The organism is Erwinia aphidicola (genome assembly GCF_014773485.1).
GTDB lineage: Bacteria > Pseudomonadota > Gammaproteobacteria > Enterobacterales > Enterobacteriaceae > Erwinia > Erwinia aphidicola.
The window spans coordinates 1-41,648 of the sequence record NZ_JACXBP010000016.1; the positions used below are offsets into that span (position 1 = coordinate 1).

39 protein-coding genes, 5 tRNA genes, 1 pseudogene and 1 other annotated feature are annotated in these 41,648 nt (G+C 55.1%); of the genes and pseudogenes, 35 read left to right on the plus strand and 10 right to left on the minus strand.

Going from position 1 to position 41,648, the window contains the following annotated elements; translation table 11 throughout:
• The 6 genes and pseudogenes from ID864_RS22925 to rpoS form a co-directional block, all read left to right on the plus strand.
• Positions 1–618: pseudogene (locus tag ID864_RS22925) on the plus strand (hypothetical protein); the annotation flags it as partial.
• A 2-nt stretch (positions 619–620) separates the two neighbouring features.
• Positions 621–965 carry an immunity 8 family protein gene (locus ID864_RS22930; protein ID WP_062818396.1) on the plus strand — a complete coding sequence of 115 codons (345 nt, stop codon included), beginning with the start codon at positions 621–623 and terminating at the stop codon, positions 963–965.
• 334 nt (positions 966–1,299) lie between these two features.
• Positions 1,300–2,061, plus strand: a complete 762-nt coding sequence (gene surE, locus ID864_RS22935) for a 5'/3'-nucleotidase SurE (protein WP_048917116.1) — start codon at positions 1,300–1,302, stop codon at positions 2,059–2,061.
• Complete coding sequence (locus tag ID864_RS22940) at positions 2,055–2,681, plus strand: protein-L-isoaspartate(D-aspartate) O-methyltransferase (protein ID WP_048917115.1); 627 nt, start codon at positions 2,055–2,057, stop codon at positions 2,679–2,681. Before surE ends, ID864_RS22940 begins: the two co-directional genes overlap by 7 nt.
• 152 nt (positions 2,682–2,833) lie before the next feature.
• Entirely contained in the window at positions 2,834–3,943 is a 1,110-nt protein-coding gene (gene nlpD, locus ID864_RS22945) for a murein hydrolase activator NlpD (protein ID WP_191150427.1), read from the plus strand.
• Positions 3,944–3,994: 51 nt separating this feature from the next.
• Entirely contained in the window at positions 3,995–4,987 is a 993-nt protein-coding gene (rpoS, locus tag ID864_RS22950; protein WP_048917113.1) for an RNA polymerase sigma factor RpoS, read from the plus strand.
• A 206-nt stretch (positions 4,988–5,193) separates the two neighbouring features.
• On the opposite strand, the gene mutS is transcribed toward rpoS, so the two are convergent.
• A complete protein-coding gene (gene mutS, locus ID864_RS22955; RefSeq protein ID WP_099753857.1) occupies positions 5,194–7,749 on the minus strand; it encodes a DNA mismatch repair protein MutS in 2,556 nt (851 codons plus the stop codon).
• Between the two features lie 389 nt (positions 7,750–8,138).
• On the opposite strand from mutS, the gene ID864_RS22960 reads away from it, so the two are divergent.
• The 17 genes from ID864_RS22960 (at position 8,139) to luxS (ending at position 21,126) form a co-directional block, all read left to right on the plus strand.
• A complete protein-coding gene (locus ID864_RS22960) occupies positions 8,139–8,597 on the plus strand; it encodes an RcnB family protein (RefSeq protein ID WP_048917111.1) in 459 nt (152 codons plus the stop codon).
• Between the two features lie 130 nt (positions 8,598–8,727).
• Positions 8,728–9,807, plus strand: coding sequence for a lytic murein transglycosylase B (gene mltB / locus ID864_RS22965; RefSeq protein WP_048917110.1), 1,080 nt, complete (start codon positions 8,728–8,730; stop codon positions 9,805–9,807).
• Between the two features lie 95 nt (positions 9,808–9,902).
• Positions 9,903–10,676: a trans-aconitate 2-methyltransferase gene (tam, locus tag ID864_RS22970; RefSeq protein ID WP_048917109.1), complete on the plus strand. Its 774-nt coding sequence runs from the start codon at positions 9,903–9,905 to the stop codon at positions 10,674–10,676.
• Between the two features lie 102 nt (positions 10,677–10,778).
• Positions 10,779–11,273: a nicotinamide-nucleotide amidase gene (gene pncC / locus ID864_RS22975; protein WP_048917108.1), complete on the plus strand. Its 495-nt coding sequence runs from the start codon at positions 10,779–10,781 to the stop codon at positions 11,271–11,273.
• A 94-nt stretch (positions 11,274–11,367) separates the two neighbouring features.
• Positions 11,368–12,435 (plus strand): recombinase RecA, encoded by a 1,068-nt coding sequence (gene recA, locus ID864_RS22980; RefSeq protein WP_048917107.1) that lies wholly within the window; start codon positions 11,368–11,370, stop codon positions 12,433–12,435.
• Positions 12,436–12,624: 189 nt separating this feature from the next.
• A complete protein-coding gene (locus ID864_RS22985) occupies positions 12,625–13,137 on the plus strand; it encodes a regulatory protein RecX (protein WP_187499505.1) in 513 nt (170 codons plus the stop codon).
• Positions 13,138–13,274: 137 nt separating this feature from the next.
• Positions 13,275–15,902, plus strand: a complete 2,628-nt coding sequence (gene alaS, locus ID864_RS22990; protein WP_191150428.1) for an alanine--tRNA ligase — start codon at positions 13,275–13,277, stop codon at positions 15,900–15,902.
• A 249-nt stretch (positions 15,903–16,151) separates the two neighbouring features.
• The gene (csrA, locus tag ID864_RS22995; RefSeq protein ID WP_004155916.1) at positions 16,152–16,337 is read left to right on the plus strand and encodes a carbon storage regulator CsrA; all 186 of its coding nucleotides are present in this window, start codon (positions 16,152–16,154) and stop codon (positions 16,335–16,337) included.
• Between the two features lie 362 nt (positions 16,338–16,699).
• Positions 16,700–16,792: transfer RNA gene (locus ID864_RS23000), tRNA-Ser, on the plus strand.
• A 4-nt stretch (positions 16,793–16,796) separates the two neighbouring features.
• A tRNA-Arg gene (locus tag ID864_RS23005) sits at positions 16,797–16,873 on the plus strand.
• Positions 16,874–17,016: 143 nt separating this feature from the next.
• Positions 17,017–17,093: transfer RNA gene (locus tag ID864_RS23010), tRNA-Arg, on the plus strand.
• 55 nt (positions 17,094–17,148) lie between these two features.
• A tRNA-Arg gene (locus ID864_RS23015) sits at positions 17,149–17,225 on the plus strand.
• A gap of 168 nt (positions 17,226–17,393) precedes the next feature.
• Positions 17,394–17,470 (plus strand) — tRNA-Arg (locus tag ID864_RS23020).
• Between the two features lie 353 nt (positions 17,471–17,823).
• The gene (gene yqaB / locus ID864_RS23025) at positions 17,824–18,390 is read left to right on the plus strand and encodes a fructose-1-phosphate/6-phosphogluconate phosphatase (protein ID WP_048917104.1); all 567 of its coding nucleotides are present in this window, start codon (positions 17,824–17,826) and stop codon (positions 18,388–18,390) included.
• Entirely contained in the window at positions 18,387–18,815 is a 429-nt protein-coding gene (locus ID864_RS23030) for a YqaA family protein (protein ID WP_048917103.1), read from the plus strand. The genes yqaB and ID864_RS23030 overlap by 4 nt, the downstream gene beginning before the upstream one ends.
• Before the next feature lie 31 nt (positions 18,816–18,846).
• The gene (gene gshA / locus ID864_RS23035) at positions 18,847–20,448 is read left to right on the plus strand and encodes a glutamate--cysteine ligase (protein WP_180276734.1); all 1,602 of its coding nucleotides are present in this window, start codon (positions 18,847–18,849) and stop codon (positions 20,446–20,448) included.
• A 162-nt stretch (positions 20,449–20,610) separates the two neighbouring features.
• Positions 20,611–21,126, plus strand: coding sequence for an S-ribosylhomocysteine lyase (luxS, locus tag ID864_RS23040; protein WP_048917102.1), 516 nt, complete (start codon positions 20,611–20,613; stop codon positions 21,124–21,126).
• A gap of 53 nt (positions 21,127–21,179) precedes the next feature.
• Here the strand turns inward: luxS and ID864_RS23045 are convergent, their stop codons facing one another.
• On the minus strand, positions 21,180–22,466 hold the full coding sequence (locus ID864_RS23045; protein ID WP_048917101.1) for an HlyC/CorC family transporter: 1,287 nt from the start codon (positions 22,464–22,466) through the stop codon (positions 21,180–21,182).
• 22 nt (positions 22,467–22,488) lie between these two features.
• Positions 22,489–23,280 carry a cytochrome C assembly family protein gene (locus ID864_RS23050; protein ID WP_048917100.1) on the minus strand — a complete coding sequence of 264 codons (792 nt, stop codon included), beginning with the start codon at positions 23,278–23,280 and terminating at the stop codon, positions 22,489–22,491.
• A 166-nt stretch (positions 23,281–23,446) separates the two neighbouring features.
• Here ID864_RS23050 and ffh point away from each other — a divergent pair, with 166 nt between their 5' ends.
• From ffh to ID864_RS23080, 6 genes are all read left to right on the plus strand, one after another.
• The gene (gene ffh, locus ID864_RS23055; protein ID WP_048917099.1) at positions 23,447–24,808 is read left to right on the plus strand and encodes a signal recognition particle protein; all 1,362 of its coding nucleotides are present in this window, start codon (positions 23,447–23,449) and stop codon (positions 24,806–24,808) included.
• A 136-nt stretch (positions 24,809–24,944) separates the two neighbouring features.
• Positions 24,945–25,193 carry a 30S ribosomal protein S16 gene (rpsP, locus tag ID864_RS23060; protein ID WP_004155935.1) on the plus strand — a complete coding sequence of 83 codons (249 nt, stop codon included), beginning with the start codon at positions 24,945–24,947 and terminating at the stop codon, positions 25,191–25,193.
• Between the two features lie 18 nt (positions 25,194–25,211).
• A complete protein-coding gene (gene rimM / locus ID864_RS23065; protein WP_048917098.1) occupies positions 25,212–25,760 on the plus strand; it encodes a ribosome maturation factor RimM in 549 nt (182 codons plus the stop codon).
• Positions 25,761–25,795: 35 nt separating this feature from the next.
• Complete coding sequence (gene trmD / locus ID864_RS23070; protein ID WP_133622901.1) at positions 25,796–26,566, plus strand: tRNA (guanosine(37)-N1)-methyltransferase TrmD; 771 nt, start codon at positions 25,796–25,798, stop codon at positions 26,564–26,566.
• A gap of 47 nt (positions 26,567–26,613) precedes the next feature.
• The gene (rplS, locus tag ID864_RS23075; RefSeq protein WP_048917096.1) at positions 26,614–26,976 is read left to right on the plus strand and encodes a 50S ribosomal protein L19; all 363 of its coding nucleotides are present in this window, start codon (positions 26,614–26,616) and stop codon (positions 26,974–26,976) included.
• A gap of 203 nt (positions 26,977–27,179) precedes the next feature.
• Positions 27,180–28,112 carry a DMT family transporter gene (locus ID864_RS23080; protein WP_048917095.1) on the plus strand — a complete coding sequence of 311 codons (933 nt, stop codon included), beginning with the start codon at positions 27,180–27,182 and terminating at the stop codon, positions 28,110–28,112.
• Positions 28,113–28,144: 32 nt separating this feature from the next.
• Here ID864_RS23080 and ID864_RS23085 read toward each other — a convergent pair whose 3' ends face one another.
• The gene (locus tag ID864_RS23085; RefSeq protein WP_048917094.1) at positions 28,145–28,834 is read right to left on the minus strand and encodes a CTP synthase C-terminal region-related (seleno)protein; all 690 of its coding nucleotides are present in this window, start codon (positions 28,832–28,834) and stop codon (positions 28,145–28,147) included.
• Between the two features lie 108 nt (positions 28,835–28,942).
• Between ID864_RS23085 and ID864_RS23090 the strand changes: the two genes are divergently transcribed.
• Positions 28,943–29,698, plus strand: coding sequence for a GNAT family N-acetyltransferase (locus ID864_RS23090; protein WP_099753852.1), 756 nt, complete (start codon positions 28,943–28,945; stop codon positions 29,696–29,698).
• On the opposite strand, the gene ID864_RS23095 is transcribed toward ID864_RS23090, so the two are convergent.
• Positions 29,636–30,151, minus strand: a complete 516-nt coding sequence (locus ID864_RS23095; protein WP_187498649.1) for a GNAT family N-acetyltransferase — start codon at positions 30,149–30,151, stop codon at positions 29,636–29,638. The two genes, ID864_RS23090 and ID864_RS23095, sit on opposite strands and share 63 nt — an antisense overlap.
• 304 nt (positions 30,152–30,455) lie before the next feature.
• Between ID864_RS23095 and ID864_RS23100 the strand changes: the two genes are divergently transcribed.
• Together ID864_RS23100 and tyrA are read left to right on the plus strand one after the other, a co-directional pair.
• Positions 30,456–31,535 carry a 3-deoxy-7-phosphoheptulonate synthase gene (locus tag ID864_RS23100; protein WP_191150429.1) on the plus strand — a complete coding sequence of 360 codons (1,080 nt, stop codon included), beginning with the start codon at positions 30,456–30,458 and terminating at the stop codon, positions 31,533–31,535.
• Positions 31,536–31,541: 6 nt separating this feature from the next.
• Positions 31,542–32,663: a bifunctional chorismate mutase/prephenate dehydrogenase gene (gene tyrA / locus ID864_RS23105; protein WP_099753850.1), complete on the plus strand. Its 1,122-nt coding sequence runs from the start codon at positions 31,542–31,544 to the stop codon at positions 32,661–32,663.
• Positions 32,664–32,758: 95 nt separating this feature from the next.
• On the opposite strand, the gene ID864_RS23110 is transcribed toward tyrA, so the two are convergent.
• From ID864_RS23110 to bamD, 5 genes are all read right to left on the minus strand, one after another.
• Positions 32,759–33,808: an ABC transporter substrate-binding protein gene (locus ID864_RS23110; protein WP_191150430.1), complete on the minus strand. Its 1,050-nt coding sequence runs from the start codon at positions 33,806–33,808 to the stop codon at positions 32,759–32,761.
• A 117-nt stretch (positions 33,809–33,925) separates the two neighbouring features.
• Positions 33,926–35,086: a bifunctional chorismate mutase/prephenate dehydratase gene (pheA, locus tag ID864_RS23115; protein ID WP_099753848.1), complete on the minus strand. Its 1,161-nt coding sequence runs from the start codon at positions 35,084–35,086 to the stop codon at positions 33,926–33,928.
• A gap of 26 nt (positions 35,087–35,112) precedes the next feature.
• Positions 35,113–35,237: a sequence feature (Phe leader region), on the minus strand.
• On the minus strand, positions 35,189–35,236 hold the full coding sequence (pheL, locus tag ID864_RS23120; protein WP_133625021.1) for a pheA operon leader peptide PheL: 48 nt from the start codon (positions 35,234–35,236) through the stop codon (positions 35,189–35,191). (Overlaps the previous feature by 48 nt.)
• A gap of 100 nt (positions 35,238–35,337) precedes the next feature.
• A complete protein-coding gene (gene raiA / locus ID864_RS23125; protein WP_099753847.1) occupies positions 35,338–35,676 on the minus strand; it encodes a ribosome-associated translation inhibitor RaiA in 339 nt (112 codons plus the stop codon).
• A gap of 269 nt (positions 35,677–35,945) precedes the next feature.
• On the minus strand, positions 35,946–36,677 hold the full coding sequence (gene bamD / locus ID864_RS23130) for an outer membrane protein assembly factor BamD (RefSeq protein ID WP_062818392.1): 732 nt from the start codon (positions 36,675–36,677) through the stop codon (positions 35,946–35,948).
• Between the two features lie 134 nt (positions 36,678–36,811).
• Between bamD and rluD the strand changes: the two genes are divergently transcribed.
• From rluD to clpB, 3 genes are all read left to right on the plus strand, one after another.
• Positions 36,812–37,789, plus strand: coding sequence for a 23S rRNA pseudouridine(1911/1915/1917) synthase RluD (gene rluD, locus ID864_RS23135; protein WP_062818391.1), 978 nt, complete (start codon positions 36,812–36,814; stop codon positions 37,787–37,789).
• Positions 37,789–38,517: a purine nucleoside phosphorylase YfiH gene (yfiH, locus tag ID864_RS23140; protein WP_191150431.1), complete on the plus strand. Its 729-nt coding sequence runs from the start codon at positions 37,789–37,791 to the stop codon at positions 38,515–38,517. Before rluD ends, yfiH begins: the two co-directional genes overlap by 1 nt.
• A gap of 126 nt (positions 38,518–38,643) precedes the next feature.
• A complete protein-coding gene (gene clpB, locus ID864_RS23145) occupies positions 38,644–41,217 on the plus strand; it encodes an ATP-dependent chaperone ClpB (protein ID WP_048917083.1) in 2,574 nt (857 codons plus the stop codon).
• Positions 41,218–41,648: the final 431 nt, after the last annotated feature.

Here is a 41,648-nt window from a genome sequence, read left to right on the forward strand (position 1 = left end):
AAAAGCAACCCGGTATTATGCCTGAACCAGGCCGGAATTTATGCCGCGGATATAGCGGCGCCGGAAGCGGCGGTCGGCACCGGCAGCCTGCTTGCGGGTAGCACAATACTGGTGGGTAAAAGCCAGGTAGAGGCAGTACAATTCGGCAGGCAGGTGGTGGCGGCGTCCGGTAATCTGCTGAAGGACGGCAAGGCAAACCAGGGTAAGCTGGGCGAGTTTATTGCTGGGAAAGTTACCAGCGGAGCTGAAAATGCGGCAACATATCCGAAGCTGAAAGATGATTTGATACAACAGAATCTGAGTAATATTGCGAAGCAGGACCCGAGGCTGGAGATTGCTATTAAAGGTGATGGCTCAGGGGGAAAAGACTTTGCAATGGGGCAAGGTTCACGCCTTGATGCTGACAGACTGGGTAAAATTTGGCTTGGTGATGGAGCAAAACAAACCAGTGGCGGCGGATGGATCAGCGCCGATGGTACTCGTGGGTACCGTTCTCCATCGACTAAAAACTCCCCTTTTGCAGTAACGGGAACTCAAGCAAACTTCGATTCCTATATCATTGACCCAGCGGGAAAACCTGTGAAAGTTGGAAATGGGCATCTAAATATTTTGGATTAAAAATGAAAGCCGCCTTAAAAAAAATTGGTTCTGTCCATCATGATTTCAATAATTATTTTCCTGATGAGGATAAAATTGCCATTACGTTAACATTGACAATAGGTTCGGTTGGCTCTGAGTGCGGAGATAACTTTGATATTTTTATTTGTTCTCCTGAATGGCTCTGCAAGCATCAGTGGCTGCCGGAACTGATGCGACACACGCTTCTGGTGCGCAAATATGATCTGGATGAGATCACAAAGACCATTACGGATCATATTGATCGGTGCGAAGGCGAAGACTGGATGGAGATAGCGCAAAAACTATCAAGGGTCTTTGCCTGGGAATATGAAGACTATCAGCCTTAAACGGCATATCCCGCCTTTATCTGGCGGGTTTTTCACTGCAGGAAGCGTGAAACGGCAGTGAGGCTAAAAGCGTAAACCGCACGCTTTGTCGGGGCGATAAGCACCTGGACTCCGGAGGCGCCTTAAGCGCGGCGAGCTGATTCACCCCTTATCCGCCCCTTATCCCAACTGAAACCAGAAACTTACACCTACCACAAGCTGATTCATCCAGCTAAAATGCATCAACTGACCCACCGGCGACTTCGTGGATTGATCGTTCATGATACTTCGATATCATATTGTTAACGATGTTTCACCGCCGATAAGGCATAAAAATCAACAAATTAGGTGTTAAATGCGCATATTGCTGAGTAATGATGACGGTATCCATGCGCCAGGCATCCAGACACTGGCGAACGCCCTGCGTGAATTTGCCGAGGTGCAGGTGGTCGCGCCCGATCGCAACCGTAGTGGCGCCTCCAATTCGCTGACGCTGGAGACGCCGCTGAGGACCTTTAACTATCCGAATGGCGATATTGCCGTGCAGATGGGCACGCCGACGGACTGTGTCTATCTTGGGGTGAATACCCTGATGCAGCCAAAGCCGGACATCGTCGTCTCAGGCATCAACGCTGGCCCTAATCTGGGCGATGACGTGATCTACTCCGGGACCGTCGCTGCCGCGATGGAAGGGCGCCACCTCGGGCTGCCTGCGCTGGCCGTGTCGCTGGACGGGCATCAGCACTATGACACCGCAGCGGCGGTAACCTGTTCGATCCTCAAAGCGCTACAGCGTGAGCCGCTGCGCACCGGGCGCATCCTCAATATCAACGTGCCCGACCTGCCGCTGGACCAAATTAAAGGCATCCGCGTGACGCGCTGCGGCAGCCGCCATCCCAGCGATCGGGCGATTCCCCAGCAGGACCCGCGCGGCAATACGATGTACTGGATTGGCCCGCCGGGTGAAAAACTGGATGCCGGCCAGGGAACCGATTTCGCCGCCGTCGATGAAGGCTATGTTTCCGTGACCGCTCTGCATGTTGACCTGACCGCGCATGCCGCGCAGGAAGTGGTCTCCTCCTGGCTGGAAAGCGTTGAGGTCAGCCGCCAATGGTGAGTGGTCGTATAGAGACGTTGCTGGCGCAGCTGCGCCTGCAGGGCATCGATGACGAACGGTTGCTAAAGGCGATTGAAGAGGTGCCGCGCGAGCGTTTCGTCGATGAGGCTTTCGAACATAAAGCCTGGGAAAATACCGCTTTGCCGATCGGTTCCGGGCAGACCATTTCCCAGCCCTATACGGTCGCCAGAATGACCGCGCTGCTGGAGCTGACGCCGGCATCCCGCGTGCTGGAGATCGGTACCGGCTCAGGGTATCAGACGGCGATTCTGGCGCATCTGGTGGAACATGTCTGCTCGGTTGAGCGCATTAAAGGTTTGCAGTGGCAGGCCAAGCGCCGCCTTAAGCAGCTCGATCTGCATAATGTCTCTACCCGCCACGGCGATGGCTGGCTTGGCTGGCCATCGCGCGGCCCGTTCGATGCGATTATCGTCACCGCCGCGCCGCCGGAGATCCCCACTGCGCTGATGTCACAGCTCGACGATGGCGGCATCATGGTGCTGCCGGTAGGGGAAGAGCAGCAGGTTCTGCAGCGTATTCGCCGTAAGGGCGATGAGTTCCTGATTGAGAATGTTGAAGCGGTGCGCTTTGTGCCGCTGGTAAAAGGCGATCTGGCCTGAGTCAGATTAAACCAGGACATTTCTATACAACTGTTCCGTGGCACGCCATCATTGATATTGTTAGTATCTGATTAAATTTGCGCATGCGGGCCTTGCTGCCGTCAGCTATGTTGCGTCTCTGAAGTTAAAGTATTGCCGTAAGTGGGGGATTAATGAGCACGGGAAGCCCAGTATTTAAATTGCGCCGTATTACGGCCGTTTCATTGGTAGGATTTTGGCTGGCAGGTTGTTCCAGCAGCGATAACACGCAGGCCCCCATCAGCTCCGTTGGCGGAAATGACTCCGGCATGATGAGCAGCAATCCCGCGATGAGCAGCGCATCAGGCGCCAGTTCCGGCGGCAGCAACGGCGGGTTTATTCCCCCGGCTCGCCCTCCGTCTACTGGCGGTATGGTCACCCCTTCTGCCGCCCCTGAGCAGAACGTAACCACTGAAAATGGCCACATCGTCTACAACCGTAGTTATGGGAATATTCCGAAAGGTAGCTACGGCGGCGACAGCTATACCGTGAAACGCGGCGATACTTTGTTCTATATTGCCTGGATTACCGGCAACGATTTCCGCGACCTTGCACAGCGCAACAATATCGCCGCGCCTTACAGCCTCAACGTCGGCCAGCAGCTGCAGGTCGCTAACGGTACTGGTACGCCTATTACCGGCGGCAATGCGGTTACGGCAGCCGATGCGACCGCTGGCGGTGTCAGCACGCCGCCATCCGGTGCGCAAATGACAACCGCAACGGTTGCACACCAGCCGGTAATTACGTATTCTGAGGATTCAGGTACACAAAGTGGAGGCAAAATGCTGCCTTCGTCCGGTAAAACTGCTGCAACGACAACAGTGCCGGTTACCGCCCCGACCGTAAGTAGCACGACGGACAGCACTACCCCTGTGGGAAGCTGGCGTTGGCCAACAGATGGTAAGATCATTGATAACTTCTCTGCTTCCGAAGGGGGCAACAAAGGTATCGATATCGCGGGATCTCGTGGTCAGTCCGTCGTTTCCACCGCCTCCGGTCGCGTGGTGTACGCCGGTAACGCGCTACGCGGATACGGTAATTTGATTATCATCAAACATAATGATGACTACCTGAGTGCTTATGCCCATAACGATACGATGCTGGTCCGTGAACAACAAGAAGTGAAAGCGGGCCAGAAGATTGCAACCATGGGCAGTACCGGCACAAGCTCGGTTAGATTGCACTTTGAAATTCGTTACAAGGGGAAATCCGTAAATCCGTTGCGTTATTTACCGCAACGTTAATCCGGCAGAACCTTGGTGTTCTGCCCTTGGGATCACGGGTAGGAGCCGCTTATGAGCCAGAATACGCTGAAAGTTAACGATTTAAATGAAGACGCGGAATTCGACGAAAACGGAGCTGAGGTTTTTGATGAGAAGGCTCTCGTCGGAAATGAACCTGGTGATAACGATTTAGCAGAAGAAGAGCTGCTGTCGCAAGGCGCAACACAACGCGTTCTTGATGCTACGCAGCTCTACTTAGGAGAGATTGGTTATTCTCCATTGCTCACGGCAGAAGAAGAAGTTTTCTTTGCCCGCCGTGCACTCCGTGGTGACGTGCCATCGCGTCGCCGCATGATCGAAAGCAACCTGCGTCTGGTGGTGAAGATTGCCCGTCGTTACAGCAATCGTGGTCTGGCGCTGCTGGACCTGATTGAAGAAGGTAACCTCGGCCTGATCCGTGCAGTAGAAAAATTTGACCCGGAAAGAGGGTTCCGTTTCTCTACCTACGCCACCTGGTGGATTCGTCAGACTATTGAACGGGCGATCATGAATCAAACCCGTACCATTCGTCTGCCGATTCATATCGTTAAAGAGCTGAATGTTTATCTGCGTACTGCGCGTGAACTTTCCCACAAGCTCGACCATGAGCCTAGTGCGGAAGAGATCGCAGAAAAGTTAGATAAGCCTGTTGATGACGTGAGCCGGATGCTGCGCCTCAACGAACGCATTACTTCAGTCGATACGCCTCTGGGCGGAGATTCTGAGAAAGCGCTGCTGGACATCCTGGCCGATGAAAAAGACAACGGCCCGGAAGATACCACGCAGGACGATGATATGAAGCAAAGCATCGTCAAGTGGTTGTTCGAACTGAACGCCAAGCAGCGTGAAGTGCTGGCACGTCGTTTCGGCCTGTTAGGTTACGAAGCGGCCACGCTGGAAGATGTGGGTCGTGAAATTGGTTTGACCCGCGAGCGTGTACGTCAGATTCAGGTTGAAGGCCTGCGTCGTCTGCGTGAAATTCTGCAGGCGCAGGGTCTGAATATTGAAGCGCTGTTCCGCGAATAAATAGCGTGAGAACCAAGCTTCAATAACCACTGATAATGGTAATGCGAAAAGCGGTGACTTCGGTCACCGTTTTTTTTTGCCTGCTATTCCGGGTTGTTGAGACGTAGGCACAAGGCATATCAGGATTCTTGAGAAGTAGGGGCGAACCATGTCAGGCTTTATGGGAAGTAGGGGCGAGGCATGCCTCGCCCGGGTTGAGGCCAGTGCTACACCAGCGACTTCAGGCGGTAAATCCACTCCAGCGCCTGGCGTGGCGACAGCGAGTCCGGATCCAGCGCTTCAAGCGCTTCTACCGCCGGAGACGTCTCTTCAACCAGCAGCGGCAGCTGCGAACCGTCAGCTTTGGTGGCGGCTGCGCTACCGGACAGGGCTTCGAGCTCTTTCAGCTTCTGGCGCGCGCGCTTGATCACCTCTTTCGGCACCCCTGCCAGCGCGGCAACGGCCAGGCCATAGCTCTTGCTGGCGGCGCCGTCCTGCACGCTGTGCATAAAGGCGATGGTATCGCCGTGCTCAACCGCATCAAGGTGCACGTTAGCCACGCCTTCAATCTGTTCCGGCAGCGTGGTCAGCTCGAAGTAGTGCGTGGCAAACAGCGTCATCGCTTTGATGCGGCTGGCCAGGCTCTCGGCACAGGCCCACGCCAGCGACAGGCCGTCGTAGGTCGAGGTACCGCGCCCGATCTCATCCATTAATACCAGGCTGTATTCGGTGGCGTTATGCAGGATATTGGCGGTCTCGGTCATCTCCACCATAAAGGTCGAGCGGCCTGAGGCGAGATCGTCCGCCGCGCCCACGCGGGTAAAGATGCGGTCAATCGGGCCTATCACCGCCTGCTCGGCGGGCACGAAGCTGCCGATATAGGCCATCAGCGTAATCAGCGCTGCCTGGCGCATGTAAGTACTTTTACCGCCCATATTCGGGCCGGTAACCACCAGCATGCGGCGCTGGGGGGACAGAGAGAGCGGGTTGGCGATAAACGGCTCTTTTAGCACCTGTTCAACGACCGGGTGACGCCCGCCGGTCAGCTTAATACCCGGCTTATCGCTCAGCGTCGGGCAGCTGTAATTCAGCGTCCAGGCGCGTTCGGCGAGGTTGCTCAGCACGTCCAGCTCCGCCAGCGCCGAGGCGCTGTTCTGTAGCGCTTCCAGGTGCGGCAGCAGCAGGTCGAACAGCTCGTCGTACAGGCCTTTTTCCAGCGACAGCGCTTTGCCTTTTGAGGTGAGAACCTTGTCCTCATACTCTTTCAGCTCGGGAATAATGTAGCGCTCGGCGTTCTTCAGCGTCTGGCGGCGCACATAGTGGATAGGCACCAGATGGCTCTGCCCACGGCTGACCTGGATGTAATAGCCGTGCACGGCGTTAAAGCCGACCTTCAGCGTATCCAGCCCCAGCTTTTCACGCTCGCGGATCTCCAGGCGGTCAAGATAGTCGGTGGCGCCATCCGCCAGCGCGCGCCATTCGTCCAGCTCGGCGTTGTAGCCAGGGGCAATCACTCCGCCGTCGCGCACCAGCACCGGCGGGGTTTCAATAATCGCCCGCTCCAGCAGTTCGCGCAGCTCGGTGAATTCGCCCATCTGTCCACGCAGGGTCTGCAGGTGGGCAGTCTCGTTGTGCTCCAGCTCGGCGTTGAGCAACGGCAGCTGCTGGAAGGCATGGCGCATGCGGGCCAGGTCGCGCGGGCGGGCAGTGCGCAGCGCCAGGCGCGCCAGAATGCGTTCCAGGTCACCGACCTGACGCAGCAGGGGCGTGACGGATTCATGCAGGTCCTGCAGCGCGCTGATGCTCTGCTGGCGCTGAGCAATGGTCTGCGCATTGCGCACCGGCATATGCAGCCAGCGTTTCAGCATGCGGCTGCCCATTGGCGTGACGGTTTTATCCAGCACCGATGCGAGGGTGTTCTCCATGCCGCCGGCGAGGTTTTGGGTGATCTCCAGGTTACGGCGGGTAGCGGCATCCATAATGATGCCGTCCTGCTGGCGCTCCATGGTTAGCGAGCGAATGTGCGGCAGCGAGGTACGCTGGGTGTCCTTTACATACTGCAACAGGCAGCCTGCGGCGCGCAGCGCGTGGTGCGCCTGCTCAACGCCAAACCCGCTCAGGTCACGAGTGGCAAACTGCAGGTTCAGCTGCTGGCGCGCGGTGTCCAGCTCATACTCCCACAGCGGGCGGCGGCGCAGGCCACGACGGTTTTCAATCAGCGCCATCGCGGCAAAATCTTCCGGATAAAGCAGCTCTGCCGGATTGGTGCGCTGCAGTTCAGCTGCCATGGTCTCCAGGTCGGTTGGCTCGGCAAGGCGGAAGCGGCCGGAGCTGATATCCAGCGTGGCGTAGCCGAACCCGCGCTGGCTCTGCCAGATAGCCGCCAGCAGGTTATCCTGGCGCTCGTTAAGCAGCGCTTCATCGCTGATGGTGCCGGGGGTGACGATGCGCACCACTTTGCGCTCGACTGGACCTTTGCTGAGCGCCGGGTCGCCAATCTGTTCGCAAATCGCCACCGATTCGCCGAGCTGCACCAGCTTCGCCAGGTAGTTTTCTACCGCATGATAGGGCACGCCCGCCATCGGAATGGGTTCTCCCGCCGACGCGCCGCGCTTGGTCAGTGAAATTTCCAGCAGCTGCGAGGCGCGTTTCGCATCGTCGTAAAACAGCTCGTAGAAATCTCCCATGCGGTAGAACAGCAGGATCTCAGGATGGTCAGCCTTGAGGCGCAGATACTGCTGCATCATAGGGGTATGGGCGGCAAATTTATTGATATCGTTCATGCGGCGGCTTTATCTAATCCATTGAATGTAAAGTTAATAATGATGTTTATTCTGATTGTTGTTTATCATTGGCTTGCGGGTGATAGTTTAACGCAGCGGGGCATAAACTGACACCCGTAAATCGGGAAGGCGGCTCGCAGATTCGGCGAAAAAACCGGGCGCAAGTCGCTCAATCCACCCGGTAAGAGACATTACGCGTCATGACTGTTAACAAAAATTCCCCTGGCTCAGGCAGCCAGCACACGATCATCGCGGGCATCCCACCGGGAACCATCGTATGATTGTGTTATCTAAGTGATATCTGATGCTTTTAATCATGTCTTTATTGTCTTTCTTTATGCCAGTTTTGCAGTCGTTCACTGCCGGATGGCGTCATTTTTGGAGAAACTATGCGTAAGTTGAAAGTGGTGTTGTGTTCAGCCGTGTTATCGGCTGCAGCGTTGTCCGGCATGTCCACCGCTTATGCGGAAGGCGAACAGCCGGCAGAAACTGCGGTTCCGGCCGTGCCAGAAGTGCAGAGCCAGACCCCGCCGGTTCAGACCCCGGAATCCCAGAACTCGCTGTCACAGGCACCGGGCGATGCGCAGCAGGCAGATCAGCCTAATCCTGCCGACCCGTATGAAGTGAAGACCTTCTTTGCTGACTTTAAGCGTTTTTCCATTGGTGATATCGCACCGGACCTTTACCGCAGCAAAAAGTATGAAGTGAGCCAGTGGAACGTACGCCATCTGCCTGCGCCGGAAGCCGACAGCCACTGGACCTATATGGGCGGTAACTACGTGTTAATCACCAACGCTGAAGGTAAGATCCTGAAAGCTGAATCCGGTGAAATCTACTACAAGCACTAAGCCAGCCTGTCATTAAACGGCGCTTTGCATCACCACCGCGAAGCGCCGTTGAGTAAATCCGCTTTAATTCCTCCCGCTCAATGCTTTATCCTCTATTTCTGACCTCCCGGCCTTGCAATATGGATATCTGATGCGTTATCTGGCAACTCTTCTTCCTGTCGTCGCTTTACTTTCCGCCTGTAGTAGCCAGCCGAAAACGGCCCCGGCTGAACCCCACGGCAATCCGTTTAAAGGCAACGGCGGCTTCCTGCTTGAGCCTGCCCACAGCGGCACCGTGCTGGGGGGCGATTTCTCCAATAATCAGGCGGCCAACGCATTTATCGACAAAATGGTGCGCAAGCACGGTTTTGAGCGCCAGCAGCTGCACGATGTGCTGGCGCAGGCAAAGAACCTCGACTGGGTGATCCGCCTGATGGACCGCCAGGCACCCACGCCAACCACTCAGGGGCCAACCGGGCCAAATGGCGCGTGGATCCGCTACCGCAGCAAATTCATCACGCCGGACAACGTGCAGAATGGCGTAGCGTTCTGGAACCAGTATCGCGATGCGCTGGAGCGGGCGCAGAAAACCTATGGCGTGCCGCCAGAAATCATTGTCGGCATTATCGGTGTGGAAACGCGCTGGGGCCGCGTGATGGGTAAAACCCGCATTCTGGATGCGCTGGCGACGCTGTCATTTAACTATCCGCGCCGCGCCGAATACTTCAGCGGTGAGCTGGAAACCTTCCTGCTAATGGCGCGTGAAGAGGATGATGATCCGCTGGACCTGCGCGGATCGTTTGCCGGTGCAATGGGCTATGGCCAGTTTATGCCGTCGGCATTTAAGCAGTATGCGGTCGACTTTAATGGCGACGGCCATATCAACCTGTGGGATCCGGTCGATGCGATTGGCAGCGTGGCGCACTACTTCCAGCAGCACGGCTGGCTGACAAACGGCACGGTGGCCGTGCAGGCTAACGGCCAGGCTCCCGGACTGGAGAGCGGCTTTAAAACCCGTTACACCGTGGCGCAACTGGCCTCTGCCGGTCTCTCACCCACCATCCCGCTGGATAACAATCAGCAGGTCAGCCTGCTGAAGTTTGATATGGGCACCCGCTATCAGTACTGGTACGGGCTGCCGAACTTCTATGCCATCACCCGCTATAACCACAGCAACCATTACGCGATGGCGGTTTGGCAGCTGGGTGAAGCCGTGCGCGATGCGCGCTAGGGCGTGACGCGATTCTGTTGCAATTTTGTTATTTATCGCGCTGGCAGTCAGGCTTACAGTAGCCCTGGCTGTCACCGATCTTTTAGCGAGGAATAATGAAAGAGTGGAACCCCGATCTCTACCGCCAGTTCGAAGCGGAGCGCACCCGCCCGGCGCAGGAACTGCTTAACCGCATCCCTTTATCCAACGTCTCTTGCGCGACCGACCTTGGCTGTGGCCCCGGCAACAGTACCGAACTGCTGCATCGCGCGTGGCCCGCTGCCCGTATCACCGGGCTGGACAGTTCGCAGGCGATGCTCGATCAGGCGCAGCAGCGCTTACCGGGCTGTGCGTTTGAGCTGGCGGATATTCGCAGCTGGCAGGCCAGCCTGCCGCAGGAGGTGATTTATGCGAATGCCTCACTGCAGTGGCTGACCGATCATCCGCAGCTGTTCCCCCATCTCATTAGCCAGCTGGCTGCCAACGGCGTGCTGGCCGTGCAGATGCCGGATAATCTCGATCAGCCCAGCCATCGCCTGATGCGCGAAGTGGCCGCACGCCCACAATGGCAGGACAAGATATCGCCACAGGCCGCGGACCGTAAACGGCTGCTGACCACCGGGCAGTATTACGACCTGCTGAGCGCGGCGGGTTGCCGGGTGGATATCTGGCGCACCACTTACTATCACGTGATGCCTGCGCCGCAGTCGATCGTTGACTGGCTGCGTGCCACCGGCTTACGGCCCTTCCTGGCCGGGCTTAGCGATGCGCAGCAGGCGCAGTTCCTCGCTGATTATCTGGCCGAAATCAGCGCGGCTTATCCGGTTCGCCACGATGGCAATCTGCTGCTGGCTTTCCCGCGCCTGTTTATCGTAGCGCAAAAAATCTGACCCCACGCTGGAAGACGCGCCGCAAAACTCGCGTCCCCTTACTCTTGCCTGAAAGAAAAGTGCTACTCTCTTGCTCTTAAACATCGGGCGGGGGAGAGCGCTATGACAGATCGTGAATTAAGCCAGTTGAGCACCCGGGTAGGGCAGCAGCTACTGGCGCGCAATGCCAGCGTCACCACGGCGGAGTCCTGTACCGGCGGTTGGATAGCCAAGGTGCTGACCGACATTGCCGGTAGCTCAGCCTGGTTCGAGCGCGGCTTTGTCACCTACAGCAATGAGGCAAAACAGCAGATGGTTGGCGTCAGTGAATCTACGCTGGTGCAGTTTGGTGCGGTGAGTGAGCAGGTGGTGCGTGAGATGGCGCTGGGCGCGCTCAGCGAGGCGGGGGCGCAGTATGCGCTGTCGGTCAGCGGCATCGCCGGGCCGGATGGGGGCAGTGAGGGGAAACCGGTGGGCACCGTGTGGTTTGGCTTTGCCGCCTCGACGGGAGAAGTACTGGCGCTGGTTGAGCGTTTTCACGGTGACCGCGAGGCCGTTCGTCGCCAGGCAACCGCCTGGGCACTTCAGACCCTGCACGATCATTTTCTCAAAAATTAAACTTGATACTGTATGACCATACAGTATAATCAGCGCATATTTTAGAGACAAAGCAGCGTCCGCGTGTGCTTTACCCGCATGATTAGGAGTAGAAATGGCTATTGACGAAAACAAGCAAAAAGCACTGGCAGCAGCGCTGGGCCAGATTGAAAAGCAATTTGGTAAAGGCTCCATCATGCGCCTGGGTGAAGACCGCACCATGGATGTGGAAACCATCTCTACCGGTTCGTTATCCCTGGATATCGCACTGGGTGCAGGCGGTTTGCCAATGGGCCGTATCGTCGAAATTTATGGCCCGGAATCTTCCGGTAAAACCACGCTGACGCTGCAGGTTATCGCTGCCGCACAGCGCAAAGGTAAAACCTGTGCGTTTATCGATGCCGAGCACGCCCTTGACCCGGTCTATGCCAAGAAGCTGGGCGTAGACATCGATAACCTGCTCTGTTCTCAGCCGGATACCGGTGAGCAGGCGCTGGAAATCTGTGATGCGCTGGCGCGTTCCGGTGCGGTTGACGTGATCATCGTTGACTCCGTTGCGGCGCTGACGCCAAAAGCGGAAATTGAAGGTGAAATCGGTGACTCTCACATGGGCCTTGCGGCACGTATGATGAGCCAGGCGATGCGTAAGCTGGCCGGTAATCTGAAAAACTCCAGCACCCTGCTGATCTTCATCAACCAGATCCGTATGAAAATTGGTGTGATGTTTGGTAACCCGGAAACCACGACCGGTGGTAACGCACTGAAGTTCTACGCCTCTGTCCGTCTGGATATCCGCCGTATCGGTGCGATTAAAGAAGGTGACGAAGTGGTCGGTAGCGAAACCCGCGTGAAAGTGGTGAAAAACAAAATCGCTGCCCCGTTCAAGCAGGCTGAGTTCCAGATCATGTACGGCGAAGGTATCAACATCTTCGGTGAGCTGGTGGACCTGGGCGTTAAGCACAAGCTGATTGAAAAAGCCGGTGCATGGTACAGCTACAACGGCGAAAAAATTGGTCAGGGTAAATCCAACGCGGGTAGCTTCCTGAAGCAGAACCCGGCGATTGCCAACGAAATCGACGCGAAGCTGCGTGAAATGCTGCTGGGTAACCAGGACGACAAGCCTGATTTTGTCCCTGCTGCGCATGAAGTGGACGAAACCAGCGACGCTGACGAAAAGTTCTGATAGCGGTATATTCTGCAGGGGTCAGGCATGCCTGACCCTGGTTTTATCTTCACATTCCCCGTTTTATCCCAGCCTGAACCTGCTTTATCCCTTTAATCAGCCCATTCTCAACGCTTTTTCCTCGCACGGCACCTCTACAGACGTTACCCTTAACTCGTGTACATCTAACCGAAAACGGTGTGGAGCACTATGTCAGAAACCACCGAACGAAACCGGCATGCAAAACTGCTGGAGCGGGCAACGCGTATCCTCGCGATGCGCGACCACAGCGAGGCGGAATTTCGCCGTAAGCTGGTGGTCTCCAGCGAGCGAGCAGCCCAGTTCTCAAAGGCGGAAACGCCACCAGAACCGCTTAGCCCGGAGGAGATCGACCAGGTTGTTGAGTGGTGCTATCAGCATAACTGGCTGGACGATACGCGCTTTGCTGAGCGCTATCTGGCCAGCCGCAGCCGAAAGGGTTATGGGCCGCAGCGCATTCGCATGGAGCTGGGCCAGAAAGGCATCGATAAAAACCTGATTGATGAGACGCTGGCCGCCAGCGAAATTGACTGGTCAAAGCAGGCGTTTGATCTGGCGGAAAGGAAGTTCGGCCTGCCATTTCCTACCGAATGGAAGGAAAAAGCCAGGGTACAGCGTTATCTGATGACGAAGGGCTTCTTTACCGAAGATATACGGGCTATTTTTGCAAATTTTGATGATTGACCTTCGATGGGATTTTACTTCCCTCTGAAGAAAATTTATCTTATTCACCACTTTTTGTTCGTGTGTCGCCGCAGGCAGCAGCCGATCCGGCGTAACATGACCCACGAAACGTACGTTAGCGTGATTCCAGGACAAATATGAGCAAGAGCACTGCGGAGATTCGTCAAGCGTTTCTCGACTTTTTCCAGAGCAAGGGACATCAGGTTGTAGCCAGTAGCTCCCTCGTCCCAAACAATGACCCGACGCTATTATTCACCAACGCCGGGATGAACCAGTTTAAAGACGTTTTCCTCGGCCAGGACAAGCGTAATTATTCTCGTGCCACCACGTCGCAGCGCTGCGTGCGCGCTGGTGGTAAGCACAATGACCTCGAAAACGTCGGTTACACCGCGCGTCACCACACCTTCTTCGAGATGCTGGGCAACTTCAGCTTCGGCGACTACTTCAAGAAAGAGGCAATTGGCTTTGCCTGGGAGCTGCTGACCAGCCCTGAGTGGTTCGGCCTGCCAAAAGAGAAGCTGTGGGTCACCGTGTACGAGACCGATGACGAAGCTTACGGCATCTGGGAAAACGAGATCGGCGTGCCGCGTGAGCGCATCATCCGTATTGGCGACAACAAAGGCGGCGCCTACGCTTCCGATAACTTCTGGCAGATGGGCGATACCGGCCCGTGCGGCCCGTGCTCGGAGATCTTCTTCGACCACGGCGACCACATCTGGGGCGGCCCTCCGGGCAGCCCGGAAGAGGATGGCGACCGCTATATCGAGATCTGGAACATCGTCTTTATGCAGTTCAACCGTCAGTCCGACGGCACAATGCTGCCCCTGCCGAAGCCATCCGTGGACACCGGCATGGGCCTGGAGCGCATCAGTGCGGTCCTGCAGCATGTGAACTCCAACTACGAAATCGATCTGTTTGCCAAACTGATTCAGTCAGTGGCGCAGGTTACCGGTGCGACCGATCTCAGCAATAAATCGCTGCGCGTGATCGCCGACCATATTCGTTCCTGTGCCTTCCTGATTGCCGATGGTGTGATCCCGTCGAATGAGAACCGTGGCTACGTGCTGCGCCGCATCATTCGCCGTGCGGTGCGCCATGGCAACATGCTGGGGGCAGAAGGGACCTTCTTCTACAAACTGGTTGCTCCGCTGATTGCCGTTATGGGTGCAGCGGGTGAAGATCTGCAACGCCAGCAGGCGCAGGTCGAGCAGATCCTGAAAACTGAAGAAGAGCAGTTTGCGAAAACCCTGGAGCGCGGTCTGGCGCTGCTGGATGAAGAGCTGGAAAACCTGCAGGGTGACACGCTGGATGGTGAAACCGTCTTCCGCCTCTACGACACCTTTGGTTTCCCGGTCGACCTGACGGCGGACGTCTGCCGCGAGCGTAACCTGAAAATTGACGAAGCCGGTTTCGAGCAGGCGATGGAGCAGCAGCGTCAGCGCGCCCGCAGCGCCAGCGGTTTCGGAACTGACTACAACAACGTGATCCGCATTGACCAGGCCTCTGCCTTCAAAGGTTATGAAGAGCTGGCGCTGAATGCAGCAGTGACGGCCATCTTCGTTGACGGGCAGGCAGCTGATGAGATCAATGCTGGTCAGGAAGGGGTTATTGTTCTCGACGAAACGCCATTCTATGGTGAATCCGGTGGTCAGGTTGGCGATACCGGCGAGCTGAAAACCAGCGAGGCCAGTTTCAGCGTGAACGACACGCAGAAGTACGCGCAGGCGATTGGTCATATCGGCAAACTGTCGGCAGGCAAGCTGCGCGTCGGCGATCGCGTGGCGGCACAGGTGGATGAGGCACGCCGTGCGCGCATTCGTCTAAACCACTCGGCAACGCACCTGCTGCACGCGGCGTTACGTCAGGTACTTGGCGAGCACGTGGCGCAGAAAGGCTCACTGGTGAACGACAAATACCTGCGTTTCGACTTCTCGCATTTCGAGGCGATGAAGCCGGTTGAAATCCGCCAGGTTGAAGAGATTGTCAATGCGCAGATCCGCCGCAACCTGCCGATTGAAACCAACATCATGGAGCTCGAAGCGGCGAAAGCTCACGGCGCCATGGCGCTGTTTGGCGAGAAGTATGATGACCACGTTCGCGTTGTCGGCATGGGCGACTTCTCAACCGAGCTGTGTGGCGGTGTGCACGCCGTGCGTACCGGTGATATCGGCCTGTTCCGTATTACCTCTGAGTCCGGCACCGCCGCTGGCGTGCGCCGTATTGAAGCCGTCACCGGGGAAGGGGCGCTGGCACAGGTTTACAGCCAGAACGAGCAGCTGCTGGATATCGCACACCTGGTCAAAGCCAATAACAGTAATCTGAATGAGAAAGTGCGTGCGCTGATCGACCATGCGCGCGGGCTGGAAAAAGAGTTGCAGCAGTTGAAGGATCAGCAGGCTGCGCAAGAAAGTGCATCGTTAAGTAGTCAAGCGATTGCACTGAAAGGCACCAAACTGTTAGTCAGTGAGCTGAGCAACGTCGAACCGAAGATGCTGCGTACGATGGTAGACGAGCTGAAAAATCAGCTCGGCTCCGCAATTATCGTGCTGGCAACGGTTAGCGACGGCAAAGTCTCTCTGATTGCTGGCGTGACCAAAGACCTGACCGACCGCGTGAAAGCGGGCGAACTGGTGGGCGAACTGGCTCAGCGGGTCGGTGGTAAGGGTGGCGGTCGCCCGGATATGGCTCAGGCAGGCGGTACAGATGCACAGGCGCTGCCTGCTGCGCTGTCTGGCGTTGAGTCATGGGTAGCGGCAAAACTGTAACACTATAAAAAACGTGTCGCGAGCAGGCGCACCGGGCGTAAATCCGGGGCGCTTTACTTCCGCGCTACAACCCTGTAATCATAAAGTCAGGTTGATAATCCGGTTTTCGGCTAAACTAACTATCAGCAGAATGTATTGGTAAGCAGGTGCACTCTTAGTGTATTTGTCATAATCTACGTTTAGCGTTATATGATGGATAATGCCGGGAAGCAGTTAGCCCGACTCTTTTAATCTTTCAAGGAGCAAAGAATGCTTATTCTAACTCGTCGAGTTGGTGAAACCCTCATGATCGGTGATGAGGTGACTGTAACTGTGCTGGGAGTCAAAGGTAACCAGGTACGTATTGGTGTGAACGCCCCTAAAGAAGTTTCGGTGCATCGCGAAGAGATTTATCAGCGCATCCAGGCCGAAAAAACTCAGCAGACAAGTTACTAACGGATCCAGCGCCTCGCTCCCTGTAGCGAGGCGCTACCGGTTTTCAGTTCCCTTTTTCCCTTCCTCCCCACTACTTTTCCCATTTTGTTACCCATTCACGCTGTTCTTTTGCCAAAAATTTATCCCTCTGACAGATTTTTAACGCACAGACTTAGCGTTGCTTTTCGCAGTTTCATTGTTGATTAATCACTCTTTTTGTCGCCAATTTGGCCGTATTGCGTGGCTTTTGTGCAAACAAACACGAGTGACGAAAAAAGGGGGAGAAATTGTTTGACTTACAACGCCCAGAAAGTAATATGTGCGCCACGCAGTGCCGATGAGCAGAAACAACGTTCTGAAGCACAACTCGAAAGAGTGCTAGTGGTGAGGTGGCCGAGAGGCTGAAGGCGCTCCCCTGCTAAGGGAGTATGCGGTCAAAAGCTGCATCCGGGGTTCGAATCCCCGCCTCACCGCCATTTTGCATCCATAGCTCAGCTGGATAGAGTACTCGGCTACGAACCGAGCGGTCGGAGGTTCGAATCCTCCTGGATGCACCATATTTTAGGAAGTTGGAAATACCTCTGTTCCAGCTCTTTTAAAGTTGCTTAGTGCGGCTTTAATTTCAGGTAGTATTGATGAATGCTTACAGCCTTCATCACGGTGAGTAGTCAGCACCCTGCGTTATACAAGAATTAACAATGCATCCATAGCTCAGCTGGATAGAGTACTCGGCTACGAACCGAGCGGTCGGAGGTTCGAATCCTCCTGGATGCACCATTCTTTAGTATCTCCTCAGGTTTGTCGCATTATCTCCCCCAATGTTTTATCAAATGCATCCATAGCTCAGCTGGATAGAGTACTCGGCTACGAACCGAGCGGTCGGAGGTTCGAATCCTCCTGGATGCACCATATTTTAGAAAGTCGGAAGCACCTCTGTACTGGCATGTTATAAAGTTATTCCCGCCAGCACAAAGGAGGATAACGTCGCTTGCGACGGCCCGTTAGGGTGAGGCGAAGCCGAATAATCCTCCTGGATGCACCATATTTTCAGTAAACCTCTTCATACGTTTTACCTATGCATCCATAGCTCAGCTGGATAGAGTACTCGGCTACGAACCGAGCGGTCGGAGGTTCGAATCCTCCTGGATGCACCATATCTCCCCAAATTAACCGCACCGCTGTACCCACATGTTGTTGCGTTGTTCCAGCAATCCCAAAGTAGGATAACGTCGCGTGCGACGGCCCGTCAGGGTGAGGCGAAGCCGAATAATCCTCCTGGATGCACCATCACTTCATTAATCATTATATCTTATCAGATCCACCTATCCTCAAATTCCCCCTTAACTTCATGGTCTTAAGCCAAATTCTACCTGAGCTTTATCCCACGTATTTATCTGAATCTAAAAATCCCTATATCTTTCAAGGCATTTGCGGATCCATGCTAGCAGCGACAACTAGTGTGCTTTTACGCTAAAGTAATCGTTCCGTTATCAGGATGGATACGAGAATGTACGATGCTTATGATGGCTTGATTTTCGATATGGATGGCACCATCCTCGACACCGAGCCGACACACCGTAAAGCCTGGCACCAGGTGCTGGCGCAGTACGGCATGACCTTCGACGAAACGGCGATTATTGGCCTTAATGGCTCACCGACCTGGCGCATTGCACAGGTGATTATTGCCAATCATCACAGCGACCTCGATCCTCATCGGCTGGCCGCAGAGAAAACCGCCTTACTGAAAACGATGCTGTTTGATACCGTCCAGCCGCTGCCGCTGATTGACGTTGTCAAATCGTACAAGGGGCGGCGCCCGATGGCGGTAGGCACCGGCAGCGAGCATGCGATGGCGGTGGGGCTGTTGCAGCATCTCGGCCTCCTGGCACATTTCGACGCCATTGTCGGAGCAGATGATGTTAAACGCCACAAGCCGGAACCTGATACATTTCTGCGCTGCGCCGAATTGATCGGTGTACCGGCCGCGCGCTGTGTGGTGTTTGAAGACGCTGATTTTGGTATACAGGCAGCAAAAGCAGCAGGCATGGATGCGGTGGATGTCCGTCTGCTGTGAGTGAATGGCTTTCATATGGTTCGATGTTTGCCAGTAGCTTTCTCAGCGCCACGCTGTTACCGGGCAGCTCAGAGGCGCTACTGGTAGGGCTCTTGCTGGCAGGGAAAGTTTCTGTTGGCGCTCTGGTTTTCACTGCCGCACTGGGAAACACCCTGGGCGGATTAACCAACATTGCAATAGGTCGCCTGCTTCCACAGAAAAATCAGGGGCGATGGCATGACACAGCAACGGCGTGGCTGCACCGTTTGGGGCCTGCTGCGCTGCTTTTCAGCTGGTTACCAGTGATTGGTGATCTGCTGTGCGTTGTTGCCGGGTGGTTACGTTTTGCCTGGTTGCCGGTGGTGATTTTTCTCGCTATCGGCAAGACCTTGCGTTACGTAGTACTGGCAGCCGCAACACTTCAGGGCATGGAATGGTGGCATTGATTCGCTTTAGGGCGGCGCTACGGTTAACATTATGCTTAACAATAATAAGTTTTTCTCTGAGCGGGAGGTCAATTTGATCCCGGACGTATCACAGGCGCTTTCCTGGCTGGAAGCTCATCCTGACGCACTTAAAGGTATTGGCCGCGGTATTGAGCGCGAAACTCTGCGCGTTAAACCGGATGGTCATCTGGCCACGACCGGGCACCCAGCTTCCCTTGGCTCAGCCTTGACGCATAAGTGGATCACCACTGACTTTGCCGAAACGCTGTTAGAATTTATTACGCCGGTCGATCAGGACATTGATCATCTGCTGGCGTTTTTACGCGATATCCATCGTCACGTTGCGCGCGAGCTTGGTGAAGAGCGCATGTGGCCGATGAGCATGCCGTGCATGATCGATCCCGGCCAGGATATTGAACTGGCGCAGTACGGCAGTTCGAATATCGGCCAGATGAAAACGCTGTATCGCCAGGGGCTGAAAAACCGCTATGGCGCACTGATGCAGATTATCTCTGGCGTGCACTACAACTTCTCGCTGCCACTCTCATTCTGGCAGGAGTGGGCAGGGGTGAAGGATGCGGAAAGCGGTAAAGAGGCGATCTCCGATGGCTATCTGCGGCTGATCCGTAACTACTACCGCTTTGGTTGGGTGATCCCTTACCTGTTTGGCGCATCGCCTGCAATCTGCTCTTCTTTCCTACAGGGGAAAGAGAGCGCGCTGCCGTTCGAACGCAGCGATAAAGGCATGCTGTCACTGCCTTATGCCACTTCATTGCGTCTGAGTGACCTGGGCTACACCAACAAGTCACAAAGCAGCCTTAACATTACCTTCAACAACCTGGCGGAATACATTAAGGGCCTGAAGGCGGCGATTAAAACCCCGTCTGAAGAGTTTGCCAGCATGGGCGTGAAGGATGAAAACGGCGACTGGCTGCAGCTAAATACTAACGTGCTGCAGATTGAAAATGAGCTGTATGCGCCAATCCGGCCGAAGCGCGTCACCCGATCGGGCGAAGCGCCTTCGGATGCACTGCAGCGCGGCGGTATCGAGTATATCGAAGTGCGCTCGTTGGATATCAACCCGTTCTCGCCCATCGGCGTAGACGCCAACCAGGTGCGTTTCCTGGATCTGTTCCTGATCTGGTGTGCACTGGCTGAAGCGCCTGAGATGAGCAGCGCAGAATTGGCCTGCACGCGTAAAAACTGGAATCGGGTGATCCTTGAAGGGCGTAAACCTGGCCAGACTATCGCAATGGGGTGTGAAGAAGCACAGCATCCGCTGGTAGACGTGGGTAAAGCGCTGTTTAGCGACCTGCGGCGCGTAGCGCAAACGCTGGACGGGCAGAGCGGCGAACATCACTATCAGGAAGTCTGCGATCGCCTGGTGGCCTCGTTTGATGACCCTGATCTGACTTACTCAGCGCGCTTCCTGCAAAACCTGAAAGCCAATGGCATTGGCGGTGCCGGACTGGCGCTGGCCGAGCAGTATCGCCAGCAGCTGAGCGAAGAGCCGCTGGAAGTGCTGACTGAACAGCAGCTTAGCGATGAGGCTCTGCGCTCTAAGGTAAGTCAGCAGGAGATTGAAGAAAGTGATACGCTTAGTCTGGATGCCTTTTTGAAAGACAAAGGCTAGCGTTAGAAAAGAAAAAGGCCACAATCACTGTGGCCAAATTAACATCTCTGTTGTCAGGGATGAGATGATGATAACAAATGCGCGTCTTTCATATATTCAGACGCGCCCTACGCGTAAAAGTTTCATCATTGCAAAAATAAATTCATTAGTTGAGGTAACCGTATGCCATTGCTGGATAGCTTTACCGTCGATCATACCATCATGAATGCGCCTGCTGTGCGCGTTGCGAAGACCATGAAAACGCCACAGGGCGATACCATTACCGTCTTCGACCTGCGTTTCTGCCGTCCGAACATTGAGATTTTGACCGAGCGCGGGATCCATACGCTGGAGCACCTGTTTGCCGGCTTTATGCGTAACCACCTGAACGGTGACGGTGTCGAAATCATCGATATTTCACCAATGGGATGCCGCACCGGTTTCTACATGAGCCTGATTGGCGTGCCGGACGAAAAGCGCGTTGCGACAGCGTGGAAAGCGGCGATGGAAGACGTGCTGAAAGTGAAGCAGCAGAGTGATATTCCTGAACTGAATATCTACCAGTGCGGAAGCTGTGAGCTGCACTCGCTGGAGCAGGCTCAGGAGATCGCGCGCAACGTCATCTCTAAAGAGATTGGTGTGAACCGCAATGAAGATCTGGCACTGCCAAAAGAGAAGTTGAAAGAGCTGCACATCTAAATCGTAGTGGCGAGGCGTGCCTCGCCAGGGTCAGGCATGCCTGACCCCTACGTTTACGACCCGACCGATTCCTTCAAAGATGTCTTCGGCGTGATGCGTACCTGCTTAATCATGTTGTCCTGCACATCGAGAATATCAACGGCGTAATGCCCGATATGGACCGTGGTTCCCGGCAGCGGGATATCCTGCAACTCCTCCAGAATCATGCCGTTCACGGTGCGCGCTTCCTCTTCCGGCAACGTCCAGTTAAAAGCTTTGTTCAACTCGCGGATATTGGCGCTGCCCTCAACCAGAACCGAACCATCGTTCTGCGGCACCACTTCTTCGGCAAGCGTTGGCGACATTGAGGTGGTGAAGTCCCCGACAATCTCTTCGAGAATATCTTCGATGGTCACCAGCCCTTTGATATCACCATACTCGTCCACTACCAGCCCGACCTTCTTCTTGTTGCGCTGGAATTTTACCAGCTGCACGTTGAGCGGGGTGCCTTCCGGCACGAAGTAGATCTCATCGGCAGCGCGCAGCAGCACTTCTTTGGTGAACTCTTTCTTCTCGGTCATCAAACGATAGGCTTCGCGCACGCGCAGCATGCTCATCGCATTATCCAGGGAGTCGCGGTACAGCACGATGCGGCCATGCGGTGAATGCGTCAGCTGGCGAACAATCGATTTCCAGTCATCGTTGATATTGATACCGGCAATCTCATTGCGCGGCACCATAATGTCATCCACGTTGACCTTTTCCAGGTCAAGCACGGACAGCAGCATGTCCTGATTACGGCGCGACATCAGCGAGCGCGATTCGTGGACGATGGTACGCAGCTCATCTTTACTCAGTGCGCCGCTGATAGCGCCGTCGCTTTTGATACCGACCATGCGCATCAGAATGCGCGTAATGGTGTTAAGCAGCCACACCAGCGGCATCATGACGATCTGCAACGGCCCCAGCAAGATGCTGCTCGGGAAGGCGACTTTCTCCGGGTAGAGCGCGGCGATAGTTTTTGGCAGCACCTCTGAGAACACCAGCACCAGGAAAGTCAGAATACCCGTGGCAATAGCCACCCCGGCATCACCGTACAGGCGCATCCCGACGATAGTCGCCAGCGCTGAGGCCAGAATGTTCACCAGGTTGTTGCCAATCAGCACCAGGCTTATCAGGCGGTCAGGGCGGCGCAGTAATTTTTCGACCCGACGCGCGGCGCGGTTACCGTTTTTAGCGAGGTGGCGCAGCTTGTAGCGGTTGAGCGTCATCATGCCGGTTTCGGAACCGGAGAAGTACGCCGACACCAGAATCATGATGACCAGCGTAATAATCAGGGTCGTAGTTGAAACGTGTTCCAAGAGAGGTCCTTGCTTTGGAAATTCAGGAAGTTAATAAATGCTGCAGCATGCGGCTACCAAAATAAGCCATAGTGAGCAAAAATGCCCCGCCGCAGTTGAACCAGACGACGCGGCGCCCACGCCAGCCTTCATGATAGTGGCCCCACAGCAGTACGATATAGACAAACCAGGCGAGTATCGACAGCACGGCTTTATCAATGTTCTCACGACTGAACAGATCCGGTAAGTAGAACAGACCGGTGCAGAGCACCAGCGTCAGCAGCACCACGCCAATCTGCGTAATATGGAACATCTTACGCTCAATGGTCATCAGCGGCGGAATGTCCGTGCTAAAAGCCAGTTTCTTGTTCTTCAGCAGCCAGTCAATCCACGCCAATTGCAGAGCGTACAGCGCGGCGATAATCAGGGTGGCGTAGGCGAAAAGGGCGAGGCCAATATGCACCATCATTCCCGGGGTGGTTTCCAGGTGTGTGATAAAGGCATTGGGAACGAAAGTCGCAAAAGCCAGGTTAATCAACGCGAAGCTGTAGACTATCGGTAGCAGGATCCAGCCACGATTACGTGAGGCGACAATGGTCATAATCGCGCAGATCAGCAGACTCACCAGCGAACCGATGTTCAGCAGGCTGAGGTTCTGCCCGCCATCAGGCCCAAATATGCGCTGCTCAAGCGCCACAGCGTGAAACACCAGCGCTGCCACGGCGGACAGCACCGCCAGACGGCGCCATGTGCTGTTCTTACGCAGCAGGCTGGGAACGATCAGGGCAAGGCTGAATGAGTAGGCGAGTAGCGCCAGAATCGCAAATACGGACATAGATCTCGTTAGTTACCGACAAGACTGAGAAAAAAACCAGTATAGCGCCAGCGACGGCTGGCTCCAAACGATCTCAACTCATATGGCTGAGATCGCTGCGTCACTATGTTATAATCCGCGCCATTGTGTCGCCGAGGCGGCCTCTCATTACGTTGAGCGAGAGACGATGTTTGATAATTTAACCGACAGACTGTCGAAAAGCCTGCGCAATATCAGTGGCCGCGGGCGGCTGACAGAAGACAATATCAAGGACACGCTGCGCGAAGTGCGCATGGCGTTGCTGGAAGCGGACGTTGCGCTGCCGGTAGTCCGTGACTTTATCGGACGCGTCAAAGAGCGCGCCGTCGGTCACGAAGTGAACAAAAGCCTGACGCCGGGTCAGGAGTTCGTAAAGATCGTTAAAAACGAACTGGTTGCTGCCATGGGCGAGGAGAACAACACTCTGAACCTGGCGGCGCAGCCACCGGCCGTGGTGCTGATGGCGGGCCTGCAGGGTGCGGGTAAAACCACCAGCGTCGGTAAGCTCGGTAAATTCCTGCGTGAAAAGCACAAGAAGAAAGTGCTGGTTGTCTCTGCCGACGTTTATCGCCCGGCGGCGATTAAACAGCTGGAAACCCTGGCCGAGCAGGTTGGCGTCGACTTCTGTCCGTCAGACCTGAGCCAGAAGCCGGTCGACATCGTTAAAAATGCACTCCAGCAGGCCAGGCTGAAATTCTACGACGTGCTGCTGGTGGATACCGCCGGTCGCTTGCACGTCGATGAAGCGATGATGGACGAAATCAAGCAGGTTCATGCCGCGATTAATCCGGTAGAAACGCTGTTTGTGGTCGATGCCATGACCGGTCAGGATGCTGCGAACACCGCGAAGGCGTTTAACGAAGCGCTGCCGCTGACCGGCGTGGTTCTGACTAAAGTCGACGGTGATGCCCGCGGCGGTGCTGCACTGTCGATTCGTCACATCACCGGTAAACCTATTAAATTTATGGGTGTCGGTGAGAAAACCGAAGCCCTTGAGCCGTTCTACCCGGAGCGCATCGCCTCACGTATCCTCGGCATGGGCGACATGCTGTCGCTGATCGAAGATATCGAAAGTAAGGTAGACCGCGCCCAGGCCGAGAAACTGGCCAGCAAGCTGAAGAAGGGCGACGGTTTCGACCTCAACGACTTCCTCGACCAGCTGAAGCAGATGCGTAACATGGGCGGCATGGCCAGCCTGATGGGCAAACTGCCGGGCATGGGACAGCTGCCGGACAACGTTAAATCGCAGATGGACGATAAAGTGCTGGTGCGTATGGAAGCGATGATCAACTCCATGACGCGCAAAGAGCGTGAAAAGCCGGAGATTATCAAAGGCTCACGCAAGCGCCGTATCGCGACAGGTTCAGGCATGCAGGTGCAGGACGTTAACCGCTTATTAAAGCAGTTTGACGATATGCAACGCATGATGAAGAAGATGAAGAAAGGTGGCATGGCGAAAATGATGCGCGGCATGAAAGGTATGATGCCGCCAGGTTTCCCAGGCCGTTAAGCAAGCTGGAAAATGGCTCAGGCGAATTAGATTGCTTTTTGCGCCAAAATGAGTAAAATTTTCGGGCTTTTTATATTGCACCCGGGCCCCGTTCCCTCAATGGGGCCCGGTTGTTTTATTAACTAAAGAGGATGTTATGGTAACAATTCGTTTGGCACGTCACGGCGCTAAAAAGCGTCCGTTTTATCAGGTAGTCGTAACCGACAGCCGTAATGCTCGCAACGGTCGCTTCATCGAGCGCGTTGGCTTCTTCAACCCGATCGCTTCAGGTCAGGCTGAGCCACTGCGTCTGGATCTGGACCGCATTGAGCACTGGGTTGGCCAGGGCGCTACTCTGTCTGATCGCGTTAACGCGCTGATCAAACAAGCTAAGAAAGCAGCTTAATCTGTCACGGTGGTCAACATGAGCAAGCAACTCACCGCCCAGCCTCCCGCTAACCCGTTAATTCTGGGGAAGATGGGCTCGGCCTACGGTATTCGTGGTTGGCTCAAAGTGTTTTCCTCCACCGAAGACGCTGAAAGCATTTTTGACTATCAGCCGTGGTTTATCCAACGTGCGGGTCAATGGCAGCTTGTCGAGCTGGAAGGCTGGAAGCGCCACAATCAGGACATGATCATCAAAGTCAAAGGCATTGACGATCGTGATGCTGCGGGTCTGCTGACCAATTGCGAAATTGTCGTGGATTCAGAGCAACTGCCGGAACTGGAAAGCGGCGACTATTACTGGAAAGACCTGATGGGCTGCCAGGTAGTCACCACTGAAGGATACGAGCTGGGTAAAGTCATCGATATGATGGAAACCGGTTCAAACGACGTTCTCGTCGTCAAGGCTAACCTGAAGGATGCATTTGGTGCGCAGGAGCGGTTAATTCCGTTCCTCGATGAACAGGTTATCAAGAATGTCGATCTCACTACTCGCACCATCAAAGTAGATTGGGATCCTGGTTTTTGAGCTCCGAACAAAACGGTAATACTCCGGCGCAAAGTATGTGGATTGGCGTAATCAGCCTGTTTCCTGAAATGTTTCGCGCAATTACCGATTACGGAGTAACTGGCCGGGCAGTAAAAAATGGCCTGCTCAGCATTCAGAGCTGGAGTCCTCGTGACTTCGCTCATGACCGGCACCGTACCGTGGATGAACGTCCTTACGGCGGCGGACCGGGAATGCTAATGATGGTTCAACCCTTACGGGATGCCATCCACGCAGCAAAAGCGGCGGCAGGAGAAGGCGCAAAGGTGATTTATCTGTCACCTCAGGGGCGTAAACTCGATCAAGATGGGGTTTGCGAGCTGGCGACCAACCACAAGTTAATTCTGGTGTGTGGTCGTTATGAAGGTATCGATGAGCGCGTAATCAAAACCGAGATTGACGAAGAGTGGTCGATTGGGGATTACGTACTCAGCGGTGGCGAGCTGCCAGCGATGACGCTGATTGACTCGGTTTCCCGGTTTATTCCGGGAGTTCTGGGGAAACAGGCGTCAGCCGAAGAGGATTCGTTCTCGGAGGGGTTGCTGGATTGCCCGCACTACACCCGCCCTGAAGTGTTAGAAGGGATGGAAGTACCGCCAGTTCTGCTGTCGGGCAACCATGCTGATATTCGCCGGTGGCGCCTGAAACAGTCGCTGGGCCGTACCTGGCTTAGAAGACCTGAACTTCTGGAAAACCTGGCTCTGACTGAAGAGCAAGCAAAGTTGCTGGCTGAGTTCCAACGGGAACATCGCCAGGCAACAAAACATGATACGGCTGGAAAGGCATAACGCCATCCGCCTTAACTATCAGTTTACCCAGGATAAGAGATTTAATTATGAGCAACATTATTAAGCAGATCGAACAAGAACAGATGAAACAGGACGTACCTTCATTCCGTCCGGGTGATTCCGTGGAAGTGAAAGTATGGGTCGTTGAAGGTGCTAAAAAGCGTCTGCAGGCATTCGAGGGCGTGGTTATCGCTATTCGTAACCGCGGTCTGCACTCTGCATTCACTGTTCGCAAAATTTCTAACGGCGAAGGTGTTGAGCGTGTATTCCAGACTCACTCCCCAGTAATCGACTCGATCACTGTGAAACGTCGTGGTGCTGTGCGTAAAGCCAAACTGTACTACCTGCGCGAGCGTACTGGTAAGTCTGCACGTATCAAAGAACGTCTGGGCGCTAAAGCGGCCTCTTAATAGTTAATAGCAAACAAAGGGCTGGCCTGCGGGCTGGCCCTTTTTTTATCTGCAAAATCCCCCGATCCCCCCGCGAAATTTTCTGCCTGCCGCGCCTGCTGAAAAAAAATAAAAAACCGTTCCCTGCTGATATTTAACCGGATATGTAAAAATTAGCGCGTATGTTTGATAGAACCCTATCCTTTGCAGGAACGATATTCCCTATGCGTTTTACGCCCAGTCCTTCAACCGGTGTGTCGATGAAAATCGGCGGCGCCCTGACCTCTACGCTAATGATGGCCTGCGTGAAAGGATTAGACGGGGCTATCCCGGTTGGAGAGGTGATCTTCTTTCGCTCTTCAGTGGCGCTTATCCCGCTGTTTATCTGGCTGTGGTGTCAGGGCAATATCCTTGACGGTATCCGTACGCGCAATGTTAAAGGGCACTTCCTGCGCGGGCTGGCCGGTACAGGGGGGTTGTATTTCAGCTATCTGGCACTGCTGTATATCTCGCTGACTGAGGTCACCGCGATTAATTATGCCGCGCCGCTCATCACGGTGGTCATGGCGGCACTCTTCCTGCGGGAGAAGGTGAAGTATCACCGCTGGGTCGCGGTCATTGCCGGGTTTGCCGGGATCATAGTGATGATGTCCGGGCAGCTATTCTTTGCAAGAGAAGGGGCATTCAGCACGCTTAGCTGGCTGTCTACACTGGGCATGATCCTGGCACTGCTGGCGGCGGTGTGCATCGCCGGTGCCTCAATTCAGATCCGCTACCTCAACGGGATTGAAAAACCCGGCGCAATTGCCTTCTGGTTTGCCATTACCACCACGCTGACCTCGCTGTTGACCCTGGGTTTTGGCTGGTCGCTACCCAACGGCAGGCAGCTGATGTTGCTGCTGGGATGCGGATTATTAGGCGGGATAACGCAGATCCTGCTGACGCTGAGCCTGAAATATGCCGATGCCTCGCTGCTGGCACCCTTTGACTACACTACGCTACTCTGGTCGGTGTTTATCGGCTATCTGTTCTGGGACACCTTGCCGCAGTCGGCAACAATGATCGGCGCGGGGCTGGTGGTCAGCGGGGGAGCCATCTCTCTCTATTTTGAACGGCGCAGTCGGCGGGGGATCACGCCGCTCAATGTCGGCGGATAATCTGAGGCGGGACCCGTGCCCGCCTCAATTGATTACTGGCTTGCTGCGCGCAGCAGCTCAACCAGCAGTGGTGACAGCTCATGGCGCAGCGCGGCGCGCTCGGACTGGAACAGCGTGGCGGCGAAAAACTTATGCCCCGGAAGCTCCATCGCGCGCACATCGCCATCACGATCGTGCGCGCTGAGGCGTAGTGGGTAGCCGCTCAGCTCGACAACAAAATCCGGGTTCACGCCAAAATTACAGTGATAGCCCTCTGTTATCTCAGATTTGCCATAGGCCCGCGCCAGCAGCGTGTCGGGCTTAATCAAAATATCCCCGTTTTTCTCGACCAGCGAACAGCTCAGCGGCGCAATAACCAGTCGCCCCCCGCTGGCCGTTTCGGCATGGCCGGCATCGGTCCAGCCCATCACATTGCGCGCATATTCCACAATAGCGTACTGAAATCCGGCGCAGGAACCGAGAAACGGCACGTTGTTCTCTCGCGCATAAGTAATCGTCATAAACGCGGCATCATCGCTGTGATACGGGCTGCCCGGCACCAGCCAGATGGCATCAAAATCCTGCAACATGCTGCGGTCGGTCAGGGTTTCAGTGGGTAGCCATTGTGGGGTAACGTCGAGATTAAGGGCTTGCGCAGCCAGGGAAATGGCCAGGGGGATGGCCTGATGCGCAACGGCATCGGGACGGTAGTCGCCAACCAGAGCTAAACGAAGGTAAGTCATTGTCGTTTCCTGTGCAGGTAAAAAAGGATGCTACTGCAACGGTTTCACGCTGGCAAGCACCGCAGGTTATTCGTATGCTGGGTGTCTACCGCACGCAAGGAGAGAGATGTGACACAGCGTATCAATCAGTTTGGACAGCCCATTGGCGCAGCACTGCCGGACTGGCAGCCCGTTGCTATTCCCACTCCACAGGCGCTAACCGGCCGCTTTTGCCGCCTGGAACCGCTTGATGCCGCCCGGGATGCGGCTGGCCTTTATGCCGCTTATGCTTCGGCTCCCGATGGCCGCGACTGGACCTATTTAACGGAAGAACGCCCGGAAACCCTGGCTGATTTTCATATCTGGCTCGAGCAGCGGGCCGCGGAGAAAACCTTTGTCACCTTTACCATCTTCTGTACGCAGCGCGAAATTCCGGTAGGACTGGTTTCCTATATGCGCATCGACCCGGTTAATGGATCGCTGGAGATCGGGGGTGTCACCTGGTCGCCATTTATGAAGCGCACGGTGATTGGCACTGAAGCCCTGTGGCTGATGATTAAGCACACTTTTGACCTCGGCTATCGCCGCTGTGAGTGGAAGTGTGATGCGCTGAATCTGCCATCACGCAACGCGGCGCTACGCTTAGGGTTCACCTGGGAGGGCACTTTCCGCCAGATGATGGCACGTAAAGGGCGTACGCGTGACTCCGACTGGTTTTCCATTATTGATGGCGAATGGCCAGCGATCGACAAGGTGCTGACTGACTGGCTGTCCCCGCAGAACATCGATGCGCAGGGGCAGCAGCGACAATCGCTCAGCGCGCTAATGCGGGCGGCGAAGGTGGTAGATGGCGGTATTGACCGGGCCGCTGTTCAGCACGATTAGCCCGTAACGCACAGCGACTAATTCCGCGCCGGCACTTACCGCGACAGCACGGCTGGCAAGATTGGTTTCAGCGGCAAGGATCTCTATGACGTCGATATCCGGCTGGGAGAACGCCCGTTCAACCAGCCATCTTACGGCGCTGTGGGCAATTCCCTTACGCTGTTCGCTGCTGCGCACCCAGTAGCCGAGCGCCGCCGGGCTCTCCGCGCCAGCCGGATAGCGTATCCCCGCGCCGCCCAGCAGGCGACCATCTTCTGCAAACAGGCCCAGCTCGTCCGCAGTGCCCTGTTGACGTTGCAGATGGGTATAGCGGAACCACTGACGGGCCTCTTCCTCCCGATAATCCTCATGTGCCCACGCCATCCATGGGATCAGCGTATCCAGAGAGTGATTAACCGCACTCGCAAAGGCGGCAGCATCGTGCTCTGCAAAGGGGCGAATGACTAAATTCACGCTCGGCTCCTGTTCTTTTCCCTGAGTGAGGCTGAGTATAGATCCTGAGGGTCGCGCAGGTAACGGAAATTATTGGTATTTTTCAATGCTGATGCTGCAATGTAAACTTATATGTACATTCCGCTTTCATGATTTGTATTATTCAAGCAATTGTTTTATATGTCTTAAATGGGTGGTTTTATTGTGTTTTAACGAAGGTGGTAATAATTGTGTACATAGTGCTGTTGTGTTATGTACGCATTCTGGTACAGTTGATTTCAACCTCGCTGAGGATCCCTATTAACGAATTGCCAGGATGACGATCATGCAAAAAGATGCGCTGAATAATGTACATATTGCCAACGAACAGGTGCTGATCACCCCGGAAGAACTGAAAAAGCAGTTCCCGCTGAATAGCGTGCTGGAGGGGCAGATTGCCGCTTCACGCCAGACTATTTCTGACATCATCAGCGGGAAAGATCATCGCCTGCTGGTGGTGTGCGGTCCGTGTTCCATTCACGATACCGAAGCGGCTCTCGCCTATGCGCGTGACCTGAAAGTGCTGGCGGATCAGGTTGGCGATCAGCTGTACATCGTGATGCGCGTCTACTTTGAAAAGCCACGTACCACCGTGGGCTGGAAAGGGCTGATCAACGATCCCCATATGGATAACACCTTTGATATGGAAGCCGGCCTGCATATTGCGCGCCAGCTGCTGCTCAATCTGGTGGAGATGGGCCTGCCGCTGGCAACCGAAGCGCTGGATCCAAACAGCCCACAGTACCTGGGGGATCTGTTCAGCTGGTCTGCGATTGGCGCCCGTACCACTGAATCCCAGACGCACCGCGAAATGGCTTCTGGCCTGTCAATGCCGGTTGGCTTCAAAAACGGCACCGACGGCAGCCTGGGTACCGCGATTAACGCCATGCGCGCTGCGGCCATGCCACACCGCTTTGTCGGTATCAATCAGGCAGGGCAGGTGTGCCTGTTACAGACTCAGGGCAACCCGGACGGGCATGTGATCCTGCGCGGTGGTAAAAAGCCTAACTACGGCCCGGAAGACGTGGCGCAGTGTGAAAAAGAGATGCAGCAGGCGGGACTCCGCCCCGCCTTGATGATAGATTGCAGTCATGGCAATTCTAATAAAGATTTCCGTCGCCAGTCGGGCGTTGCCGAGTCTGCGGTTGCGCAGATCAAAGATGGCAACCGCTCAATTATCGGCCTGATGCTGGAAAGTAACATTCACGAAGGCAATCAGTCTTCCGAGCAGCCGCGCAGTGATATGCGCTACGGGGTTTCCGTCACCGATGCCTGCATCAACTGGGAAACCACCGAAAGCCTGCTGCGTGAAATTCATCAGGATCTGAACGGAGTGCTGGCGGCGCGTCTGTCGCAAGAGGATTAACGAGTTATGGTGGCTGAACTGACCGCGCTACGCGATCAAATCGACGAAGTGGATAAAGCGCTGCTGGACCTGCTGGCAAAACGGCTGGAGCTGGTAGCGGAAGTGGGCGAGGTGAAGAGCCGCTACGGATTACCGATTTATGTCCCGGAACGTGAGGCCACGATGCTGGCCTCGCGCCGCGCCGAGGCTGAAAAGCTTGGCGTGCCGCCGGACCTGATCGAAGATGTGCTGCGCCGCGTGATGCGTGAATCCTACACCAGTGAAAATGATAAGGGCTTTAAAACCCTGTGTCCTGAGCTGCGTCCGGTGGTGATCGTCGGCGGTAAAGGGCAGATGGGGCGGCTGTTTGAAAAGATGCTCACGCTCTCCGGTTACCAGGTGCAGATCCTCGACAAAGGGGACTGGGACAATGCTGAGGCGATGCTGGCGAATGCCGGGATGGTGATTATCAGCGTGCCTATCCACCTCACCGAGCAGGTGATTGGCGAACTGCCGCCGCTGGCGCCGGACTGCATTCTGGTTGATCTCGCTTCGGTGAAGAATAAACCGCTGCAGGCGATGCTGGCAGCACACTCTGGCCCGGTATTGGGCTTGCACCCGATGTTTGGGCCGGACAGCGGCAGCCTGGCTAAGCAGGTTGTGGTCTGGTGCGATGGCCGCCAGCCGGAAGCCTACCAGTGGTTCCTCGAACAGATTCAGGTTTGGGGCGCACGCCTGCACCGCATCAGCGCGGTGGAGCACGATCAAAATATGGCGTTTATTCAGGCGCTGCGCCACTTTGCGACCTTTGCCTATGGTCTGCACCTGGCCGAAGAGAACGTGCAGCTGGAGCAGTTACTGGCGCTCTCGTCACCGATTTACCGTCTGGAGCTGGCGATGGTCGGGCGGCTGTTTGCGCAGGACCCGCAGCTTTATGCTGACATCATTATGTCGTCGGAAAGCAACCTTGCGCTGATTAAGCGATATTATCAGCGCTTTGGCGAGGCGATTAAGCTGCTGGAGCATGGCGATAAGCAGGCATTTATTGACAGCTTCCGCCGCGTGGAACACTGGTTTGGCGACTACGCTAAACGCTTCCAGGCGGAAAGCCGCACGCTGCTGCGTCAGGCTAACGACAGCAGAGCGTAGCCCAACCCCAGGGGACGACCCTTTTTCCGGTCGTCCCGCGAGTTTAAGCGCTGCTCTGCCGTAGAGGGGAACCAGAAACGTTCCCCATTTTATTTTTAGTTACTTCCATGATAGTGCGTGCGGTAGAAGCGTTGATACCAGCTGTCAGCCTGCTGCTGCATATTAATATCGTCAAACTTTTGCGGATAAAGTTTCTTCGCCATCCACAGCTCGCCCAGCGCCATTGCTTCCGGCATCGGGTAACCCCAGGCCTTTGCGTATTCCGGCATCAGATACACGCGATGATTTTTTACCGCATCAACCGTCTGCCAGACCGGCTGCTGATTGATTTCATTAATGACCTGTGGGTAGCGATCCTGCACGAATATCACCTGTGGGTTCCATGCCAGAATCTGCTCCATTGATACCTGCTTATAGCCCTTAACCGTAGCGGCCGCGACGTTCAGCGCCCCGGCATGCGCCATCATCAGCCCGGTATATTTACCGGAACCGTAGGTCGTCAGGGCAGGATTCGCCATATAAACGCGGATACGCTGCGCCTGCGGCACGGTTTGCAGCCGTTCGGCTACCTGCTGGCGCTGACTGAAAGTCGCCGCAATAAGCTTCTCTGCCTGAGGCTGGCGGTTAACCACGTCGCCAATCAGGCGAATACCCTGTTTAAGCCCGTCGTTGTAGGCCTGCTCCTCATTATGCAACTGTGGATTGAGCTGAGCTGCCTGCCGGGTGTCGCTGCGTAGCGAGATGGCGACCACGGCAATACCGAGATCCTGGATCTGGTCAATCATCTCCTGCGGCGCGTAGTTGGTGACAAACACCACCTGCGGATCCAGCGCGACCAGTTTTTCCAGGTCAACATGGGTCAGATCGCCCAGAGCGGGAATGCGATTCAGCTGCGGGACCAGCCGGGCATAGCCGTCCCCCAGCTGCTGTTTCCAGTTGCCGAGGATCCCGACCATTTTGCTGGTGGCATCAAGCTGTACCAGCAGGTTGAGCGTTTGGTGTTGCAGGACAACCACGCGGTCAACGCGATCGGGAATGGTTACCTTGCGCCCGAGCTGGTCAGTGACCTGGCGCGCCGCCAGTGCGGAAAAGGGGAGCAGGATGGTGAGAAAAGCGACATAAAAAAGCCGTGACAGCGGGATCATAATAAACGCCTGTTGATCGTTGTATACCTAATGATATAGCGATCGGCGCGGCAGGGAAATCGATTCTCTGGGATTAGGGAAAAGCCGCCAGCCGGCATCGGGCTGGCGGCTGGCGGTTTACTGCGGGTCGACGGCGACTACGTTCTCGCCCGGATAGCAGCCAAGCACTTTCAGCGAGCGGGTGATTGGGGCCAACTCGCGCAGCGCTTCCTGCACGTCGTCATTGCGCAGGTTGCCCTGGAAGTCGATGTAAAACATCTCCTGCCACGGGTTGCCGTTAATTGGGCGCGACTCCAGCTTGCTCATGGTCAGATTGTGCTTGCGCAATACCAGCAGGGCTTCAACCAGCGCACCCGCCTGCTGGCCAGTGGCCATAATCAGCGTGGTTTTGGCTGGAACCTGGAGCGACACTTCAATCGGCTTGCGCGCCAGCACAATAAACCGGGTGATGTTTTGACGCTGGTTGGCCAGATTACGCTCCAGCACCTGAAGGCTGTAAAGCTCGCCACCGGCTTCACTGCCCAGAGCGGCGACTTTGGGTGAGTTCATCGCGGCCACTTTTTCCATCGCGGCTGCGGTGCTTTCGGTGTACTCAATTTTCCAGTGCGGATAGCGGTTAACAAACTGGCTGCACTGCTGGAAAGGCTGTGGATGACTGTAAACCGTTTCGATTTCCTGCAGCGTGGTATTGCCGGATACCAGCACGCAGTGGTCGATAGGGATAGTAATTTCACCCACGATAGACAGGCTGGTCTGCTGCAGCAGGTCATACACATCGGTAATGGAACCCGAGGTGGTATTCTCCACCGGCAGCACCGCGTAATCTGCCTGGCCGGTTTCGACCTGATTAAAGATATCGTGGAACTTCAGGCAGCCGCTCTCAATAAAGCTGTCGAAATGGCGGGCGGCATAGTGGCGTGATGCCAGGTGAGAATATGAACCTTTTGGCCCAAGGAAGGCGATGCGTGCCGAATGCGGGTTAGTATTGTTCAGCTGTTTTTGCAGCAGCGCCTGCTGTGTCAAAACGGAGTCTTCAATAATTTGCTGGAACAGGCGCGTGATGTAATGAGCATCCAGCTTGTGGCCTTTACCCAGGGTGATCAGATGTTCGAGCAGATCGCGCTCGCGGTCGATGTCACGGATCGGGCGGTGCGTGGCCATTTTGGCCTCGGCAACTTCTACCGCCAGCGCGCGGCGCTGTGCCAGCAGCGACAACAGTTGTTCGTCCAGTGCGCTGATCTTACCGCGCAGAGCAAGCAAAGGGTTTTCGGAGTTCATATGTGCTACCTGTCCAGATTTCGCTAAAAAAAAAAGCCTCCCGGTTGGGAGGCTTTATTGTTCGTCTTCGCATTCATTCTCACACGACGAATTGCCTCCCAGTCAGGGGAAGGTAAAAAAGAATGCGAAGAAAAACGGAGCTGATTTCATTGGGGTATCCACTGTGTCTTGAAAGGTTAAAGTAACCGCTGCAATTTCCTTCTGTCAATAAAAAACGCGCCCGCAGGCGCGTTATCCTCGTTTTAACGAATTTATTCTTCGTCAGCCTCAACCACGCTGAGGTCTTTCACGCTGGCGTTAGCGCGGCGCGCTTCGCCTTTATGCTGAACCTTGTTCAGCTGACGCTCCAGTTTGTTGATCAGGTCATTGATTGCGGTATACATATCTTCATGTTTGGCACTGGCAATCAGCGGACCGTTGGGCGTGTTAATGTTCGCATCGGCAACAAACTCCTTCGGCTCCTTCGAAAGAACAATGTGCGGGTTTATCAGGTGGGTTTGCCACTTTTCGAGCTTGGCTAGACGGTCTTCGACATGCTGGCGAATTGCCGGAGTAATTTCCATTTGTTTACTGGTAATGTTCAGAACCATAGTGCTTACCTCTCTGTCATTTCCGTCTTGGTAGGTCCAGCATAGCGCGTAAAATCGATAAATGTGTGATAAAGATCACGTTTTTTTGTCACTTTTTGTCAAGTGCACAAAAATTGCGAGCAGGGCAGGTAAATGGCGTTTCAGGGGTTGTACGCGGGCATGTTAACTGGCATGGTTGATGGGTTAACCGGACAGGAAATTTGGCGTTCAGCTGGGTTTTTAGTCAAAAAAAAGGCAGCCCGCAGGCTGCCTTTTTTATTGCGTCAGAGTCAGGCCTGATTAACGGCAATGATTTTTGCTACACGCTCGGCTTCCGCGTTCAACTGCAGCTGACGGTAAGCATTTTCCATCAGTGGCAGAGCTGTTCGGGTTGCCTGAGTATCCGGGTAATCTTTCAGCATTTGCTCTACACGGTTAACCACAGCGACATATGCCTCGCGTTTAGTGTAGAATTCCGCCACGGATAGCTCATATTTCGCCAGGCGATCTTTCAGGAACACCAGGCGCTTGCGTGCATCCGTCGCATACTGGCTGTTTGGATAGCCACGCAGCAGCTGCGAGAAGTCTTTGAATGCATCACGCGCATGGGTTGGATCGCGGTCTGAGCGGTCGATACCAAAAAAGCCCTGCAATGCGCTGTCATCCAGCGCCATGTCCGTCAGGCCACGCATATAGATCACGTAATCAATGTTCGGATGGGTCGGGTTCAGGCGCATAAAGCGGTCGATAGCGGCCTGCGCCAGCGGCAAATCGGCATTTTTATAGTAAGCGTAGATCAGGTCTAGCTGAACTTGCTGGGAGTAAGGGCCGAATGGATAGCGGTTATCGAGCGCTTCCAGTTGCGTTATTGCTCCTTTAAAGTTACCGTCCTGCAGTTTTTGCTGGGCAGTGGCATAAATCTCGGAAGGTGGGCTGTCTGGCACCACATCCTTGGAGCCGGAACATCCAGCTAATGCCAGGCTCAACGTGGCTGCAGCCACCAGATATTTCATACGCGTCATGACGATTTGCTTATCCTCAGAGTGTTATTCAGGAAGCTGTCCGTTAAGCCTCCGGTAGTGACCAGGTACGATAGCACATTATATTAAACGGCATCGCCGTGAAAACCCAACGTTAACGAAGAAGCTGTTTATTTATGGCACAACAAGTAAAACTCAACGCAACGGTATCCGAATCGCAACTCGGACAACGGTTAGATCAGGCTTTGGCCGAATTGTTCCCTGATTATTCACGTTCTCGCATAAAAGAGTGGATTCTGGACCGTCGCGTCACCGTAAACGGTGCAATTATCGACAAACCCAAGGAAAAAGTGCTCGGCGGTGAGCAAATTGTCATCGATGCAGAGATCGAAGAGGAAGCTCGCTGGGAGGCGCAGGACATCCCACTCAATATCGTCTATGAAGATGACGATATTCTGGTGATCAACAAGCCACGCGATCTGGTGGTGCACCCTGGCGCCGGTAATCCGGATGGCACGGTGCTAAATGCTTTGCTGCATCATTTCCCGGCGATTGCCGATGTGCCGCGCGCGGGCATCGTTCACCGCCTTGATAAAGACACTACCGGTCTGATGGTCGTGGCGAAAACGGTTCCTGCCCAGACTCACCTGGTGGAGTCTCTGCAGCTGCGTGAATTCACCCGTGAATATGAAGCCGTGGCAATTGGTCGCATGACGGCGGGCGGAACGGTTAACGAGCCGATCAGCCGTCATTCGACCAAGCGTACCCATATGGCCGTTCATCCGATGGGTAAACCGGCTACTACGCACTATCGTATTATGGAGCATTTCCGCGCGCACACGCGTCTGCGCCTGCGCCTGGAAACCGGACGTACGCACCAGATCCGTGTGCATATGTCACATATTAATCATCCGCTGGTGGGCGATCCGTTATACGGTGGCCGCCCGCGTCCGCCTAAAGGTGCATCTGAAGCCTTTATCGGTACGCTGCGAGGCTTTGACCGCCAGGCACTGCACGCCACCATGCTGCGCCTTTACCATCCGATCACCGGGATTGAGATGGAATGGCATGCGCCGCTGCCGCAGGATATGGTCGACCTGATCAATGCCCTGAAGGCCGATACCGAAGAGTTCAAAGAGCAGATGGACTGGTAATGAGCCTGATTGTACCGAACTGGTCGGTTCCCGTTAACGTTCGCGCGTGCAGCAGTACGCGCAAAGGTGGCGTCAGTCAGGCGCCGTGGAACAGCCTTAATCTTGGCGATCACGTCGGTGATGACCCTGAGCACGTGCGGGTGAATCGCCAGCGGCTGCTTGAGCTGGGCGATCTGCCTTCGATGCCGCGATGGCTGGAACAGGTTCACGGTACGGACGTTTTGCCGCTCAGCTGGCAGACTCCCGCTTCACTGCGTGCGGATGCGGCCTACACCCGTACGCCGGGCGTCGTGTGCGCGGTGATGACGGCTGACTGTCTTCCGGTGCTGTTCTGTTCGCAGGATGGTCAGGAAGTGGCGGCTGCTCATGCTGGCTGGCGCGGTCTGTGTAATGGCGTTCTGGAGGAGACCTTAAACGCTTTTTCGGCTTCCCCTGCTGAGATTTCTGTCTGGCTTGGTCCGGCGATTGGCCCCAATGCATTTGAGGTTGGCCCGGAGGTGCGCGAGGCGTTCATTGCGCAAAATCCAGGCGATTCAGCAGCTTTCCGCCCGGCAGGCGAAAAGTTTTATGCGGATTTATGGCTGCTGGCAAAACAGCGGCTACAGGCCTGCGGAGTGCGCCAGGTCTGGGGTGGCGGCCAATGTACCCATACTCAGGCTGAGCAATTTTTCTCCTTCCGACGCGATGGCGTCACCGGCCGTATGGCAAGTTTGATCTGGCTGATATAACCTAGCGCGATAAGACGGTCCGGATTGATGTTTTTTTCTCCAAAATGTCAGGTCATTAACCTTGAAAAATTTGAGGGATGACCTCATTTAATCTCCAGTAGCAACTTGACCTGATAGGGGGAAATTATGCGTCTGGATCGTCTTACTAACAAATTCCAACTGGCACTCGCCGACGCCCAGTCACTGGCTCTTGGCCACGACAACCAATTCATTGAACCTCTGCATCTGATGAGCGCACTGCTCACTCAGGAAGGTGGGTCCGTTCGCCCTTTACTGACTTCAGCCAGCGTGGACGTTTCGTCCCTGCGTAACGCGATTGAACAAGCACTCAGCCGCCTGCCGCAGGTGGAAGGTACCGAGGGTGATGTTCAGCCGTCTGCTGACCTGGTGCGGGTACTTAATCTGTGCGACAAGCTGGCGCAGAAGCGCGGCGACAACTTTATCTCATCAGAATTATTCGTTCTGGCGGCGCTCGATTCGCGTGGTTCGCTGGCTGATTTATTGAAATCTGCCGGAGCAACCAGCGACAAGCTAACCAAAGCCATAGACCAGATGCGTGGAGGCGATAGCGTGAACGACCAGGGAGCTGAAGATCAGCGCCAGGCATTAAAGAAATACACCATCGATCTGACCGAGCGTGCTGAGCTGGGCAAACTCGACCCTGTCATCGGCCGTGACGAGGAGATCCGCCGTACGATTCAGGTTCTGCAGCGCCGTACCAAAAATAACCCGGTGCTGATCGGTGAGCCAGGCGTGGGTAAAACCGCGATCGTGGAAGGGCTGGCGCAGCGCATTATCAATGGCGAAGTGCCGGAAGGGCTGAAAGGCCGCCGCGTTCTGTCGCTGGACATGGGTGCATTGATTGCCGGGGCCAAGTACCGCGGTGAGTTCGAAGAGCGCCTGAAAGCAGTATTGAGCGACCTGGCGAAACAGGAAGGGAACGTCATTCTGTTTATTGACGAGCTGCATACCATGGTCGGCGCCGGTAAAGCCGACGGCGCAATGGATGCCGGTAATATGCTGAAACCGGCCTTGGCGCGCGGTGAGCTGCACTGCGTGGGCGCCACTACGCTGGATGAGTATCGTCAGTATATAGAGAAGGATGCCGCGCTGGAGCGTCGTTTCCAGAAAGTGTTTGTTGCCGAGCCGAGCGTGGAAGACACCATCGCTATTCTGCGCGGGCTGAAAGAGCGCTATGAGCTGCATCACCATGTGCAGATCACCGACCCGGCAATTGTGGCGGCCGCAACCCTGTCGCACCGCTATATTGCTGACCGCCAGCTGCCGGACAAAGCCATCGACCTGATCGATGAAGCTGCTTCAAGCATCCGTATGCAGATTGACTCAAAGCCGGAATCACTGGACCGTTTGGAGCGCCGGATTATCCAGCTCAAGCTGGAGCAGCAGGCGCTGAAGAAAGAGTCTGACGATGCCAGCATCAAGCGTCTGGATATGCTGGAAGCTGAGCTGAGCCAGAAAGAGCGCGAGTATTCAGAGCTGGAAGAAGAGTGGAAGGCGGAGAAAGCCTCTCTGTCCGGTACTCAGCATATCAAGACAGAGCTGGAAAATGCCAAGCTGGCGATGGAGCAGGCGCGCCGTCAGGGCGACCTGGCCCAGATGTCAGAACTGCAGTACGGTAAAATTCCAGAGTTGGAAAAACAGCTGGAGAGCGCCACTCAGTCTGAAGGCAAAACCATGCGCCTGTTGCGTAACCGCGTGACCGACGTCGAAATTGCCGACGTACTGGCGCGCTGGACCGGCATCCCAGTGGACCGCATGATGGAAGGTGAGCGCGACAAGCTGCTGCGTATGGAACAGCAGCTGCATACGCGGGTGATTGGTCAGAATGAAGCGGTTGAAGCGGTTTCAAATGCGATTCGCCGCAGCCGTGCAGGCCTGGCCGATCCTAACCGCCCGATCGGTTCATTCCTGTTCCTCGGTCCAACCGGGGTGGGTAAAACTGAGCTCTGCAAAGCGCTGGCGAATTTTATGTTCGACAGTGACGATGCCATGGTGCGCATTGATATGTCCGAGTTTATGGAAAAACACTCTGTCTCGCGTCTGGTTGGTGCTCCTCCCGGCTATGTCGGATATGAAGAGGGTGGCTACCTGACAGAAGCGGTTCGTCGTCGTCCTTATTCGGTGATCCTGCTGGATGAAGTCGAGAAGGCGCATCCGGATGTGTTTAACATTCTGCTGCAGGTACTGGATGACGGTCGCCTGACGGATGGCCAGGGTAGAACGGTCGATTTCCGTAACACCGTGGTAATCATGACTTCGAACCTCGGTTCCGACCTGATTCAGGAGCGTTTCGGCGCGCTGAGTTACGATGCGATGAAAGAGATGGTGATGGCCGTTGTCAGCCAAAGCTTCCGCCCTGAGTTCATCAACCGTATTGATGAGCTGGTGGTGTTCCACCCGCTGGGCGAGCAGCATATTGCCTCTATTGCACGCATTCAGCTGACGCGTCTTTATCAGCGCCTCGAAGAGCGCGGTTATGAACTGCATATCTCAGAAGCAGCATTGCAGAAACTGGCGGAGAATGGTTACGACCCGGTTTACGGGGCAAGGCCGCTGAAACGTGCGATTCAGCAGCAGATAGAGAATCCGCTGGCGCAGCAGATATTGTCCGGAGAGTTAGTGCCGGGCAAAACCATCCAAATGGATGTGGAAAACGATATCATCGTCGCACATCAGTAATAACGGTAAGTGACAAAAATGGGCCTCTGGCCCATTTTTGTTTATTAAAGAGGCAAAAAACGGGCCTTAAAGGGTCTTTTGCCTGGAAAGTGAGCGCTTGAAAAGTTTTTTGCGATTTGCCCTTGCCACTCTCCAGAAAATCCCTATACTGCGCCTCCACTGACACGGAACAACGGCTTACAGGCCAGCGTGTTAAGAGGTTCAGGAAGTTCTGAATCGCCGGAAAAACTTCTCAAAAAGAAGTTGACTCCGAAGGAGGAAAGCGTATTATACGCCACCTCGCGACAGGAAGCCTCGGCACTGTTCGCAACGCTCTTTAACAATTTATCAGACAATCTGTGTGGGCACTCGCAGGATTGATATCAACGTCTCCGGACGTAAAAAATATCAAGCCTCACGAGTGAACACATAATGAAATTCATTATGACGTT

Excerpts from the sequence above, each read along its gene's own strand:
- raiA (WP_099753847.1), bottom strand. The coding sequence starts at position 35,676 with ATGGTTCTGAACATTACCAGTAAACAAATGGAAATTACTCCGGCAATT.
- gshA (WP_180276734.1), top strand. The coding sequence starts at position 18,847 with ATGCTTAACAATAATAAGTTTTTCTCTGAGCGGGAGGTCAATTTGATC.
- rimM (WP_048917098.1), top strand. The coding sequence starts at position 25,212 with ATGAGCAAGCAACTCACCGCCCAGCCTCCCGCTAACCCGTTAATTCTG.
- mltB (WP_048917110.1), top strand. The coding sequence starts at position 8,728 with ATGCGTTATCTGGCAACTCTTCTTCCTGTCGTCGCTTTACTTTCCGCC.
- ID864_RS23100 (WP_191150429.1), top strand. The coding sequence starts at position 30,456 with ATGCAAAAAGATGCGCTGAATAATGTACATATTGCCAACGAACAGGTG.
- rplS (WP_048917096.1), top strand. The coding sequence starts at position 26,614 with ATGAGCAACATTATTAAGCAGATCGAACAAGAACAGATGAAACAGGAC.
- surE (WP_048917116.1), top strand. The coding sequence starts at position 1,300 with ATGCGCATATTGCTGAGTAATGATGACGGTATCCATGCGCCAGGCATC.
- mutS (WP_099753857.1), bottom strand. The coding sequence starts at position 7,749 with ATGAACGATATCAATAAATTTGCCGCCCATACCCCTATGATGCAGCAG.
- ID864_RS22985 (WP_187499505.1), top strand. The coding sequence starts at position 12,625 with ATGTCAGAAACCACCGAACGAAACCGGCATGCAAAACTGCTGGAGCGG.
- ID864_RS23110 (WP_191150430.1), bottom strand. The coding sequence starts at position 33,808 with ATGATCCCGCTGTCACGGCTTTTTTATGTCGCTTTTCTCACCATCCTG.
- ID864_RS22960 (WP_048917111.1), top strand. The coding sequence starts at position 8,139 with ATGCGTAAGTTGAAAGTGGTGTTGTGTTCAGCCGTGTTATCGGCTGCA.
- nlpD (WP_191150427.1), top strand. The coding sequence starts at position 2,834 with ATGAGCACGGGAAGCCCAGTATTTAAATTGCGCCGTATTACGGCCGTT.
- rpoS (WP_048917113.1), top strand. The coding sequence starts at position 3,995 with ATGAGCCAGAATACGCTGAAAGTTAACGATTTAAATGAAGACGCGGAA.
- alaS (WP_191150428.1), top strand. The coding sequence starts at position 13,275 with ATGAGCAAGAGCACTGCGGAGATTCGTCAAGCGTTTCTCGACTTTTTC.
- ID864_RS22930 (WP_062818396.1), top strand. The coding sequence starts at position 621 with ATGAAAGCCGCCTTAAAAAAAATTGGTTCTGTCCATCATGATTTCAAT.
- clpB (WP_048917083.1), top strand. The coding sequence starts at position 38,644 with ATGCGTCTGGATCGTCTTACTAACAAATTCCAACTGGCACTCGCCGAC.
- yqaB (WP_048917104.1), top strand. The coding sequence starts at position 17,824 with ATGTACGATGCTTATGATGGCTTGATTTTCGATATGGATGGCACCATC.
- rluD (WP_062818391.1), top strand. The coding sequence starts at position 36,812 with ATGGCACAACAAGTAAAACTCAACGCAACGGTATCCGAATCGCAACTC.
- tyrA (WP_099753850.1), top strand. The coding sequence starts at position 31,542 with ATGGTGGCTGAACTGACCGCGCTACGCGATCAAATCGACGAAGTGGAT.
- luxS (WP_048917102.1), top strand. The coding sequence starts at position 20,611 with ATGCCATTGCTGGATAGCTTTACCGTCGATCATACCATCATGAATGCG.
- tam (WP_048917109.1), top strand. The coding sequence starts at position 9,903 with ATGAAAGAGTGGAACCCCGATCTCTACCGCCAGTTCGAAGCGGAGCGC.
- csrA (WP_004155916.1), top strand. The coding sequence starts at position 16,152 with ATGCTTATTCTAACTCGTCGAGTTGGTGAAACCCTCATGATCGGTGAT.
- bamD (WP_062818392.1), bottom strand. The coding sequence starts at position 36,677 with ATGACGCGTATGAAATATCTGGTGGCTGCAGCCACGTTGAGCCTGGCA.
- ID864_RS23085 (WP_048917094.1), bottom strand. The coding sequence starts at position 28,834 with ATGACTTACCTTCGTTTAGCTCTGGTTGGCGACTACCGTCCCGATGCC.
- ID864_RS23050 (WP_048917100.1), bottom strand. The coding sequence starts at position 23,280 with ATGTCCGTATTTGCGATTCTGGCGCTACTCGCCTACTCATTCAGCCTT.
- ID864_RS23080 (WP_048917095.1), top strand. The coding sequence starts at position 27,180 with ATGCGTTTTACGCCCAGTCCTTCAACCGGTGTGTCGATGAAAATCGGC.
- rpsP (WP_004155935.1), top strand. The coding sequence starts at position 24,945 with ATGGTAACAATTCGTTTGGCACGTCACGGCGCTAAAAAGCGTCCGTTT.
- pheA (WP_099753848.1), bottom strand. The coding sequence starts at position 35,086 with ATGAACTCCGAAAACCCTTTGCTTGCTCTGCGCGGTAAGATCAGCGCA.
- pncC (WP_048917108.1), top strand. The coding sequence starts at position 10,779 with ATGACAGATCGTGAATTAAGCCAGTTGAGCACCCGGGTAGGGCAGCAG.
- ffh (WP_048917099.1), top strand. The coding sequence starts at position 23,447 with ATGTTTGATAATTTAACCGACAGACTGTCGAAAAGCCTGCGCAATATC.
- ID864_RS22940 (WP_048917115.1), top strand. The coding sequence starts at position 2,055 with ATGGTGAGTGGTCGTATAGAGACGTTGCTGGCGCAGCTGCGCCTGCAG.
- yfiH (WP_191150431.1), top strand. The coding sequence starts at position 37,789 with ATGAGCCTGATTGTACCGAACTGGTCGGTTCCCGTTAACGTTCGCGCG.
- trmD (WP_133622901.1), top strand. The coding sequence starts at position 25,796 with ATGTGGATTGGCGTAATCAGCCTGTTTCCTGAAATGTTTCGCGCAATT.
- recA (WP_048917107.1), top strand. The coding sequence starts at position 11,368 with ATGGCTATTGACGAAAACAAGCAAAAAGCACTGGCAGCAGCGCTGGGC.